Raw genomic sequence first — 53,690 nt, 5'->3', positions numbered from 1 at the left:
TTTGCTTGATGCAAAAAAAGAGCAATCTACTCCTCCACCCGTTACTTCTCAAAATTATGCTGTTGCTTCAGGGGCAGCCGATTATAGCGCATCTTATAATGACAGCATGCCATTCTAATTGAACAATATAGCAAAAAGAAAAAAATGTGGATGCTTACAGATTGAGAGATCTATGAGAGAGAAAAAATATTGTGCTTCACGGGTCATACCGTTTCCGGAACCTATTAATCAATTAGCAATTGAAATGCGTGCAAAGCGCTACTGCTTAACTTTACAAGAGGCAAAAAATCCACTTGCTGGGTCTTATATCGGGCGGCTGTGTTTGCAGGGTTTACTTACTCAAGAGCAGTATGATGCTGCGCAAAAATATCTTGAAGTGAGAAATGACTATTCGTGTGCAAAAGGTTTGCCAAGCGCTGTTTATGACGAAATGCCGTCATCTTCTGATGAGGCAGCAAGGGAAAAATGGGTTGAATTGGCAACAGAACAGTTTTCAAATATGCAAGAGGCGATAAGAGAGGAACAATGCCTCTATAGACAGTATAATCTTCATGCGGCTTTACAATATCTTGTCGTAGAAGATAAAGAGCTACCATATCTTGTAAGTTCGTTGCGTATTGCTCTGAATGCTCTCCAGGAATATTTTGACCAAAAAAATAAATGGTAAATGTTTTTACGTAGTTTTTTGCAGCGTGGCGTGAAACGTTTTTCTGTACAATACGTTGTATTTGTATTACAGTGAATACAAATATGAGGATTGCGTTATGACAATATCTATTCGTTTGCCAAGTGATCTTGAAACACGTTTAAATAATTTAGCTGCTAAGACAGGACGTACAAAGTCTTTTTATTTGCGTGAAATTATTGAACGTGGAATAGAGGAAGCAGAGGATTATTATTTAGCTTCACAGGTCAGAGAGCGTGTTAAAAGAGGAGAGGCACCTTTTTATAGCTCTGAAGAGGTAAAGAAAGAGCCTGGCTTGGACGATTAGATATGAGAAGCTAAGGAAATTATCTATTATAATGTTTCAAAAGATGTTGACTGTTGTTCTAATAATTCTGCTATAAATACTGCGTGAAAAAAGCTACATAATACATATATGAATATTTCAAAGCACGCTATATAAAATACAGTTCCCATAGATATAATTTCGCAAAACTGAATCCAAAGAATTAATATTTGTAGTAAGAATAAATTCGGTAGCAATTGGATTCTATCTTGGATTGGTGCTATACAGACTGTAAGAGGAAGAGTAAGCATTAAAATAATTGCTCCTACCAAATAAGGCGCAAAGGAGTGGGGAAAACATGTGGCAATTATATACGATGTAGAAAACATAATTATTAAAGTTGCTGCTGCTGCGAAATAGGATAATCCCGCTAAACGCAAGAGTAAAAATAAACTGTGTTTGGCAAAGCGAAAATAATAATCTCTTGTTTTTTCTCCGCTTTTTTTCTTAATTGCTCTATGTTTTTTAAATTCTTCTCGTTTTTCAATGATTTCGTTCCATTTGCTTTTATCCTTTGCAAAGGCATAGTCAATAGTTTCTACTGTTGGTGATATTATTGTTAATAGTACGTTTCCTACTATACTTAGTAAGGTGATTAAAGTTTCAAATATGCCCTTTAGTAATAATCCAATACCGTAAATTAGTAATATAATAATACTAATTAATATCGGGAGTATTAAAATAAAGATTGCAACTTTTATGAAAAACCACATTTTCCCCCCTTTTTTATTAATCATCAGTCGTATAATTGATTCGTTTAGATGAGGCAATTACGAGATTTTAGCTATTAAAGATACCATATTTAGATAAAAAATAAAAAAATATACAATATCGTGATTTTTTTGTTGACATGGTGTGAATAATGGTGTTTTATAGCGCTGCTGTACTGGTCGAATTGCGTCTAAAATTACAGTAGAGAGTTTCTCATTAAACCCCCTTTATGATGATATGATTGTTTAGAGCCCTGCGTTTTGCGGGGTTTTTTGTTATCTGGAGATAAGTATTGGATGACAGCAGAAAATACAAAGATGACTTCGCAACTAAAAAGAATGCCCCCAAAAGCAGGGCAAGGGCGTGTTAAAGGTGTACCCAATAAGACGACACGCATTTTAAAAGAGGCAGTGATTAAAGCAGCGGAACGGGCAGGAAGTAAGTATGGCAATGAGGGGTTGATCTCTTATCTGGAAAAGCAAGCAGTCAAATGCCCCGCGGCTTATTTAGCGTTGCTTGGTAAGATCTTGCCTTTGCAAGTGACGGGGGAAGATGGGGGCGCAATTAAGATGATAGGGCGTGTAGAAATAGCGCCTTTGGTTCATGACAACAAGACAGATTAAGATTGTACCAAAGCTTATTCCACTTTTTGTAGGGGATGCTTTGGTCAGAGCAGCTTGGGGTGGACGAGGATCTGGAAAGACAAGATCATTTGCCTTGATGACGGCTTTAAAAGGCTATCAATTTGGTATGGGAGGGATATCGGGGACTATCCTTTGTGCACGTCAGTTTCAAAATTCGTTGGCAGAAAGTTCATTAGAGGAAATTAAGCGCGCGATTGAAGCCCATGACTTTTTACAGGACTATTACAAGGTTGGTGAAGCTTCGATTAAGTCGAATGATGGTCGTATAGCTTTTCAGTTTTCTGGACTAGACCGCAATATTGCGAGCATCAAATCGATGGGGCGTATTTTGCTCTGTTGGGTTGACGAGGCAGAACCCGTGACAGAGACAGCTTGGCAGACGCTTATACCGACGTTGCGTGAAGAAGGAGAGGGCTGGAGAGCAGAGTTATGGGTGACATGGAACCCATTACGGGATAACGCCCCGGTTGAAAGACGTTTTCGCTTTTCAGACAATGAAGCGATTAAACGTGTTGAGATTAACTGGTCGGATAATCCGAAGTTTCCCAAGATCTTGAATGAAGCGCGGCTTGATGACCTAAAAAACCGCCCCGAGACCTATAAACATATCTGGGAAGGGGCTTATCTTACAGCGGTACAAGGGGCTTACTTTCAAAAGGAGATGTTGGCAGCCGAGCAAGAGGGGCGGATAGGGCGTGTTGCACGTGACCCATTAATGCAGATACGCGCCTTTTGGGATATCGGGGGGACGGGAGCCAAAGCAGATGCCACAGCGATATGGATAGCACAATTTGTTGGCAGAGAGATCAGAGTGCTGGATTATTACGAGGCACAAGGGCAGCCCTTATCAGAGCATATCGGTTGGTTACGTCACAATGGTTACGAGAAAGCACTGATGGTGTTACCCCATGATGGTGCGACCAGAGATCGTGTGCACAATGTGAGTTTTGAGAGCGCTCTCAATGATGCGGGTTTTGAAACGCAAGTGATCCCTAATCAAGGAGCCGGTGCTGTCAAAATGCGGATAGAGGCAGTGCGACGTATATTACCTTCTGTTTGGTTCAACGAGGAAATGACTGTAGCGGGTCGTAAGGCATTGAACTGGTATCACGAGAAATGGGATGAGAAGCGGAATATAGGGTTGGGGGCAGAGCATGATTGGTCGAGTCATGGTGCAGATGCTTTTGGATTGATGTGTCTTACCTATGAAGCACCACGGATTAAATCACAACAAGAACGTTATCGCGCTACAGAAAGAGAAGCGGCATCATGGATGGCATTCTAAGTCATAATTTAAAGAAAACAACAGATTTTGATGAATATGCGCTCTATAGGCGCTTAAAGTCTTGGTATAAGGAAGATGTTGATCATGTCAATGAATGGCGTGAAGAGGCGCGTGAGGATTTTGATTTTTATAATGGTCGTCAATGGGCAGAGGAAGATCTTGCTGTTTTAAAAACACAACGCCGCCCCGTTATGACTTTTAATCGTATTGCACCCCTTGTGAATGCAATTGTTGGGGCAGAACGCAATAACAAGCGTGAAGTGCAATTTCAACCACGGCAAGTAGGAGCAGCAATATCCAATGAATTGTTAACGGGAGCAGCAGAATGGTTTCGTGATGAGGCAGAGGCGGAATATGCCGATTCCGATGCTTTTCAAGATATGGTCATTTGTGGCATGGGCTGGACCGATACACGGCTTGATTATGAAACCAATCCCGAAGGAATGCCAACTATAAGGCGTTTAGATCCTCTGAAAATGGTATGGGATGCGAATGCTGTAAGACCTAATCTCGTTGATGCACAGCGTATGTGGTATGTTGATCGCAAGCCCATTGAGGATGCTAAAAGCCTTTTTCCTGATATCGCCGTTGAAGACCTTCATGCGGATTGGGCGGTTGATAGTACGACAGATTTTGAGGATTATCATGTATCGGATGCCTATCATGAGAATTCCAACGGGGCATCTGTATCAGAGCCGTTTTTGGGAAAACAGTATGTCACGCTTGTTGAATGTCGTTGGTTTGAATATGAGATGACATACAAAGCGCCTGATCTTCAAACAGGGCAGATGCGCGATTATAGCAAACAAGAGTTTGAACAACTTCAAAGGTTGGCACCACAGCTACAAGGGGTGCGTTTTAATAAAAAAATAGTCAAGCGCGCTTTTTTAGGACGGCGTCTTTTGGCAAAACCTGATAAACCATTAGCGCCTGATGGACAGCTTGGCTGGGAATGCATCACAGGGACGTTGGATAAATTAAAGAACCAGTTTTACGGTATTGTTCGTCCCGCGAAAGATCCACAAAAATGGTCAAATAAATATTTTAGTCAAGTCATGTATATTTTGAATAGTCAAGCCAAAGGTGGTTTGATGGCAGAACGAGGGGCGTTTGATGATGAGCGGCAAGCACTAGAAAATTGGGCACGAACTGATGCAATTACTTGGGTTAAAAACGGGGCGCTTACAGGAGGAAAAATCCAACCAAAACCAAGTGCACAATTCCCTAGTGGCTTTTTTCAGTTGTTTAATGAATCGCGTGAAGCAATAACGCATGTAACAGGATTATCGGCAGAGTTTATCGGAACACGGGAGGTTAACCAAGCCAATGTGTTGGAAAATACACGCCGGCAATCAACACTTAATTTGCTTGCAGGGTTGTTTGATAATCTTAAGCTTTATCGATGTCGACAGGGAAAGATTATCCTTTATCTGATTCAAAACTATCTTTCCGATGGGCGTTTGGTCCGTATTTCTGGACCAGAAAATGCGCAGTATGTACCCTTAACCCGTGAAGCTGTAACGACGCTTGAATATGACATTATTGTTGATGATTCACCGATAAGCCCCAATGAAAAAGAGAGAACTTTTGCGGCAATTACGCAGATGTTGCCGTTGCTTGGTGGTTTCATAACACCGAATATGATTCCAGATCTTCTCAAACTTTCACCATTGCCGGCAACATTGGTGGCAAGTTTAACAGCTAAGGCAGAGCAGGCACAACAAGAACAGCAGCAACAGCAGATGATGCAACAAAGTCAAGGAGCACAAATATCTCCAGAGCAACAGACAAAGATTGCAGCTTTGCAACAGGAAGCACAAGCAAAGGGAACGCTTTATCAACTTGATGCACAGCAGAAGCAAGTAGCATTACAGCAGAAAAATATTGAGCTTTTCTTAAAACAAGAACAGGCGCGCATGCAGCTTGAATTACAAAGAGCAAAGAATGAGATAGCGCAACGCGACCTAGAGCGAAAGGCGTATCGAACCCAGTTGGAACAGTATCGAGCAACAACCGAAAGAGCGCGAATCTATTAAAGGAGCAAAAGAGAATATGGAAGAAGAGTTTACACCTGAAGAGCAAGCAATTTATGATGAACAATTTGCAAGTGAGCCGCATGTTGAGCTTGTCGAGCCTGAACAAGTAAGCCAAGATTTTGAAGAAGAAGAGAACTCTGAACAGCCATTAGCAGAGCAGTCTCAACAGCAACCAAGTGATGACACATTAGAGCAAGAACGCCAAGCGCGCCAAAAAGCAGAGCAAAGCGCCATGGAAGCGCGTGAACTAGCAATAGAACTGGCGCAAAAATATGCAGCAATACAAGAAGAAGCAGCGCGACGTTCTGATGAACAGATTCCAACACTTGAAAATGATCCAAGAGCACATATTGCATGGCTTAGTCATAAGGTACAGGAACAACAGAAATTGCTTGATGAGTTTTCTCTCATGAGAGAGAGCCAAGAGCGTGCAAGGCAAGAAGAATATGAACGACAGCAATTAGGGGATTATTTTGAGGAAGCCAAAGCGCAGGTGCAAGATAAATATCCAGATTTAGACAGTATCACCGATTATCTTTATGAAATAGCAGACAATACTCTACAGGCGCAAGCAAGTCTTTTTCCGCAATGGAACGACCCCGTGGCACGGCAACAACAAATTGGTGTTGAATTGCGTCAAATATGCCAGCAATGTCAAAAAGTTGGTATCAATCCCATAGAGGTGCTTGTGCAAAAAGCAAAGGCTTTTGGTTACAGTGGAGCACCAATGAAGGACGAAGGAGGGGGAAGGGACGAAGTGGAAGCCCTTCAAGAGCGTTCTCAAGCAGCGCGGACACTTACTGCGCGCGGAGGGCAAGTTCCAACGGGGGGTATGGATGTGAGAACACTCTTTTCCATGCCAGAAGCCGAATTTGCTGTATGGGTTGAGAAAAATCCCGAAAAATTTGAACAAATTATGAGCAGAGCGTGAAGAGTGGCGCGAAGGCACGACAGAGATAGCCAAGTGATTGTTGTCATTTGGTTATGCCGCAAGGCGAGTTTTAAAAACCAAGAAAGGCATTGTTTGAGATGGCAGTAACACAAGTAAATCTTAATGACCCATTAGCCGTTGGCGTGTGGGCTAAGATGCTAAACACAGAGACTTCAAAAGCGTTACCAATTGCACCGCTGATGGGGAAAGGAAAAAACAGCGTTATCCAAGTATTGGATATGCTAGGGAAAAGTGCTGGTGACTCCGTTACAAGTGGATTACGTGTTCAACTGATGGGGGATGGCGTTAGTGAAGGACAAACGCTGGAAGGCAATGAAGAAGCACTACAATTTATGAATGAAACGGTACGCATTAATGAGCTTTCTCATGCGGTGCGTGTCAAATATGAAGGCACCATTGATCAACAACGTGTTTTATTTAATATGCGGACAGAAGCAAAAGATGGGCTTGTTGATTGGTATGCAGACCGTTTAAGCTTGATGTTCTTCATTCAGGCAACAGGTTATACAGCACCATGGATTCATTTTGAAGGGCGTACCATAACGCTTAAACCGGTTCATTATGGCTTTAATGCACCACTAGAACCAAGCAAATTGCGGGTTATTCGTCCAGCCAAGAAAAAAACGGATGAAGAGCTTACAAAAGAAGATACTTTTACATTAGATCTTATAGATAAAGCTGTTGAACGCGCTAAATTAGCAAATCCACGCTTGCGTCCGGTTCGTGTTGAAGGAAAATCCGCCTATGTGATGTATCTTCACCCAACACAAGTAACCCAATTGCGTACCAATACACAAAGTGGTCAATGGTTGGATATTACCAAAGCAGCTTATGAGGGTTCACGGTCTAAAAATCCTATCTTTGATGGCTCTTTGGGTATGTATAACGGTGTCATTTTACGTGAAGCTGAACATGTACCAAATGGTGTGAATTCAAAGACAGGGGAGCCACTGGCGTCTGTTCGTCGTGCTGTTCTGCTTGGGGCACAAAGCGTTATTATGGCTTATGGACGCGCTGGTAATGGAGCAACAGGAGGCAATGGAAAAGGGGCAACACGTTATAAGTTGGTCGAAGAATTATTTGATTATCAACGTGAATTTGGTGTGGCAGCAAAAACCATTATTGGCATGAAAAAGTCACGCTATGTTTTGCCGCATTCTGATCAAGGGGGACAAGACTTTGGCACGATTGTTATCCCTTCTTTTGCTGAAATCAGCTAACAATTTTAACTTCTTTAAAGGATGACAATGATGGCAGAAAAACCTATGGCAGAAAAGTCACCAAGTATACAGGAAAATGATGAAACAGTTGCTATGATCGATGAGGGGTTGCCTCCTATTTTACAAGGACGCAACAATTGTACACAGCAGGTTAGTTTTTGTCGAGCGCGTGTTCAATGTACAGACCAAGGGTTGATAACGAAAATTGGTGTTCTACCCCGCGGGGCTTTTATCAAAAGCATTACCGCTTACGTCATAGAGGATTTTGAAGACGTAACAGCTAATTTTGGAAAAGAGCCTTATGGTAATGATTATGGAGAGACAAATCTTTCGCAATCTAACGATGGTAATCTGTACATTCCTGCGGAGACACGAGATGTTCCATTAGAATTTGAAAATGCGATTTATATGACACGAGATAAGAAAAGCACCAAAGGGGAGGCAGAGGTGATTGTTGAATTTTACACCAATCGCTAAAGGCAGAGGAACATGAAAGACAAGGGGGGCGTTTGTTCCTTTCGTCCCCCAAATGTTTGGAAGAGGGTGATATGACAATAATCATACAGACAAGTGGTCCGATTGGAGAAAAAGGGATTATTTTTCCTCATGAGAAAAATTTCGCTCAGATGGTGAATGATATTCAAGATGAGATAGATGATCAAACGGATGAATATGTAGATCAAATTCAAAAGGCGATATTTTCTGCTTTACGCTTTTGTGAACGATTACCCTTTTATTTTAATGAAAGCCGAGAAGTTGTTTTGACCACTTTAAAGGGGAAAAGCCGTTATGGAGCAGCGGAAAATCCAGTTATTCCAAAAGCTGTACGTATTGTTGATGCTTATATTTATGAGGATAATCACAACAAATCAAAGCTTTTGCATGTAGATCCTCTTGTGATGGAGGGGGTAAATGATTGTAACAATGGCATGCCTACGCAATACAGTTATTTTGAACAAAAGCTTATCTTATATCCAACCCCAGACCGCGTCTATTCTATCAGGCTTATTCTTGATCCTATGAGGATAAAAGATATTGAGAGCACACAAGAAGCTTCAATATGGTTTTTAGAAGCTTATGAACTGATCAAAACCCGCGCAAAATATGAAATTTATACGAATATTATTAAAGAACCACAGATGGCAACAGCAGCTTTTGCTATGTTTCAAGAGCAACTTGATGCGCTTAAAATTGAGACTTCACGGCGCAAGAATTTGTTAAAAATTCAACACACGGATTTCTAATGACTTTTATTCCTATTGCTGAGTTTAGACCAGATGTGGCATTTATTAATAGTGGTTATTCCAATGAGATAGTGAACGTTTTACCAGCCCCTAATTCCTATATTCCATTTCCCAATGTTGCACCGGTTTCAGAGCCTTTTCCCGATGTTATTTTAGGGGTCTATGCTGTACGGTCATTGAGTGGTGTACGCATTATTGTAGGTTCACCGACAAAGCTTTATGCCTTTGATAACAGCACACGGGGCTGGAAAGACATTAGCAAGTCTGGCATTGAATATCATGCCAATGAAACGGCACCTTGGTCTTTTGCTGCTTTTGGTGATTATATCATTGCTGTTAATAACAATGATGCACCGCAAGTACTGTCATTAAAGACGTCGGAAAGATTTGAGGATTTAGAAGGAAACCCTCCACGTGCTGGGCTTGTGCGTATTTGGGGAGATTTTGTCTGTTTGATGAAATTAACAGACAAGCCCAATCGTGTTCATTGGTCTGGTCTTAATGATGCAACACACTGGAAGGTTGGTGAGAAAAATTGCGATTATCAGGATTTTCCAGATGGCGAATATGTGCAGGGTGCAACACAAGCAACCAATCCGCTTATTTTTATGCGCTCTGCCATTTATCATGGAACCTTTGTTCCAGGGTCTAAAATAATATTTAGCTTTGTAAAGATAAAAGATAAAATAGGAGCCAAAAGCAGTACGGCAATTGCAAGTCGTGGCGATTATACTTTCTTTGTTTCCGATGATGGTTTTTATCAAATCAATAGTACCGGTGAAATGTTGCCTATCGGTTTTGGTAAGGTCGATAAGACTATCTTTACGCTTTACAGTAACTTTGCCATTGATGAGATAAACGCTTGTATTGATCCGGTCTATTCACGTGTTTATTTTTCTATAAACGACGATATTATGGGGATGAATATCTATGTTTATGATTGGTTGCTACAGATATGGAGCGTTATTAGAGGACAAAAACTTCTCTTATTTCCTCTTTTTGCAGCCGGATACACCTTAGAAGGGTTAGACGAAGTAAAAGAGCGTTTGAGAGATTTACCGGCTTCTCTTGATAGTAAAATGTGGCAAAATGGCGCGCCAATATTGGGAGCATTTATTCCCAATAATACCTTTGGTTTTTTTGCAGGTCCGCCTATGGAAGCTGTCATTACTTCACAAATTGTGGGGGATACAGGAAGACAGATAAATCTGATGAGTGAAGCTTTTGTTCAAGCAGATACGACAAATGGCTTTTTAAGTGTTGGGGCTGCTTTTATCATTGATAATAGAAATAAATTAAATTGGGCGAAAGAACGTTATGCGGGCTATAGCAGTGGGATGTACAATATCCGCTCTAGGGCGCGTTATCATGCTTTGCGACTTAGAATACCTGAAGGCACGCCATGGACTCATATAACAGGCTTTGATGTGACATTGAAACCCGCAGGCATAAGATGAATTTCAAAATTTATAACACGGAAAAATGGAGTGCTGAAAAAATGGCACCCTATTTAGATAATGTTATCAAATCAATATCTTATTTTCAAAAAAAGTTTCCTGATGACTATACCACGCAGAGCATTTTAAACGATATTTTGAAAGGGGAAAAGCTTCTTTGGATTATCGTAGATGAGAATGAAAACTTTATGGCGCATGTTACAACAGAACTACAAGAACTCGTTACTGGAGTTTTGCGGGCGGTTATTGTCACACTTGGGGGAAAAGGAGGGAAGACATTAGCAAAGCTTATTTCCCAAATTGAAGCCTATTATAAAGAAAAAGGAGCGAAAGAGCTTATCATTATCGGTCGGCGTGGGTGGGAAAAGTCGCTTAAATCGCATGGATATTTCGTTAATCTTTTAGAATATAGAAAGCAGCTTTAATATGGGAAAAAGTTCAAAACCAATTCAGACGACGCAAAATACCACACAAACAAATGCACCACCTGAATGGGCAAAAGGTATCTTTCAACGTGCAGCTCAAGATGCCATGAATTTTTATAATCAAGGCAGCGGAAAGGCTGTTTATGAGGGGCAGCGTGTTGCAGGTTTAAGTGATCAAACAAAAAACGCGATTAATGGGCTGAATAACAATGCCTATAATTATCAAAACAGCACTTTAAATGGATTGGCAACAGGACAAAATGTCACAAGCAAAAATTTGAATGACATGGCTTCTGGGCAGCAGATAGGCAATAATCCTTATTTTAATGAAGCCCTTCAAAACGCTTTAAACAAGGCAACAAACTCTATTAATAGTTCTCTAGCAGGAGCAGGGCGTTATGGTTCTGGGGCGCATACGGGTGTTTTGGCAGATGAGTTGGGGGGTATAGCAACAGGGGCATTGTCACAGCAATATAACCAAGACGTCAACAATATGATGAATGCCAATAGTCTTATTGATCAAGCCAATCAAAATCAGTTGGCTGGTGCTAATAACTTTTTTCAAGGTCAAAGTCAGGCAAATATCAATGCTTTGGCTGGTGGTAGTTTGATGGATGCTAATAAGCAACGTCAATTAGATGAAGAGCGCCAAAAATGGGAGCAGAAGAACAATCTTGATTGGGATCATTTAAGCAAGTTGCTTGCAGCGGGGGGAGCTGTTGCTGGAAACTATGGAACACAAACGGGGCAGACAACACAATTTACGCCGCAACCAAAACCCAATCCATGGGAAATTGTTGGAAATGTTGGAACCATTCTTGGTACTTTTGCTGGGCTTAGCGATAGAAGAGCGAAAGAAAACATCACAGAAGCTGGACAGAGAAATGGCTATCAACTCTATGAATATAACTACAAGGGCTTTCCAGAGCGTTATCGTGGTGTGATGGCACAAGACCTTTTGAGGACAAAACCTGAAGCGGTTATCTATAATGATACCACAGGCTTTTTGCACGTTGATTATGGAAAACTTGGATTTGAAATGGAAAGGGTGCAATGATGTTTTTGCGAGAAGAATTAAATGCACTAGAGCGTGAAAAAGCCTATAGAAAGCGCAAAGCATTGGAACACGCTGCTTTTAGTAGAAACCCTTTTGAGAAAACTGAAGGGGAAAATAATCCACAAAAACTGAATCTTATAGAGCTTATTCGTGGGACTGAAGGGGGAACACAAGAGGTAGGGAAAAAAACGCCAGCAGAGTTAATTATGTCTACGGATGATTTAAAACGCCAAATGCCCCCTTTACCGGATGTTTCAAAGGATACTGTTAAAATACAAGAAGCACCAGAGCAAGATACACGTGGTTTTGCAGAGCAGAGCGGCATTCAATCAATGATTCTTCAATCTCCATTTGTTGCCAATATTGATAAACCGAATGAAGATGAAGCAGGGCGACAACAAAAAGAGGCGATGAATTATATTGCTCAACTTAATGAAAAATCTATGGCAGAAAAACCTTTGGAAAATGATTCAGAAAATGATCAAGAAAGTTTTCTTAAGGCGCCGATACCAGAAGAAAAATCTTTGAATGCACATTTGCCAGAAGAGGAACATTTAAGTGCAAGTGATGGTCTTAAACAGAAAACAGATTATATAAATTCACTTGATAATTTTGTACAGACAGGTGCAAATCCAAAGAGCTTATGGGACCGTTTTAGACATTCAGAATTTTCCGAGCATTTAATGGATTTTTTTGCGGGGCTTGCGTTAGGAAGAACACCACGGGAAAGTTTTTCAAATGCATCTATCCTTATGCGGCAGGGCAACAAGGAACGTGCACAACATCAACAAACTTTGCAATTTTTACAGTCTAAAGGATATAGTGATGAAGATGCGCAAGCGATTATGCAATATCCAGATCTTGCCATGAAAATGATTGGCAGTACGTTAAGTCCTCAAGCAAACGATAGTCAGAAAACTTTAGAGTTTTTGCGTTCAAAAGGGTATAGTGATGAAGATGCACAAGCGATTGCACAGTATCCAGATCTTGCTCAAAAAGTCATAGGGAGCACGTTAAGTCCTCAAGAAGGTTATAGAACACTCACAGCAGAAGAAAAGGCAGAACAGGGATTGCCAGAGGATATGGCTTTCCAAGTTTCAACAAGCACAGGGAAAATTATACCCGTACAAGGGGGACAGCGTTCTACAGCTTCTGGATTAGGAGGGGATATGAGTAGCATGCTGTCAAAGCCTGAAGCTGGCTATATGTATGTTAAGGATGAAAATGCAGCCGGTGGTGTACGTGCGATGCTAATTACGGGCAGTGGTGCAGAGCATAAATTAATCCAAGAGCAGAAGAAGCAGGAGCGTGAAGAACAGCAATTGCAAATGCAAATTCTGGAAACAGCGGATAGGTCAAATCGTATACTCTCGGCATCTAAAGAATTGCTAGAAATTGTTGAGAAACACCCACATGTTGTTGGTTTCACGGGTTCTTTGGGGTCGTTTGTTCCTAATTCTAAGGCAAAAGATTTTGGTCATATGCTTGATTCATTAAAGGCAAGTATCGGGCTTGATGCCTTGAGAAAAGCAAAAGCATTTTCACCAAATGGCGCATCTGGCTTTGGGAATTTGTCGAATATGGAATTGCAAGCTTTACAAAACTCTGTAGCGGCACTCTATCAAGATCTTACCGCAGAACAGATGAAGAAATCTTTAAAAACCGTTATCGATACTTTCAATAAATCGAATGCAGCAACGCGGGCAATTCTTTTTGGTGGTGCAGAGGCAACATACGAACTTGTTCGCGCTGCTTATGGGGAAGATGCTTATAAGAACAATAATACGCAGCAAGAGCGAAATATGCCGGAATTCGTAACACGAGCAGAGCAAGTAAAAGCGATGAAAGAAGGTCAAATTTTTATTGATCATAATGGCTACATTAGAAGGAAATGAACAAATGGCTGAATTGAGACGCCCTATTCCTGATAAAAATGGTGAAATTGGTGAAATTATTGGACATATTTCAGATTTCAAAAATGGTAAGAATCCCCTTATTAACTCTGTTGATAAGGAGTTAATTGATACCAATTATTACAATTCTCCTATTATTGGTCATATTACCGATAAAGATATATGGGGAAAAATTGCAGCAGCCCAAAAGAATGATCCATTAAAACAGCGTCAAAGTGTTTTGCCAAATGAAACAATGACAGAAGAAGAGGGGCCACACCCAAGTGCTACTGGTGCTCTTGGTTGGGGAGCACTTCACGGGTTAACCTTAGGCTATGATGATGAACTGGCGGGAATATTAGCGGCAGGACCTATTAATTATTGGAGGGGAGATAAAGATGCGGTCAAAAAATATAATGAAGTGACAAAGCGATGGCGGGATTATCAAAGAGCGGCGAACCGAGATCATTTTTATGCGTCTCTTGGCGGGAATATAACCGGTGCTGTAGCGGGCATGTTTGGTCCAGGACTTATTGCGCGCGTACCCGCAGGAATAAATGCTGTTGCTCGTTCTGCGCTTGCTCTTTCGAAAGGTCGATCAGCAGCAATGGGGGCAAAAATAACCGGTAAAGCTTTTTTAGACGGGACAAAACAAATTGCAAGATATGCAGTAGAAAAAACAGCAGGGAATCAAACAGCAGCTGCAGGAGCACAAATAACCAGTAAAGCTTTAGCAGCAGGAGAAAGGGCGTTGCAATCTGCTCTAGTAGAGGGAGCAGAACGAACAGCGGCAAAGGCGGCGGGTGAAGCGGCGATGAAGGCTGTAGCAAGTAAAGAGGCGGCAAAGTTTAGCTTAGGGCGTGCTGTAAAAACCGGCGCCATTTATGGAGGGATAGCAGGCAGTGGTGAGGGTGAGGGGCTTGGAGATACTTTAGTGTCTGCTGGGTTTGGTGCAGGGTTAGGTGCTGCAACGCCATTTGTTGCCAGTGGTGTATCAAAAGTAACACCTTTTATGACAAAATCACTTAAAGCAGCATTGAGAGGTCCTATAAGTCCAGCTGAAATGGCGGCAAAAGCAGCGCAAATGCCAGAAAAAGAGGCATTTCAAATAAGCAATAGAGCACTTAGAGATGTAAGCCGCACCTTAGGGGATGAAGGTGTTGATAAGCTTGAGAGTGCATTAAGACAGCGTGGTCTTGATTCAATGATTATTGATCTTCATGATGGTCTTTCTGCGAGAGCTTTTAGGGCGGCAAAAAAAGATTCTGATACCTATTCACTCATAAGTAATCGTTTGAATGAAAGACAAGATGCGAGTGCTACACGGGTAAAGGATGCATTGACAGAGGCTATGGGGGCTAAAGTAGATACACTTGATTTAAAGAAAGAAATTATCAAGCAGGCACAGAAAAAAGCTGAACCATTTTATGAAAGAGCAAAAGCTTCACCCATTTCCAATGCTGTTCGTGAAGATTTATCGCGCTTGCAAGAAACCCCCGCTTTCCAAAAAGCATACAAAAAAGCAATTGCACAAATGCCCAATGAAGTGGATGCAAACGTTATAGGGAGCAATGGATATCCAAAGCTGAATATGCGGATTTTACATAAAATGAAAGAGGTTTTGGATGACCAAATTAACGCTGCTCGTATCAAAGGAAAGTGGGGATATGCTCGAGATTTGACTGATTTCAAACAACGCATTTTGGATGTTTTGGATACGTCATCTCCAGATTATACGAAGGCACGGAAAATTTATTATGACGAGCGTACTATCGGGGATGCCTTAGAACAAGGAAAACAAGCTCTAAAGAAGAATGTTGATCTTGATACAATCAACAGTCAACTTTCAGATTTGGGGTTAATGGAAAAAGATGCCTTTCAAAAAGGTGTACGATCGCAAATAGAGCATGCCGCTGGTAATGCAAGGAATTTTGAACATAATCTTTTGAGTTTGTTTGACACAAAAAATGGTCAAGAAAAATTACAGCAGGCTTTTGGTGAGGATAAAGCAAAACAGCTTATGAAAATTTTACGACCAGAAGTGGAAAGAACAAGGCTTTTTGCACGAATGCCAAACCATATGGGGGAAGCCGAAGAAAAGGCAGTAGAACAAGCCGTAAGTGGAGGAAAGCTTCACCTTATCAAGGCAGCCATAACAACTTTCGCAAGAGAATGTTGGCGCAAACTCTTAGGCGTTCATAGAGAGACTGAAAGAGATATTGCGGCTCTCATAACAGCGCAGGAAAAAGGGGAGTTTGGGTTGGCAAGAGAAAAAGCCGTTGAATTAATTAAGAAGTTTCACGAAGCGGAAAAGAAACGCTTAATCACTAAAGAAGATCACACAAAATTCATTAATTTCCTTGGCATTATTTTGAATAGCAGTGCTGATAGAACGGTTATAAACTAATGATCAATTTTCATCCCAATGTGCAGCGTGCCATTTCACAGGCAGCAGAAAAATATGGTTTGCCAGAAAGCTTTCTTGAACGGGTAGCCATAATAGAAAGTAACGGTAATCCCAATGCAAAAAATAACAAAAGCAGTGCAGGGGGACTGTATCAATTTCTCGATTCAACAGCAAAACAATATCAACTCAATGATAAGTTTGATCCCTTTCAAGCAACCGATGCTATGGCACGGTTAACGAAGGACAATACACGTTATTTAGCCACAGCATTAGGCAGACAGCCTTCAGAAGCAGAGCTTTATCTTGCACATCAACAAGGACCAGCAGGGGCTGTAAAACTTATCAAAAATCCAAAGATGCCAGCAAGCCAACTTTTAGGGCGTCAAGCAGTTGTCCTTAACGGGGGAAATGGGGAAGCAACGGCAGGGGATTTTATGAATCATATTTATGGGCTTTACAATAAAACAGCAGAGGCTTCGAATGGTATGACACAACAAAGCCAAGGCAATTGGCAGAGTGCACCAAATGAAGTCTCTCCTTTGCGTGGGATTGAAAGGCTGAAACAGGCGGTGCAGGGTGATCAATCAATGGCATATGATATGGAATTACCAAACAGAATAATGGCACCAGAAAGTGGAGGTGATCTAACAGGACAGGCTATGAAAACCCTGCCATTGCAATCAAATGCTGTTGATACCGGTGCTTTAAAAAAGGGGATGATGAATCTGGTTGATTTGATCAGACACAATGCAGATGCACAAAATCAAAAAGAACAGATGATACACCAGCAAATGATGCAACAACCAATGATAGCAGGGTTTTCTTCATCTGGAGCGCACCCTACCGATTTAACGCCCTTAATTGATCCGTCAAGGCAAAAGCCTACGCATGCATATGGGCGGCAAAAAGAAGAACAATTACGGGAAGAGTTATTAAGAAGGATGGGGGTTTATAATGTCTGATATTTACGACTGGTCATTGATAGCTGATAAAAATGCTCATTCAGATAGAACGATTAATTGGGCTGAAGGTCAACCTCCTAGTTCTGTTAATGATAGTGCACGGGTGATGATGCAGCGTGTGCGTGAATATCTTGCAGATAATGGCGGCTCTCTTAATGCAAAGTTTATTGTGAATACAAAAGACAAAACAACATCAATCACACTTACGACGGCTTCATCTATAGAAAAATATAAAAACGATATTATTGTACGCTTTAAGGCACGGGGTGTAAATGTAGGACCTACAACAATAAATATAAATAATATAGGTGCAAAGCCGCTTTATAAAATAACGGCTACCGGTGTTATTCCGTTAGAAGGGGGAGAATTACAAACCAGTGGTATTTATGAAATTGTCTATAATGATGATGCCCCAACAAAAGAATGCGATGGTTGGTATCTTTTAAATCCTACACCTTTGCCACCACCAAAGATAGAAACATTCCCTTCAGGTTTTATTGCGACATTTGCGATGCAACGCGTACCAGATAATTGGCTTTTATGTGATGGTGCAATCTATGAACGCAAAGATTATCCGCAATTGTTTAAAGCAATAGGGGATAAATGGGGGAAAGAGAGCGATACAACCTTTAAAGTTCCAGACTTTAGAGGCATGTTTTTGCGCGGCTTTGATGATGGACGCGGTTTTGATACCGGTAGACAATTTGCTGATATACAGAAGGATTGCATAAAATCACATACACATGTTGCTACCATTGAAGAAGCAGGGCAGCATACACACAAGTTTCAGTATAAAGGAGTGGGCTGGAGTGCCAATGATATTGGTAGAAGAAACCCCTCTTATCACTATGAAGTTATTACGGGAACAACAGATCCTGCTGGTGCGCATACGCACAAAGTATCTCTTTCTTCAACAGGTGAAACAGAAACACGCCCCGTTAACGCGACAGTGGTTTATGCCATAAAAACATGAGGTTTTCCGATGATCAATCATTTATCCGCTATTGATGATATTGCGGACGCGGAACAAATTCGCGTCCTTTTTTATGCGAGCAATCAAATGGTTCATGCCCCTTTAAATAAGGTTCTTGATCTTATTAAAAACGATAGACAGCATGATCTTTTAAGCGCTTTGGAAGACTATCAAAAAGCGACAGACAAACGCATAGAGACCATGCAAAAAACCATTGATGAATTGCGATTGCAATATCGCATGCTTCACACTCAGTCTTAAAAAACAAACTTACTTAAGGAATGAAATGCGATGCCTCTTTCCTATCATACACATACATTTAAGCTTGAACCAGCAACAAAAGAAGAAGTCAAAGAAGGGATTTTAGACGATATCGTTCTTGCTCCTATTTCTGTTGGAAGTGCTGCGGCTTATCAGGTGGAATATTTTGCGACTGCTGCTCAGGGAAAAAAAGCTGATGATGCGGTAGCTAAAAGAGATATTGGAACACTTGCTTACAAAGATAAGATTACTGTTAATGATATTGAAGTCAGTGGTGAAGCCCGTGAAAATACGATTTTATCTGGCGATGGTTGGATAAAGATATCGCCTTTGGGGATTGGTGATATGAAGACGAGCACATATGATCCAAATCATGTAAAGGCAGATGCATTTTCTATGGAAAATATGAGTGAGGGTCTTACAAAAAAGATCTTAACTCAAGAGGAAAGAGCAAAGTTACAGTGGCTAAGCCCTACACAGCCAACAACAGAAAAGTGGTATAAGGCAAGTGAAAGTGTTTATTATCCTATATCCCCCTTAGATCTCAAAAATACGATCACTTACTTTGCCTTATCGAAAACACTTGGTATGTCAAAATCAGTTTATGATCCGGATAAAATAGCAAAAGATGCTTTTGATATGGATCATATGAAAGAAGGGAAAAAGCATCTTATACTCACATCTCAAGAACGTGCACAGATTACAAAAATTGATAAAGTTGAAAATGATGTACAACATGCAGAGGAAATTGCACAACAAGGGATACATGCAGCCAATGAAGCAAAAGATGTGGCAAATGGTGCATTAAATACAGCAACCGATGCAAAAGCTTATGCTTTAGATTCACAAAAGACCGCTAAGATTGCACAAGAAACAGCGGATAAGGCAAAAGCTGATGTTATCATTGCACAAAAGACAGCCGATAAAGCGCAAGATACAGCGTATAAGGTGCAGAAGAAAGTTGATCTCATTCAACCTCTTGAAAAACAAGATTGGATTGATGGTACAAAAACAGTTGATGCATTGATATCTCCTATCGATTTGCTTGCTTCAATTAAAGCCAATAGCTTAAACAATAGTGGTGGAAGCAACGGTAACGACAGCAATAATAGTGGATATAGAAAACCTATTGAAATCCTTATGACAGAAAGTGGCGATATCCCTTGGCCAGAAGGAACGACTGATGAGACAGAACTTGAAATATGGGCTTGGGGTGGTGGCGATGCTGGGGAAGATAGTCTTTATGGCGGCTATGGCGGTCAAGGTGGTTGTGGTGGTTGTTGTACGTATGTAAGAACAAAGAAAAAATTTCTTGGAAAGAGTGCAGTGCGTATTGGAAAAGGCGGAAAAGCTTCGTAGTCGTCCTGCAGGCGATAGCACAGTAGTTGGTCAATTTATTAGAGCTTTTGGTGGAAAAAGCACAAGTAAAACCTTATCAAAAAGGCGTGTTTAACGGTGAAGATGCTAAAGATGAAGATGGCGGTCGTGGTGGAGATGGCTTTCTTGGCGGTCATGGTGGAGGGGGTGGTTATGGTGGTGGCATTGGCGGTCGTGGTGGCGATAATTTTTTATCTGATGGTGGTTGGGGCGGTCGTGGCGGCGGCGGTAAAGGCGGTCATGGTGGTGATGGTGGGAGTAGTGTTTATGGTTTAGGCGGTCATGGTGGCGGTGGTGGGAGTAGTGTTTATGGTAAAGGCGGTCATGGTGGTAATGGTGGGAGTAGTGTTTATGGCGGCGGCGGCGGCGGCGGCATTGGCGGTCATGGTGGTGGAACTGTCAGTAAAGACGGTAAAGGTGGTGATGGTGGGAGTAGTGTTTATGGCGGCGGCGGCGGTGGTGGCGGTAGTTATTATAATGGTCAAGTTGGTAATGGTGGGCATAGCATGTGGGGCGGTCATGGTGGTAAAGGCGCTTTAGCTCCTAAAGAGAGTAATGGACTTTATGGTGGTGGTGGTGGTGGTTATTTTCCCGGAAAAGATGCTACGTCCTCCTCTTGTGGTGATGGTGGTGATGGTGCTGTATTAATCAAGGTATATTTATAGAATGGAATTGGAACGATGGTACGGAAAATAAATAAAGATTGTCTCGATTGCTTAAAAAGATGGGAAGGTTTGCGATTACATGCTTATCAAGATGTCTCTGGTGTTTGGACAATTGGTTATGGACATACGGGGAAAGCTGGTAAGCCAGCGGTTGTTGAAGGCATGGTCATTACAGAAAAAAAAGCTGAAACCATGCTTTTAGCGGATTTGCGGCAATATGAACAAGCTGTAGAAAAAGCAGTTGGTGTGATTTTGAGTGACGAGCAGTTTGGTGCTCTTGTTTCCTTTTGTTATAATGTAGGCATTACAGCTTTCCAAAATTCGACACTGCTTAAGAGACTTAATAAAGGCGATTATGAAGCAGTGCCAACCGAATTGCAGAAATGGACGAAAGCGGGAGGCAAACGTCTCCAAGGTCTCGTACACCGGCGTGCAGCAGAAGCAGGGTTATGGGCGAAAGGGGCTTATATTTCCTCTAATTATCAAACAGTGCAAACCAAAGAACCAACAAGCTGTTTCAAAGCAGAAGCTCTTGCACCCATTATTGGTTCTTTTTCAGGTTTTGGTGGTTTTTTAGCGGGCAATGGTCCAGTGCAATGGGCTTTCGCGACCATTATGGTTTTAGCCGCATGTGTAGGCATTATCTTAGTGGCAAAACGTTTTCAGGAGCAGCGTTTGTGATCTTATGGATGAAAAAAAATCTCATGCTAACAGGTGCGGCTTTAGCCGTTTTTTTTATGGCTTTAGCCAAAGCTTTTCACCTTGGTAAAAAAACAGAACAACGTAAGCAAACAGAGAATAACTTAAAGGCAGCGAGCACACGGTTTGAGGTAGAAAATGAAGTTAATCGGAAAAGTGATGTTGATGTGCGCTCTGAACTCTCTCGTTGGATGCGCGATAAATAAGCATGTCTCTTGTGTTGGTTGGTTACCCATTTATTTGGAAAAACAAGACGTTATTGTTGTCACTCCAAACTTAGCAAGAGAGATTTTAAAACATAATAAGCAAGGTGAACGCTTGTGTGGGTGGAAACATGGTTAGAAAAAAAACGACAAAACACACAAAGCTTACAGAAGCAGAAAAAAGAATGCTTCAAGAAATGATGCATACCTATCAAAATATGAAAGTAATGTCACGTTTTATGAAATGGATAGCATTTTTCATCTTTTTATTGATTCTTGATTTTGCACGTCTCATGGATGCGGTAGATAATGTTATTGCGCATTTAAAGCAGTGGTTTTCAAAGAATTAGAACACATAAAACTTTTTTCCTTTAAAAAATATGACAAAACAAGATTTTACACAGACACTGTTTGCGTGGATGGGTGGAAAACACTATCTACGTAAGAAAATTATACCGATTTTAAATAGTATTGATCATGAAACCTATGTTGAACCGTTTTTAGGTTCAGGGGGTATTTTCCTAAACAAACGACCAGCAAAATATTCAGTTATTAATGATTTGAATGGAGAGATCACGAATCTGTTTCAGTGTGTTCAAAATGACTTTGATGATTTAGCCAAACGATTGGAGTGGTTTGTTTGTTCAAGACAGTTGTTTTTTGAACTTGCGGCTATTGATCCCAATAGCCTTACCAAAGTTGAAAGAGCGGCGCGCTTTTTATTTCTTCAACGTTGTGTCATGTATGGGAAAAAAGATTACGTATCATTTGGCTTTGCAAGAAAAAAAACGATAAGCTTTAATCCCGACAAGCTTTTAGCAAGAATGCGACGTGTTAGACAGAAGCTTCTTGATACGGTTATTTTAAATTTATCATGGGAACGGGTTGTTGAACTTTTTGATGCACCCGATAGTTTATTTTATTTAGACCCGCCTTATCTTGTAAAGAAGAAATGTTATAGCTCTGGGAATTTTGTTAAAGATGATTTTGTGAGTATGGCAAAAGTTCTCAAAGGCATTCAAGGTAAATTTGTCTTGAGTCTGAATGATTGTGATGCGGTTCGAGAGATCTTTAAAGATTTTGACTTTTTAGAAGTTGATACCGTTTGGACGGCGGGTATGGCAAAAAAAACACCTCGAAAAGAAGTCATTATTCGCAATAATTGAAGCAAGATTCGAAAAGATTTGTTAGAATCAGAGGAAATATTTCTTCTCTAACAGGACTTTTTATATGCTTACATCTTTTGGTAAAATTTTACGCAAACTTCGTATTGATCACTCAGAACGACTCTTAGATATGGCTGAGAAATTAGATATATCTGTAGCATTTTTATCTTCAGTTGAGATTGGCAAAAAATCTGTACCCGTTGGCATGGAAGAAAAGATCATCAAGCTCTATGCTTTAAATAAAGATATAGCTTTTCTCTTAAGAAAAGAGGCTGATTCTTGCCGTAAGAGTTTTACAATAAAGCCTTCTGATTCATTTGGGCGTGAAGTCGTTGGCATGTTTGTTAGAACTTTAGAAAATTTTTCACAACAAGATTTGAAAGAATTCAAAAAATTATTGGAAAAAGTTGGCAAAAAGGAAAGTGCCTTTTAGGTATAGGTTTGAAACTTCTATTCCCGAACCTTTATTTACTTATCCCGCACCTTAAAAAAACATCTATAAAATCAATAAGTTATAGAATATAATTTTATGATTCGAATTCAGGTACCCCAGCCATACTTTAACGAAATTAGTCAAGATCGAGGTTTCTAAAAACTTTGAGATTTTGTCTATTAACGATCTGTTGCCAATAAGATCTGGTAATAAGCTGAAAGACACCTATCTAATGCTTTCTTGATTGTTATCCATCATCTTGAGAGAGAGGAAGTGAAGCGATTTCTGTATCAAGGGCGTCCATAAAATTGATAATAAAAGCAGCATTGGTTCCTAAATCTCTTGGCAAATAACGAGAGGCAGAGCGCATATCAACGAAAGTTGTATCACCTTCATCCGTTAAACGGATCACAATGTCCGAAATAAAGCCAAGGTAAAAAGTTTTAGCTTGTGTTTCAATATAAATCTCATTTTCTTCACCTTGGAATTCTTGTTGCGCTACAATAGGCCAATCATAGGCCTCTAAAACATTGAGAACGGATTCGCGAATGCGTTCAGGTGAGCCATCATAACGGCGCCCCGACAGTTCTGGCCATTGTGACCTCTGTAATGTTGATTGTTCAAACAAAACACTTTTGAGTGGTAAAGCATCACTGGGGCGCATTGTGCGAAAAAAAGCCGGTAGTCTTTGGGTATCGGTAGAAACATCGTAAAGAGCCGGTAAGGTAAACCAGAGTCTAAAAAATAATATTAATGGTGTCGCTGTTATGAGTGAATAAATAATTCCTTTTAAAGCTCTCATTCCTCCTAGAGCTCCGTAGATCCACAAACTATAAAGTGCTTTAACAGCAAGAAAAACAGAAATAATCACACAACCCGTAGAGATACTTATCAAAATTATAAAATCAGTTACGTTAATGACAGAAAAACGCTGGAAGATGACCGAAAATAATAAAATAAAAAACGCTAATCCACCAAATCGAGGAGACCATACCGCTGCTCTTGAAGTTAATCGAACATATCTCTTCTTCATGAAGTTTTTTCCCCTCAACTGTAGACGATAAGCGAAGTTTTTTCAGAGTGCATATCCCACAAAAAGTTTCCGCTCATAAGACAAAAGTAAAGCACTTGTTTTTAAGATCAAGGATGTGTGATATCTCATTAATTTCCAGTGATTATTTTAGCACTATCATTGAAGATAATAGGTATTCCTTCGGAAAATTACGGTGTCATTGATCAATTTTATGAGAATGTTGTCAATAAATAGAAATAAGCTCAAATAACAAGTTTTCCAGTTGTTATCAGCCTATTTATTTAGAGCTTTAATCTTTCTCTTTTCGTTGCGGGGCGTTTTTTCTGTCAGGTAAGGCCTATCGAATAACGGAATATTATTGGGTTGCCAATTCACGGCGTTTGTTTTAAAAGAGCATCTTGCTCATCATACTCATTGTGCGACGGTGCCTATGAAGGGGTTAAGGATAAAGCAATTGAGCATCCCATTTCTACGTTTATGAAGAAGAAAAACAGCACCATTATTCTATTTGTTAGCCCTCAATGTCGCAACAGCCCTTGAGCAGAGACAGTTCATTATAGGCATTTTTATTGTACAGTTTTTATTTACACAGCAATCTCACTCGTACTATACAAAAGATACAGGTTTGATTGATTCAACAGGAACAAGTTTGTCAATGAGGAACCTTAAGATATTCGGAGCGCTCATTCAACATCTCAAGAAATAAATTATCATTATAAATAAAATTATTGTCTAAATATTAAGATGAGTATGTGCAACAGAGATTTTATTCTCTCTCATATAGATAATCAATGGACTGATTTTTTCTCTATACATGTGGTTTGTATTTCCATCAAAGATTAATGTGAGGGGATTAAAAATACTTTATTTATCTCAATAAAAAATGAGGGATCTAAAGTCAGACAAACCTAAATTATAATATATCGATTAATAGAAGGAAAAATTGATCGAGGAAAAAGATAATCTTTTTGATAGGTTTTATTTTTTTGTTAAAAGTAGGTCATTGTACAAGTGAGGCTATTTTTATTCATAAAATATGCGACAAGTAGCCGATGAAAGAAAAGCTTTACTTTCTTTTTTTGCCAGGGAAGAAGGGGCAAAAATACGTAAAATGACAAAGCCTTCATTCAATTTTTTCGCAACCAAAACTGAATTGGTATTTTTTTTAGGGTTTGACTTTTTGAGTTCTATTATTTGTATTGGCTTCCCAATGATAAGATCGAGTGTAGCATCAGGGGCGGTTCGGTCATTAAGGCTGTAGAAAATAATTCCGTTGTGTGTGTAGACTGCCAGTGACCAAAATAGTCGTGTTTTTAAAGCTTTTAAATGAACAGGACCATTTTCAAGATTAAATCTGCAGACTTTAAGAAGCAAGAGTGGATCAGAAAACTCTTGAATAGGATTATCGGGCGTAAAATCAACAAATTGATAAGGGACTCCGGATTTTTTAAGGCTTGTCCATATATTATTTTGCGCCCAAGAGGGGATCAGAAATAAAACACAAATATGAACGATAACAGCACCAATGAATGCAAGAAGTATGGTATGAATAAATCTAGTCACAATTTGTTTGTCCTGATGGGATTTGTTCTATTGATGGCATGGTGAGATTGTGTAAAGCTGTTGCAGAGATGATGGAGGTATCATATAAGGTGAGAATAAGCCCGAATTCTTTTTGACTAACGGTTGCAAGCCAATTGCCGGTTTGCGGTGTGGGTGAAATATTGATGCGCAATGAGCCATCATGTTCATAAGTAATATTGTCAGTGTGAAGTTCAAAAGGTATTTCTTTCGATGAAGTATAGGGTTTAAGGGATTTATCAGCCGTATAAAGGGTAAAAAGACGGGTTTCAGGGATAGTGCCTTTGAGCAAATAATGACAGTGAGAGTGGAGGAGACGCCCTTGGTTATCCTGCCAAATCTGAAATTGAATACCTTCAGTGCGTCCGAGAGAAACAACACCTTGCTTGGCAGTGCGGGCGCGGGTGTAAGGATCCATATTGGCGGTTCCTACTTGTGGATAAGCACTCCATTTTCCAATTGTAAAGCGTCCAAAATGAGGAAAGGAATTGAGCATATAATCGACACTCAGTGTTCCCCATAAAATAGAAAAAGCGAAGATAAATACAAAAATGGTGATATTAAAAAGCATCAGTGAATATCTTGAATTCAAAATGTTTAATCTCCCGTTGTTTTCATTTTCAAAGAGAGTGCAGAGTGTGTTTTCAGATCTTTGTTAATCAAGCGTACGATATTTAATGTTTCAGAAGAAAGCATAGAGGGTATTGGGGGAAAAAGTTCAGAATCTGTATGAGAGGGAGGTTGTGAGGGCTGATAAGGGAGGAGAGAATCTTTAACACCGTAGAGATGTTTAAGCATGATATTTTGATGTGCAGTAAGCATAATGCGATGCCATATCATGGCAGGAACGCCACCCCCAAAAGCACGATTCATTGGTGAAAAGTTATCATTTCCCATCCATACCGCGCCAGTATAATTTCCCGTAAAGCCAACAAACCAAGCATCGCGATAGGATTGTGATGTTCCAGTTTTTCCAGCAACAAGAGTCATGGGCAGAGCAGCACGCTTACCGGATCCTCGTGTTGTAACACCCACCATCATTTGGTTCATATAAGCCGCTGATTGTCTGCTAAGAACACGGTGTAGTGTTTTTCCGTTATGCTCGAAATCCCATACCACATGTCCATCAAGTGTTTTGATTTGTATGAATCCATGACGATTACCGGCTATCCCACCATTCGCAAAGACATTAAAGCCTGTTGCTTGGTCCATGGGGGTCATATTAGAAGTACCAAGAACCATTGTTTTGTGTGATAAAATATGCGCATTAATTCCCATATTCTTGATGAGATTTATGATGGGTTTAGTATCGCGGTGAAGATATTGATAGGTGAGATAAACAGGGACTGTATTAATGGAAAAGGCTAAAGCCGTTGCCAAATCAATTTTTCCCAGATAACGACCAGAATTATTTTTGGGTGTCCATCCTCCCCAATTAATGGGGGCATCTGAAACAATTGTTGAAGGTGAAAGACCGTGCTCTAGTGCGGCTGCGTAAACATAAGGTTTGAATGAAGAGCCAGTTTGCCGTCCACCTTGTGTTGCTCTGTTAAATTGACTCTTTTTATAGTCTAGTCCTCCAACAATTGCGCATACGGCACCATTATTATCGAGTATAACGGTTGCCGCTTGTGTTACACGATATTGTTGACCATATTGATGCAAATGATATGCAATAGATTCTTCTGCTACTTTTTGAAGGATCGGATCAAGGGTTGTCTGAATAATTAAACGATGGCTTGGAAGTTCATTACGCATTTTTTTGACTTCCTCGAATGCCCAATCAAGAAAATAATCAGGCTGATGATTGTCTATTTGGGGAAGAGCCTTAGCAGGGTGGCGATGCGCGTTGATAATCTGGCTTTTTGTCATAAAGCCGCTGTTCACAAGATTAGAAAGGACGACATTGGCACGTGTTTGCGCAGCAAAGAGATGACGATGAGGCGCGTATTTTGTTGGTGCTTTAAAGAGGCCTGCTAACATAGCCGATTCACTTAAAGATACATGACGGATGTTTTTTCCAAAGTAAAATTTTGCCGCTGCTGCAATACCAAAATTGTTTCCTCCCATATAGGCACGGTCAAGATAAAGTTGCAAAATCTGTTTTTTGCTAAAATTTGCTTCGAGCCAAAGAGCAAGATAAGCTTCTTTGATTTTACGTGTTATGGTTCGCTCGTTGGTTAAGAATAAATTTTTAGCTAATTGTTGTGTAAGGGTCGATCCCCCTTGTACCACACCTTTAGCTTGCATATTTTGTGAAATTGCTCGTGTGAGCCCTTGAAAATCAATGCCAAAGTGATCAAAAAAACGACGGTCTTCTGTAGCCAAAACCGCTTTAATAACGGTGTCAGGCATTTCTTCAACAGGGACAGAGATCGCCGGCAGTGCACCACGGTGACCAATGGGATTTCCATAGCGATCTAGAAAAAGAATAGAAAAGTTTTTTGGAGAAGACCAATCTGTTTTGGTCAGTTCAAAAACAGAAATGCCCAAAATGGTGAAAAGCGTAAAGCCTATCAATCCTAATGTTAGTATTTCATCGAGAATTTCAACGATAAAGCGTTTCCATCCTTGAAGATGAAAATTTTGTGAGATGATTTTTGCCGTTTTCCAGAAAAAACTGTTAGCAGAACGAAGGCGATAAAGCGCTGTATCTAATCGTGCATCTAATTCGATAAGAGTAGGGCTATGAAATGGCTTATGGTGTTGTCCTTTCTTTTTTTTAAAAAAATTAAACATCTAAAAAGAGCCTGTGGAAAAGTAATACAACCAAAAAAATGTATAAAATTATATGGAGTAGAAGTATTTTTTTTCTATAGTGCTCAAAGAAAGGGCCGTTTATTTGAGAATTATTCATGTCTTGTAAAAAAATGTATTAAGATTTTATTATTATATTCAAGAAGCTTTCTTCTCATTATTAAAAATATTTTATTTTGAATTTTTAAAAATTTGGAGTAATATTAATGTGTTATTCCGTGGGATAGAGGATAAGTTATTTTCCATTTGTGATTTTTAATTGACTTGTGTTTTTTTAATTTACCCCAAAAAAAACATTATTTCTTTTATCCTTTAGAAGATTTAAGAAGATAGATTATTGAGATGTCTATGATGAAAAAAGTTTTCTTGTTCCTGATAATAACAGCTTTTTTAGGAGCCGATTCTGTTCTGGCTGCGGAGTGTGCTGAGGTTGGTAAGAAGGTTGCGGCCCAAGAGAAAGGGGTTCTTGTCCGTTCAAAAGCGGTTGTTCAGGATGGAAGGGGGATGTGTGCAATTGTGGTTGTTGTTCCAGCCCGTAATGGTGAAAAGCTGCGCCGTGTTGAGTTTTTTCTACCTGCTGATTAGTTTTTGGCAGATGGTGTTGTGATGCGTATCTTAATCGTTGAGGATGATCGGAATCTTCATTATCAATTAGCAGAAGCAGTAAAACAAGCAGGATATGTTTCCGATAGTGCTTTCGATGGGGAAGAGGCTTATTTTTTAGGCAGCACAGAAGCTTATGACGCGGTGATACTGGATATAGGTTTACCGCATATTGATGGTGTTCGTATTGTTGAAAAATGGCGTCAAGAAGGGCGCACTATGCCGGTTTTAATGCTAACGGCACGAGATCGTTGGTCTGATAAGGTGCTCGGTATTGATGCAGGGGCTGACGATTATGTTGTAAAACCATTCCATTTAGAGGAAGTGATGGCGCGCTTGCGAGCGCTCATTCGCCGCTCTACAGGACATGCAACAAGTGCTTTATGTTGCGGAAATGTTTTGTTGGATACAAAGACATCTCGTGTTTTTGTGGATGGTCAATTGATTAAACTAACATCTTATGAATTCAGACTGCTTTCGTATCTTATGCATCATTGTGGCAGGGTTATTTCAAGGACGGAGCTTACTGAGCATCTTTATGATCAGGGGTTTGATAAGGATTCAAATACGGTGGAAGTTTTTGTAGGTCGGTTACGCAAGAAGCTTGGTGTGGGCTTGATTGAGACCATTCGAGGGATGGGATATCGCGTGAGAACACTAGGTGATGAATGAATTTTTTCAAAGAAGATAATTGGTTTCAGAGGTTCTTTTTTGTCATTACGCGATCTCTCAGTTTACGTGTTATGACCTTATCAACATTATGGATTGTTATTTCTCTTTTATCGATTTCAGCAGTGAGTATTTTATTTTATAAGCGTTCAACTGAAGAGAGCCTAGAGCGTATCCTTTCTGCTCAACTCTACAGTTTGATTGCAACAGTGACGGTGTCACCGGAAGGCACTTTGAGAGGAGGGGCTGGAATTGATGATATTCGTTATGCTGATCCAACAACAGGATGGTATTGGGAAGTTGTTGCGATATCTCATAATTTGAAAGGAAGATTGACTTCTCCCTCATTGGGAACGGGAGAGATTTTTACACCCAGTGATGTTGATATACCTTTTGATAATAAATTCTTTCGCTCTTATCGGATAAAGGGAAAAAATGGTCAAAAGCTCCAAGTGATTGAGAGTGATGTTGTTCTTGATAATAAAAATCATATTGCACGTTTTCGGCTTGTTGGAAATATTAATGAAGCGCATGCCCAAGTAAAGGAATTTAAAAAAACTTTGCAAATTTTTCTTTGGAGTTTTGGTCTTGGGAGTGTTCTCATTAATATTGCACTTATTTTCTTTAGTTTTCAACCGTTGAAGCTTATTCGACGGACATTGAATGATATTCGAGAAGGAAGGATTCACTATGTGGATACCGATCTCGTTAGCGAAGTCATGCCGCTTGTCCAAGAGATGAATGCTCTCATTAAGAATAATCAGCGTATTATTGAGCGATTTCGTACACAGGTTGGTAATCTTGCGCATTCATTGAAAACACCTTTGTCTGTGATTATGAATGAGACAGATAAAATGCGCGGAGGAAAAGTTTGTTTGTTAAGAGAGCAAACGCAAATAATGCAAGCTCAAATCAATCATTATCTTCAGCGGGCGCGAATTGCAGCACAATGCGATAGCATTGTCTATCATACATCTGTTCGCAATGTGATTGATCGTTTGGTGCGGGTTATGAAAAAGCTTAATCTCGAAAAAAAAATTGAATTTATGATGGATGTTGATGATATTGTTTTTTCTGGAGAGAAGGAAGATCTAGAAGAAATTGTAGGCAATTTGCTTGAAAATGCTACTCAGTGGTCTTGCGAACATGTGTTGATCTCTTGTTGTGTAGAAGAAAACATTAAAGAAGAAAAATATTTTAGTATTCTTGTTGAAGATGATGGCCCTGGTTTAACAGAAGATAAAATTGATGAAGCGTTAAAAAGAGGGTGGCGGTTTGATGAAAGTAAGCCGGGGACAGGTTTAGGGTTAGCAATTGTTTCAGATATGGTCAATGAATATGGTGGTCATCTCTTTTTATCGCGTTCTGTCTTGGGGGGCTTGTGTACAAAAGTCTTATTACCCAAAATGGGAGAATAACGTATTGTCTTATTAATCCATAGATGTCTATAAACTTTGTAAAGAAATATTTAGACAATACAAATAAAGTAGGGAGGTTTTTTCAGAAGATCGGTATTTATAATCAAAATATGAAAATAAAGCTTTATTTTTATTTCATTGATATAAGTGATCTATATGAGAGAAATGAACAATAGATTTTACGATGTTCTTCATAAAGAGATGAATTTTTATTATTTCACATCACTCTTTTCATGAAGAGGATAAAAGGTAAGCGAGTTATCTTCTGTTTGTATTGGAAAAAAATGATATGCTCTTCCTCATTTTGGCAGCATTTTTTCTCACTTTTCTGGCAATTATTCTTTTTCTTTCACTGCGTTTTGATGATGGAGTAAAGAAAAAGTGGCAAGTTCAAACCATGGATGGTTGTAAAAGTTATCTGCATACGGTGGAGGCTCATAAGCTTTATAGGCATTATAAAAAAAGAAATATTCTTAAAGCTTTAAGTATTTTGTTTGTACTTCTTATGACGTGGAGTATTTATGGTCTGACAGGTAATCCAGAAGTGAAAAGTTATTTTTTTAGCGAATTAATGGATAAGAATCCTAAAACTCTTAGCAAGCAAGAAAAGCTTGTTCGTCTACAAGTGCTTTTTTTCCGCTCTCCTCATGATGGCAAGTTAGCCGATGCGTTAGCGGTAGGGTATCTCGAAGAAAACCATTTTCAAGAAGCCGTGAATACTTATTTAGAGGCACTTCGTTTGAATGGAGAAACAGCACCAAGGCTTGTAGGATACGGTTTAGCATTGGTTGGTTATGAAGGGGGAGTGATAACGCGAGAGGCTCAAAGTGCTTTTCAAAAAGCAGCAGATTTAGCGCCAACAGATTTTTATCCGCGCCTGTTGTTGGCCGATGCATTTCATCAAGCTGGAAAAACAGCAAAAGCAGTCCTGTTTTTACAAAGTTTTCTTGAGACAATGCCTGAAAGCTTTGCAGGACGCTCACGGGTTGAAAAAATGATAATTCAGTTGCGTAGCTCATCAAGTGAACAGATAAAGACAAAAGGGTCGTCGCTAATTAAGATGATGAAATATAAAGAGAAAAGCGAGTTAGAACGACAAGAGCCGTGATCATCTTAGAAGTGAAAGACATATGGGAGGGGAAGTTGAAGAACAAAAATGCAGAATGTCGAAAGTACGGCATAAGTTATTATAGATTAAATAAAAATTGGTGTAAAAACTAAAAAAGGAATAAGGGTATCGATAAGCGTGTTGGCAAAGGTGAGGTGTACTGGATAAAAAGTTGCACCTATGGAGAAGATATGCAAAGCTCTTAAAAAAGTAAAATATGGATGCTTATAAAACGTGCTTCAAATTTTTCTCAAAGAGTGTCTATGAACAATCAATCTTTAAAAAATTCTGTTTCATTGAAGCTTGTTTTAAAGCAGCGAAAAAAAAAGCGCTTGCTGATCATCTTGTTGTGTTGTTTGGTTATGGCAATTGCAGCAAGTCTCATTGTATATGCAATGCGTCATGCGGTCAGTTTTTTTAGAATGCCCTCTGAAATTACGAGAGAAGATATTTTAACGGGGCGTCCTTTGCGTTTGGGGGGCTTTGTTGAAAAAGGGACTGTTCAATATGTGGGGAAGAGTGGCGTTATTTTTTTTGTAACGGATAACAAAAAACATGAAAAAGTAATTTTCAGTGGTGCCTTACCGGATCTTTTTCGTGAAGATCAGGGGGTGATTGTAGAGGGGCATTTCGATCAACAGGGTTTTTTTATAGGGACACGTATTTTAGCAAAACATGATGCAACTTATAGGCCTAAAGAAACCGCTGATCGCTTGAAAAAACATTACAGTATGGAGAAATAATTCGATTGTGCTTGTCGAACTGGGTCATATTTTTTTAGCTGCAGCATTTGCCATAAGCCTATTAGGAGTTTTCTTACCTGCTTTCGGTTTTTGGAGGAAAGAGTGTTTGTTAATGCAAACCGCTACCCCTCTCACCTATATCACTTTCATATTATTACTCTTATCTTTTTTAGTGATGATTTACGCGCATGCAGTATCTGATTTTTCTGTTTTGAATGTTGTTGAGAATTCTCATTCAGAAAAACCGATGCTCTATAAAATTACGGGGGTTTGGGGCAATCACGAAGGCTCCATGTTGTTATGGGTTTTAAGTCTTGCTTTTTTTAGTGCATTGATGGCTTTTTTTAGTCAACATTTGCCAGCCGATTTTAAGACGCTGGTTTTAATTTGCCAAAGTTGGGTGATAAGCGCTTTTCTTTTATTTATTCTTTTTATATCCAATCCATTTTTACGTGTGAATCCACCAGCATTGCAGGGCAATGATCTCAATCCTCTTTTACAGGATATTGCTTTAGCAATTCATCCCCCACTTCTTTATTTAGGCTATGTTGGTTTTTCACTTTGTTTTTCTTTTGCTGTTGCGGCATTAATGAGAGGCTATGTTGATAAAGTTTGGGCGCGTTGGATTCGTCCTTGGCTTTTACTTTCTTGGTGTTTTTTGACATTGGGAATTATGGTTGGCTCTTATTGGGCTTATTATGAATTAGGATGGGGAGGCTATTGGTTCTGGGATCCCGTTGAAAATGTTTCGTTTATGCCTTGGCTTTCAGGAACAGCTCTTTTACATTCTACTCTTGTTCTTGAAAAACGAGAGATATTGAAAAGTTGGACTTTATTTTTAGCATTGCTCACTTTTTCTCTTTCTTTAATGGGAACTTTTCTTGTGCGTTCGGGATTGTTAGTTTCTGTTCATAGTTTTGCTATTGATCCAGCACGTGGACAAGCCATTCTTGCACTTTTATTTTTCTTTACGGGAGCAGCTTTTCTTCTTTTTGCTTTGCGCATTCCTCTTTTAAAAACAGAAAGATTCTTTCAACCAATTTCGCGCGAAGGGTTTATTGTTTTAAATAACTTGTTACTGATAACAATAACAGCAACAGTATTGATTGGTACGCTCTATCCTTATTTTATTGAAATGTTAACAGGGCAAAAAATTTCTGTAGGGGCTGCTTTTTTTAACCTTACCTGTGGGCCACTCATGCTTTTACTGTTGTTGTTTGTTCCGTTTGGGTCAATGATGGCATGGAAACGCGGTGATTTTCTCGCAGTTTTTGAACGGTTGTGGTTTGTTTTTGTCTTGGTTGCTATCGTCTGTTTTATACTCTTTTATGCGGCATCGGTGCGTGATATTTTTGCAGTTTTAGGCATTGGCCTTTCAGCATTTGTTTTTTTAGGCAGTTTAGCGGATCTGTGGGGAAAGAGTGGATATGGCAAGAGAGCTTTTTTCGTGCGCGTTAAGAGATTTCTTGGATTGCCATGGTCTATTTTTGGTGCAGCAATGGCACATATGGGACTAGGTGTTACATTATTTGGCATTATTTGTGTGGCAAGTTTCGGGCAAGAGCGTATTTTAACCATGAACATAGGAGAGTGGGTGACGATAGCGGATAAAACACTTCATTTTGATGCTGTGCATGACAGTTTTGGTTCAAATTATTCGGCAATGGCGTTTGATTTTAAAATATATGAAAATAAAAAAAATTTAGGATATATCACAGCTTCAAAGCGATTTTATTCAAGCCAAAATACATCAACAACGGAAGTTGGTCTTCAAAATTATGGCTTATCGCAGCTCTATATTGTGCCAGGACACCTCGATAATCGGGGTCTTGTTGTGCATATATGGTGGAAGCCTTATATCATCTGTATTTGGTTAGGGGCATTCATGATGGCTATGGGAGGATGTCTTTCTCTTCTGGGGCATTGGTTTCGCGCTGGAATGCACAAGAGAGTGTTGCTTTCTTTAAATTTTGGGAGGAGACATTGAGATGAAAAAAAATCTTTGGTTGTTATTTTTTTTAATCATAACGTTTTCTTTTCGATTAGCGATAGCAGTGGAACCAGATGAGATTTTAAAGGATACAGTCCTTGAAAAGCGCGCGCGTGATATTTCATCGCGTTTACGTTGTCCGGTTTGTCAAAATCAATCAATTGATGATTCAGATACTTCTCTAGCGCGTGATTTAAGGCTTTTAATTCGGGAAAAACTAATAATGGGCTATAGCAATCAGCAAGTAATTGACTTTCTTGTTGCACGATATGGTGAATTCATTCTCTTAAAACCACCCTTTAATAAAACAACTTGGTTATTATGGTTTTCGCCTTTAATTATTATCATCATTGGTGCAAGTGTCATATTTTTTCAGTTAAAACAGTATAAACGTGGGAAAATGGTGATTGTAAATGCAACGGAGAAAAAACAGTCAAAAACGCTATTGCATTAAAAAAGATATGCCATAAAGGAAAAATTTTAGCGTGATCGCTGAACATTCAATCTTATTATAATGATATTGGAGGATACTGAAACCTTACAAAACTTTAATAATTTAGACAGAAAACGGTAAGGTCTGGTATTTTATAAGTGACCAGATTGGGGTAGAAAGTGTGATTGAATAGGAGCATAGAGTAAATGTTAAAAAAAACTTTCTTTAAAACATTTGTCGCAGTAAGTTTTTCCGCAGTATTGGAGAGTACACTGTTTTTTAGTGGATGCACATCAAGCTTATGGACGACGAAGGCTCATGCAAGTTCTGTATTTTCTTCGTTAGTGCAACAACAGGGATTTGCAGATATCGTTGCGCAAGTGAAACCAGCGGTTGTTGCAGTGCAAGTAAAGAGCAATAAAAAGAAAGAAGATTGGTTCATTAGCAACTTTTTTAGTGGTCCGGGGATTGATCAATTACCAGATCAACATCCTTTGAAAAGGCTTTTTAAAGAGTTTTATGATTTTGATAAGCCTAAAAATAAATTTCCCCATCATTCACAAAGACTTCGTCCTGTTGCTTTTGGATCGGGCTTTTTTATTTCATCTGATGGTTACATTGTGACCAATGATCATGTGATTTCTAGCGGGACAAATTATACTGTTGTTCTGGATGATGGTACAGAATTGAATGCAAAACTCATTGGAAAAGATCTTAAAACCGATCTTGCGGTCCTAAAAGTAAATGATAAAAGAAAATTTTCCTATGTTGATTTTGGTGATGATTCAAAGCTTCGTGTTGGAGATTGGGTTGTTGCTATTGGCAATCCATTTGGTCTTGGTGGCACTGTGACAGCAGGGATTGTTTCGGCACGTGGACGTGATATTGGTACGGGTGTTTACGATGATTTTATTCAGATTGATGCTGCTGTTAATAGAGGCAACTCTGGTGGTCCAACATTTGATCTTAATGGAAAGGTTGTAGGGGTTAATACAGCAATTGTTTCTCCTTCTGGAGGAAATGTGGGGATCGCTTTTGCTATTCCAGCAGCGACTGTAAAGCAGGTTGTACAACAGCTTATCGAAAAAGGTTCAGTTCAGCGTGGTTGGCTAGGCGTTCAGATTCAGCCGGTAACAAAAGAAATTTCCGATTCAATAGGTTTGAAAGAAGCTAAAGGTGCTTTGGTTACTGATCCGTTAAAAGGACCAGCAGAAAAGGCTGGTATTAAGGTGGGTGATGTCATTATTTCGGTGAATAATGAAAAGATTGCTGATGCACGTGAGCTCGCTAGACGTATTGCAAATACTAAGCCAGGAGAAACAGTCGCTATAGGGATTTGGAGATCAGGTAAAGAAGAGAGTGTAAAGGTCAAACTTGCTTCAATGTCTGAAGATGAAAGTAAAAAAGAGGGGGCAAAATCTTTAAATGGACATGGTGATTTAGATGAAACATTGGAAGATTATGGTTTGATTGTTGTTCCTGCTGATGATGGGGTAGGGGTCGTCGTAACGGATGTCGATGCCGATTCTGATGCTGCTGATAAAGGGATACGTCCTGGTGATGTTATTGTGACAGCGAATAATAAACCGGTTAAAAAAGTCTCTGATATTACTGATGTCATCAAGAATGCCCAAAAGCTAGAGCGAAAAGCGATACTTTTACAAGTGCGAACAAATGATCAAAATCGTTTTGTTGCTCTTCCAATTTTTAAAAAATAGTATTGTATTCATGAGTGGGACAGAGATTTTGTAGATTTCTGTCCTACAATACAATTTTATAAAAATAATGGAGATGCGTTTTATGAAAATACTCGTTATCGAAGATGATTGTGAGACAGGACGTTATCTCGAAAAAGCTTTTTTGGAGGTAGGACATTCCGTTGATGTTGCTTATGATGGTGATACTGGATATGCTTTAGCTGAAACAGAAAATTATGATGTTATGGTTATTGACCGAATGCTTTTACATCGTGATGGGCTTTCTATTATTGCTGAATTGCGTGCTAAAGGCAATGAAACACCCGTTCTCATTCTTTCAGCTTTAGGGCAAGTTAATGATCGTGTAACGGGGTTGCGCGCAGGAGCAGATGACTATTTGACAAAGCCGTATGCTTTTTCCGAACTTCTTGCGCGTGTTGAAGTATTACAACGGCGGAAGAATCCTAAAGAAGCGGAAACTGTTTATTGTGTAAGCAATCTTGAGCTTGATCGGTTGGCTCATACAGTAAAACGGGGGAATAAAAACATTCTATTGCAACCACGAGAGTTTCGTTTACTTGAATATTTAATGCGTTATGCGGGGCAGGTTGTTACACGTACGATGCTTTTGGAAAATGTTTGGGATTATCATTTTGATCCACAAACAAACGTCATTGATGTCCATATTTCTCGTTTGAGAGCCAAAATTGAAAAAGATTTTGATGTTCCCCTTCTCCATACGGTGCGTGGCGCTGGATATATGCTGAAAGCACCAGATAATAAAGCATGAATCGTTTGATTAATATAATGCGCACGACAGCGCTAAGGCTTTCAGCACTTTACATTTTATTGTTTGGATTGGTGGCAACAGGCCTTTCTATTTATATGACGGCATTTTCTGCTTCGTTGTTAACAAAGCAAACTGAACAGGCTTTACATGAAGAATTAAAATATATTGAAAATGCTTATAATTATGGGGGGCTTTCTTTATTAATGCGCACGATTGACTATCGTTCAAGACAACCAGGGGCATTTCTTTATCTTGTTACGGATCCTATGGGACGTATTTTAGCAGGTAATGTAGCACGTATTGAATTAGGTCTTTTAAATCAGAATGGTTTTATTTCTACCTCTTTTTTGTATTCCCGTTTTGGAGAACATGGCAAAACAAGTGAACATCGCGCTTTGGCAGTTATTGTTGATTTGCCTAATGCTATGAAGATTCTTATAGGACGCGATTTGGATGAACCAGAACGTTTTGCAGCGGTTATTCGTAAGGCTGTGATCATTGCACTTGCGGCAATGGTTGGAGGTGCTTTACTTATATGGTTTTTTGTTGGCAGGAGAGCTTTGCAAAGGATTGATCAGGTCACAGCAGCATCACGGCGCTTGATGGATGGTGATTTCAGTGGGCGTTTACCGGTTTCTGGGGTAGGCGATGAGTTTGATCGATTGTCAACAAATCTGAATGTTATGTTAGATCGCATTGAAGAGTTAAATATTGGTTTGCGTCAAGTATCAGATAATATTGCGCATGATTTAAAAACACCGTTAACGCGCCTTAGAAATCGTGCTGAAGAGGCGCTTTCAGGAAACAAGACAAAGCTTGAATATCGTCAGATCCTTGAGAGTGTTATTGCTGAATCAGATCAACTTATTCGTACGTTTAATGCGATTTTAATGATTTCACGCATCGAAGCGAGCAGTGCAGTTGAACATCTTGAGATAATGAATATGAAATTGATTCTTGAAGATGCTGTTGAGCTTTATGAACCTTTTGCTGAAGAGTCAGGTGTTTTACTTCAGTTGGGAGATATCTTTGATAAAGAGCTTAAATTGAATCGTGAGCTTGTTGCGCAAACAATTTTTAATCTTATCGATAATGCGATTAAATATGCTTCTAAAGGTGGGAGAAAAGCGAAGGTTTGCTTATCAATGGAATATCGTGATGAACATTTATTAGTGGTTGTAAGCGATAATGGACCTGGAATAGCAGAAGATAAACGTGAAAAAGTAACAGAACGATTTTTCCGTCTTGAAGAAAGCCGTACACAACCTGGTTTTGGGATTGGTTTAAGTATAGCAAAAGCAGTTATGAAGCTACACGGGGGTGAATTATTACTTGAAAATGCAAATCCAGGGCTTAGAGCTGTTTTGTTATTTCCTTAAAGATAGTTATATTTACTTTTTCTTTTCATACGGAACAATGATTTTAAAAGTATAATGCAATAGAAAGGAAGGCAAAATGCTTTTCAAGGGAGATCAGACAAAACAAGCTTTTTTAAAAACACAGCTTCTCCCTTTATGTCCTCTCAATGAAAGTGGTTCGCAATGGTTAAAAGACATGGAAGAACAAGCGAGAAAAGAAGGTTTAGAATCGCTTGTTTCCACCATTTCAGAGAATGGAACGCAGATTGATTTTATCCGTGCAGTGATGACCTTATCTCCTTTTTTGCGTGAGGTTTTAATTAGTAATCCATCATATCTTAGTCCTTTATTGCATGTTGATATAGAAACAAGACTGAGTAAAATTATCGATGATATTACGGTTATTGATAAGAATGAATTGATCAATGAAACTTCATTGATGGCTGCTTTAAGGCAAAAAAAACGAGAAGCGCATGTTCTCATTGCGTTAGCTGATTTGAGTGGTATTTTTACTTACGAAGTTTCATGTGCTTGGTTGACACGCTTGGGCGAAGCAGCATTAGGTGTAGCATTGCGTTTTCTCTTAAGAGAAGCACATAACCATGGTAAGATCAATTTGCTGAGCCTTGAGAATCCAGAAAAAGATTGTGGTTTAATTATTTTAGGGATGGGAAAATTAGGAGCAGGGGAACTTAATTATTCTTCTGATATTGATCTTATTGTTCTCATTGATGAAACGTCCCCTCATATTGGTAATCTTTCTGAAAGTGTCGACCTATTTTCTAAAATGGTCCGTCGATTAATCCGTATCATTCAAGAGCGCACTGCAGAAGGATATGTTTTTCGTCTTGATTTTCGTCTTCGCCCAGATCCAGGGTCGACACCTTTGGCCTTACCTGTAAGGACTGCCTTGCGTTATTACGAAGGGCGTGGACAAAATTGGGAACGAGCTGCTATGATTAAAGCACGTCCCGTTGCTGGCGATAAGAGGGCAGGTTTTAACTTTCTTAAAGAACTTTTTCCCTACGTGTGGCGGAAATATTTAGATTATGCTGCGATTGCTGATATTCATTCGATTAAACGTCAAATTCATGCCCATAAAAGTTACGGGCAAATTGCAGCTTATGGCCATAATATAAAGTTAGGTCGTGGTGGTATTCGTGAAATTGAGTTTTTTGTTCAGACACAACAGCTCATTGTGGGTGGACGTTTTCCTCAATTACGTGGACGCCAAACAGTTTCAATGTTAACAGAACTTCATACGCTGGGTTGGATCAGTGAGAAAACGAAAGACAGTCTGATAAAAAGTTATGCTTTTCTAAGAAATGTGGAACATCGTATTCAGATGCTTACGGATGAACAAACACATCTTCTTCCAAATGATATTTCTCAATTCACCAGTGTTGCCTATTTAATGGGCTATCCAGACAAGTGCAGTTTTATCCGTGATTTATTAAAAACACTTCAGACTGTTGAAAAACACTATGCAGCACTGTTTGAGAATGAACAAGAACTTGGTTTAGAAATTGGTAATTTAGTTTTTACAGGTGAAGAAGATGATCCGGAGACATTAATAACATTAAGCTGTTTAGGTTTTGAAAGAGCGAGTGATATTTGTCGTATTATGCGCACGCTCCATTGTGGTCGTTATAAAGCAACGCAATCGGCTGAAGCACGTGAGCGGTTAACAGAATTAACACCAGCTCTTTTGAAAGCTTTTGGGGCAACAAAACGAGCTGATGAGGCGATGTTACGTTTTGATAGTTTTTTACAAGGATTGCCTTCAGGAATTCAGCTTTTTAGTCTTTTGCAATCTAATCCCTCTCTTTTAGATATGCTTGTCTTAATTATGGGAGCTGCGCCACGTCTTGCGGAAATTATTACACGCAAGTCTCATGTCTTTGATGGAATGTTAGATCCTAATATTCTGTCAGAATTACCAACAAAAACGTACTTAGAAAAACGGCTTGAATATTTTCTTGAAGATGTTCTTTCTTATGAAGAAATTCTCGACCATTTAAGGATTTTTGCAGATGAACAACGTTTTTTGATTGGTATTCGAATTTTAAATGGTACAATTACAGGAGAAAGAGCAGGATTTGCTTTTACTGCACTTGCTGACCTTATGATCACAAAAACGTTTTCTGCCGTTCAAGAAGAATTTTCTCGTCTTCATGGTCGTATTAAAGGGGGACGCGTTGGCATTTTGGGAATGGGGAAGCTTGGAAGTCATGAATTAACAGCAGGTTCGGATATTGATATCATTTTGCTTTATGAACACGATGATGATGCAGAAATATCTGATGGAGAAAAGCCTCTTTACATCTCTCAATATTATACGCGTTTAGCACAGCGTCTCGTTTCTGCTTTATCTACACTGACAAGCCAAGGTGTTCTTTATGCTGTTGATTTAAGATTACGGCCCTTAGGCAATAAAGGCCCCGTTGCTGTTTCCTTTCCATTTTTCAAAAAATATTATCGCCAACAAGCTTGGATATGGGAATATCTTGCTTTAACAAGGGCGCGAGGTATAACAGGAGATCCTGATTTTTTACAAAAGCTGGAAAATGAAGTGTGTGCAATTATTGCACTTTCTCGTAATAAAAACGAAGTTGTAAAAGAAATATGTAACATGCGCTCTTTGATTGCAAAAGAAAAGCCGCCCAAAAATCAATGGGATTTTAAAACAATGCCTGGTGGCATTATGGATTTGGAGTTTATTGCTCAATTTGCTCTTATTACGCATGTTATTGAGTTTCGAATTGGAGCAACGACAGCGGATATTTTAGATCGCTTACCGAACAATTTTCTGCATCAGTCATGTATTGCTGATTTACATTATGCCTATGATCTCTATACAAATTTAAGTCAAATTATACGGCTTTGCTTAAATGATTCTCTTGATCCCAATGATATGCCACCTGGCTTAAGTGATCTTTTATTAAACAGCGTTGGAGAGCCTGATTTGCTTCGTGTTGAAAAACTAATTGCGGAAACTAGGCAGTCAATATGTTCAGTTTTTACAAAAATTATGAAACATTAAATATATTTTATAATAATTCTATGAAAGCATTGAGTGTGATTTTTAGATAAAATATAAACATATATTATAGAATGATAAAAACTGCTTATTCCATTTTTATATATTAATTTTGATGTTTTATTATACATTGGAGAGCTTTAGAGAGTGAAAACTTTTCTCTATTGGCTTTTCAAGTATGATGAAAGAATTTGTCTGTTAAATGAGCTTATTCTAGGCATTATTCTTTATACAAAAAACGAAATAGCAATGCAGTGGCGCCTTTTTAATGAATGGTACTCTTTCATGAGCCTTAGCTCATAGGTATGATAGAAGCATAGCTCATTTATGAAGTAGCCAGTATACCAGATACATTTATGAATTGAGAGGCCTTCAACACAAGAATATGGGCAAGAGTGTTTCTATCGCATAGATTTAGATAAACCTTCATAAAGCTTATGGCTATATCTTATTTCTTATTACACTAGTTTTACCAAGATATTTAAATAAATAAGATAAAAAGTTTTACAGATTATATCTCTCATTGTGTTAAAAATTGATATTATAATTATTTATACAATGCTGAATAATAAGGATAAATATGAATATATAAAGTTTAATAGAGAGTAATATTTTTAATAATATAAATAATATTTATTTTTTACAATATTATTTAAAAAAATAATTTAATATTTAAATAGAAACTTTATTTTTTTATAATTGTTTCGTTTTTGCTATAGATTTTTTGTAAAAAGTGTGAAACGATTTATTATTATTTATGATCACATTAGCTTTTAGAGGAGCAATTATGATTACTAAGTATTTAATCTCAACATCTATCTTTTCTTTAATTTCAATTTCTGTATTACAGGCAGCAGATATCGTTGTTGCTGAACAGCCTGTTCCTGTTATTGCAGCTCCTACCTTTTCTTGGACAGGATTTTATGTTGGAGGGCAGATTGGTAACTTTTGGAGTAAAATAGCTGTAAATTATTTAGCAGATGAGACTGCTGGAAAATGGGAGGCAGTTCCAAAAGAAAATTTACCTAAACTTTCTGGTTTTATGGGGGGAGTTTATGCAGGTTCTAATATTGATATTGATAATGGTTTTATTATCGGTTTTGATACGGATATTATGTGGTCTAATAAGAAGTACACAAAAGATATCAGTATACCGAAAAACAAACAAGTCGGAGAAACAGCAGAAACTTCCAAAAAAAGTTTAAGGAACCATTCTGATGAAGATGAGTCTACAGCGTCGCAAATTGAGTCTATACATCATACTCTAAAACAAAAATGGTCTGGTGCTACGCGGGTGAAAGTTGGTTTTGCGATGGAGCGTATGATGCCTTATCTTTCTGGGGGGATTGCTTATACGCAGCTTCAGAATGTTTTTGAAGTAGCGGCTAATAATACTGAGAGCAGAGAAGCAATTGATCTTGCTAGTTTGGCGAGTGATGAAAAAAAGACCATGGTTGGTTATACCCTTGGAGGGGGCGTTGATTTTGCCATGACTGATAATATTATTGTCCGTGCAGAATATCGTTATTCAGATTTTGGTAAGAAGAAGTTTGTGCAGGATAAATTTGAAATGGACTATAAGACAAACGATTTCCGCGTAGGTGTTGCTTATAAATTTTAATTTTCTGCAGAATTAAACAGTTTAAAAGCCTCATTTTCGAATGAGGCTTTTACTTTTCAAATAGGTGTAGTGAAATATTTTTCACACAGAAGAGATGCTGTTTTGCTTATGGAATGCGCATTCTAAATATCATAGAATTCTTTTATTTCAAACTTATTTCACGGTGTGTCAATCAAAATCATTTATTTGTACTTTATAGATGGGGAGGAGGCGTGAGTATAAAAAATATTAAAGAAAGAATAAAAACGTTGCTTGCAAACCATTCCAAGTGCCAAAGGCGATTATCCGCATTAAGGGTTGGCAAAGTGTGTGATGGGAGTGATTTTCTTCTTTATAAACGTAAAAATGCAGTGCTCAGTGTATTTTATCATTAAACCACTTATAAGCACCGTCGTGAAATGGGGTCAGGTAGCAAAGATGCTTCTTTAAAACAAACGCATGAATTGGCAATCCAATGGTATTCTTTTTTACTTGAAATATCTTTCATATAATCAGATTTTTTACGTTACATTATTATAAAATATTTTATATAGTAGCAAAAAAATCGCAAAAATTTTTCAGGTACATAGAATGATATTCGCAATATAATTCAAGAATTATCATAATATCATTTAATGTGATTTATAGAAAAAATAGATAGAAATTTAGGATCTTATTGAGAGATAAAAATATTATTACCTATATCTATTATTGAAATAGACTCTATTATTTTCCTCTATTTACGACAAATCAATCAAAATCATTTGTTTATTTATTATTGAAATTTTTATCATTATTGATATTTAGGCATAGAAGCTAAATAAGTTTCTTTATATATACTATAAAATAGCATTACTATAAGGGTATAAGAATTTTACGTATGAGATGCTTTGAGGGGGAGTTTGTGATGAAGTGCAAAGCAAGGTTTATAAAACTTTGTTAAGTCAATCACATATGCAATTAGTATGTAGGAACTGTGTAACAAGAGTTCAGATATTATTTATAGATCAGATAGGGTATAAATCTTCGTCCTTGAGAATGAGAAGGAAGTAGACTAATAGGTTGTAAAGTCAGTTACATAAGTGGGTTAACTAATGGAGCTCTTTGAGAAAAATTGATTGATCAATAGAGAAGGTAAAACTTTATCTTATTAAGAAGCAGGAGAAAAATAAATTATGATTTATGAAAGGGATATGAAGTAAAAATATTGTCTTTTTTTGAGGTTTTGGATGTGTTTTAGTGTTTAAAGATTAATTGTTTCAGTACAGGCGATTTCGTTTTGAGGGTTGATAATGCTATAACGTTGTAATTGGCAGTGCCATTGATTTTGTAAGCGGTCAATGGAAAATAAGTTAAAGCCCGCGGGTGGTTTTTTACCACTAAAAGCTTGTGATGCGGAAGAAACACCAACAACAGGAATTTTTTTCATTGGTCCTTCAATCCACTTCAATGTGGGTAAATGAGTATGCCCATGAAGAATAAGTTCACAACCGTGATGTTTGATAACGTCTAGAAAACGTTTTGTATCCCGTAATTTTTTATGCCAAGAAGTTGCCTTGGGAAAGGGAGGATGGTGGATCATGACGACACGAAAAAGGTTGCGCTGTGCTGCTTCATTTAAAAGATGCGGTAATGTTTGCGCTTGCAGTTTACCAAAATAACCAGAAGCTTGAAAAGGGGGGGTGGCGATGGCTGAAGAAGCTGCTATGATGGCGACATCTTTGCGAATGCGCATATAAGGAAAAGGAAAGACATTGGCTTGAGGCACATCCCCTGTGATCCAAGGTTTAAAGAGAGTACATGCTTTTTGCAAGGCACCGCGGACATAGGCATCATGATTTCCAAATGTCAAAGAAATATCTTGAGGTTGTCCTAAGGTAAGGAGCCAACGGCGTGCTTGTTCAAATTCCTTATCAAGAGCAAGGTTTACAAGATCACCAGAGATCACTAGATGATCAGGCTTTGTTTTGTTCAAGGCATCTATTAAAGTTTCGAGGACATTTGTTGCCATTTGACTCTTACGTTTTTTTTGCCAATTTAAGTAACCAGTAAGGCGCTTTCCAGAAAGTTCTAAAAGGGAAGGTTTCGGGAGAGGAGAAAGATGGATATCCGATATATGGGCAAGATAAAACATAAAAGCTCGCAGAATATTAAAAACATTTTAAAGAATGAACATAAGATAAGTTTCTGCTTAAAGGCAAGAAAGATTGTAAAATGAAAAATAGCTTGTTAAAAGTATGAGAAGATTATTTGGAGAATTGATGCTAAATTGTATTCTTTACGAAAAAGGATAGCGTAATACAGCAGATCATTTTGGGGAGCCGATATGTTTTTTATGATGGAATAAAAGTGATGGTCGTAAAGTTTTAAGACTTTTAGGCAGCTTTTATACGCCCACACATTATCATAAAAAATTTAAATTACTCAGTGTTAAAATGCAAAAGGATCTATTGTATTTATCAGAGTTTTTTACGGTTTTGCGCTGTTATATATTGCTTTTCATGGGTAAATATTTTTCACGCACAATAGAACGCCCTAAGCAGAATATTCCAAATAAAATATCATTATGTTGTACATTCACATATTTGTTTTAAAGAAATATTTCCCAGTGTGCTTGATTTCTTTTCATGAAAGCTCTTCAATGCTATGAAAAACTGTTTATAAGGCTTATTCATGCACTACCATTTTGTACCATAGACAAAATATTGATTTATAATGATAATTTATCGTTATTCATATTGAATTGAGAGTCCCGAATATCGCAAGATTCTCTCATTTCAAATCTCTCTATCTTGAATCAATCAAAATCACTTGCTTGTACGTTACAAGCAGGGTTGGTGTGTGGATAAAATTTGTATAATAAAAATGGCTCACCGTCTTAAGTGCCAAGATCTATCACAATACTCAAAGGCTGGCACAAGTGTGTGATGGCGCCAGCTTGTTACACCATATATAAGGTGTTCACCAAAATCCTGACATTGTTTCATCTTAAATTTATCAAAATTTTTGCTTTAAGAGGACGAATAAGAGAATATTTCATTCTATTTTTCAATGGTTTTTGTCCATATAGCACTCCTTCTAATGATGTAAAAAAGAATGATTTTTATTAATTTAATGTGGATTATAAATTAAGAAAAATTCTATAGGGAATAATATCTCAATATGAGATAAGGATAATGATCATTAAAAAGCAATAACTTACTTAATAAAAAACAAGTAAATATACAGAAAAAATAAGCTTAATTTTTAAATTATTCTACGAAATTTCAAGACTTTTTAACGACCTTCACGATACCACATGCTGCTCAACAGTAATAGGCAGGCAAGCAGTGCAAAAAAACCAGAAAATATCGAAAAATAAAAGGTATTGATTAAGCGAGTTTCTGTTGCTTCTTTCAGAATAATTGAATGCGCAGGAGAAGATAAAGGGGTTGTTTGTGATTGAATGAGCTTGAGTGGAGGAAGATAAATGTTTTCTTTCCCCTCAAGGTGTAAACGTCCAATGTAACCACCGGTGTGCTTAACAATGGGAGTTAGTTTTTCTTGTGTTGAAATTAAGTCAAACAATTCAAGATTATCTTGCATCCCTACAGAAGAAAGTATTGTTAGATGACCATTTTTAATGGTAAAAATTCCTGTTTCATCAGTGGCTACAGTTACACTGAAGAGACCTTCTTGCTCTTTAGTAAGGACGACCTTTTGTTTTTTTCCAGAAGGAAAAGTTATTTCAGCAGGTTTGGGTTGATCTTTGAGGGTTTGACGGCGGATTGTTAAATGATGATGGCTACTGATCGCGCTTAATTTTTCTTCTTCAAGTTCTGGTTCTTTCATGAGCCAATGGGCAATTCGGCGATAAAGAGCTGCATAAGGACCTCCGCCTTCAAAACCTCGTGCCCAAAGCCAACTTTCATCAGAAAGCAACATGCCTACACGCCCTTTATCAACATGGGAGAGAAGTAAAAGCGGTTGTTCATCAGCTCCTTTCATGAGAGCAATTCCGTTGTTTATGTTTTGAATAGCAATTTGCCGCAGCCAACGCCCCCACTGAGAAGCTGGAAGGTTAAGTGTTGCAAGATCCCTTGTGACGGGATGGCGTTCACCTTCTTTGGTTAATGCGGGGCGAAAAGGTTTTTCAATAATAGCTCCATTAGGCAATGCCGGTAGAATGCTTATTAGAGGTGTTTTTGCAAGTGAGTTTTTTTGAGTAAACTCAGGTCCTGTTACCATCAACAACGCACCACCCTTTTGTACATATTGGGCAATATAATCATAATAGATTAAGGGCAGCACAGCAGAGTGTTGGTAGCCATCAAGAATAATGAGATCAAAGTTATTAATCTCTTCAACAAAGAGCTTTCTTGTGGGAAAGACCACTAGGGATAATTGGCTTAAGGGCGTATTATCTGCTTTGGTGGGGGGGCGCAAAATAGTAAAGTGAACAAGATCAATATTGGAGTCACCTTTCAAAAGGTCACGCCATGTTCGTTCTCCATTATAAGGGGCGCCTGAAATAAGAAGAACGCGTAAATTTTCTCTGACTCCTTCAATCGTTGTTATGGCGCGGTTATTTTCAAAACTTAATTCACCTTTGTAAGGTTCAGTGGTTGCTTGGATAATATTTTTTTCAGCATGAGGAAGAGTAATTTCAGTTTGAAAAATGATGCCAGGAGTCGCAGAATAATGGCCAACTTCTTGTCCATTGACGCTGAGTATAATATTGGCTTTCTGTGGTATTGTTTTTTGAGCCGCTCCTTTATCTTCTACCAAAATGGAGAGTCTTTGTGGTTTGTTGACAAGGGCAAAGCGTGGAGGAGAAATAAACTTAATTTGACGATCAAATTCATCTGAGCATCCTGTGATTAGGGCATTGAAAGGTGCTTCATGATGAAGATCTGATAGGTTAGGAATGTCATGCACTTGTCCATCAGTGACAAGAATGGTTCCTGCATAATGAGAGGGGGGGACATCAGAGAGTGCTTGTGTTAAAGCATCAAACAAATTCGTTGAGGGGGCATATTGATGATCAGCAAGTTTTCCAGCTTCAATAAAACGTGGTTCAAATTGTGGATAACGCGCTAGTATTTCGATTAATCGCACGCGCGCTTCATCCGTATCGTTTGTGCGTGTTCCCAATGTTTGACTTTTGCTGCGGTCAATGACAATCCCTACCGTGCTTTTCAGCGGTTCGCGCTGTTCTTTGATAATCATTGGATTGAGCAAAGCAAGAATGAGGCAACTCAATGCCATTAGACGCAACAAAGACCCTTGACGCTTTGTAACAAGACCAACAACGACAAAAAGAATGGATATTCCGCTTAAGAGTAGAATCCAAAAGAGAGGTAAAAAAGGCTGAAAAGTTAAAAATGGTATCATTGCCTTCTTTCTCTTTTAAAGCGTTCCAGAAGCGCTGGAACATGAACTTGGTCCGCTTTATAATTTCCAGTAAGGACATAAAGGACAATATTTAAGCCTGCACGAAATGCCCATAGACGTTGCATCGGATCATTGGGAACAAGGGGATATTTCCATGTTCCTTTTTCATCAAGTGCCCAAGCACCGGCAAAGTTATTTGCGGTAATGAGAAGGGAACTTACATTGTCGCCAGAGCTAAGAGAATTTTTATCTTTTTTGTTTGCTGATGAGGATTCAACCCATAAAGGAGAACCACGGTAGAGACCAGGAAAATCTGGCATAATATAAAAAGAACGTGCAACAACATGATCTTTTGAGGCAGGTTCAATGGAGGGAATATTTAACCCTTTTAAAATAGTTCGTAACCTTTGTGTTTCTGGAGTGGTATCTCCTTCAAGATTAAGATTGCTATTCATTTGATCGCGTGTATCAAATAAAATTGTTCCTCCATGTTTCATAAAGTTATTTATTTTTTCAAGCGCTTTAGGAGTTGGTATAGGACTCTTAGCATCAATTGGCCAGTAAATAAGGGGATAAAAGGAAAGTTCATCTTTATCGAGATCAAGTGCTATAACAGAGCCGGGAATAAGCATTGTGCGCTCTGCGATAAATTGGCTTAAGGTTTCTAGACCACGTTTACTCGTTGTATCAATTTCATGATTGTTGGTTATAACGTAGGCAAGATGTGTTGTACCAGCGGCTTGCACACTATCATGATGATTTTCTGTCATTTGTGCATGCAGAGTCGGATCATATGAAAACAAGATAATAAAAATGATGAGAGGAAGGAGAAACAGATTACGTTGTTTGCTGAAAGAAAAAATACCTCCCATCCATAAAATGAGAAAATTATCAAAGGCGAATAATAAGAGAGCTAATCCTAAAAGGGGACCGGTAAGATTTTTTTCTTTTGTATCGTAAGATAAAGGGCTCTTGTTAAGAGAAGTTGGCAATGATGATTGTGTCACAAAGCGCGATGAATGATTTAAGAGATTGAGCGCATAAAAATTATTTTTGACACCATAAAGTCCTGGGGGAGTCTGATAGGAAGGATGGGGTGGACTTTGAGCATCAAGGACTAATGGAATAACATCAGAGGGCGGTACTTGTAGTTGTCCGTCAGCGGCTATGGTTCGCCAAGGGTTTTGTACCGTTGTACTTTTTTCTCGATATGCTGAAGTTGTGTTTTCAAAAGACCCTAATGTGATTAGTTTTTGCAACATTTGTGCAAAAAAGCCAGAAAGAGGAAGATTAGACCATGTAGGATCAGGAGCAATATGAATGAGAATGATGGTTCCTTTACCACGCTTTGCTGCGGTAATAAGAGGAGTTCCATCCGAAAGGCTAAGCCACGTTTTTTCAAAAAGATTTGGGGTTGGTTCTGCGAGGATTTGACGCGAGACAGTAACATCTTCTGGAAAAGGAAGATCAGAGAAAAAACTATTTTTTGCAAAAGGGGCAAGTTTTTGCGGTTTTGTCCAAGACATAATACTTCCAAGGGAACGTTGACCTTGACGCAGCGGCACCGGAAGAAGACTATCGTAATGTTCTGCGCTACTGAGTTTTTCTCCTGCAAAGCGGATGAGTGTTCCTCCTTTATTCACAAAATCAGAAAGCTTTTTTTCTGCTTTTTCAGGGATATTAACCATGTCACCCATAATGAAAACAGATGGATTTTGTTTAAGCAAATGATCAATATCCGTTGAAAGCTCTCTTCCACCGGCTGTGATAAGCTGTGTATGACCTTGTAAGGCTTTGATGATGTAATAAAATGGAGCCAGTAAAGGTTGTGCCATTTCATTGGTATCGGGGGAGAGAAGAGCAACACGGCTTATTCTGCTATGGCTGTCTACTAAAAAGGTTGCAGCAGCATGGTTTTGGTTATTGATTTTTATCCAAGCAATATCATTGCGTAGTTCAAGGGGGACATCAAAAGGAACAAGTGCTGTTGTTTCACCTTCAGAGAAATTTTTCGTAAATTGACCGAGCAGTTGATTATTTGAATCGTAAAGGCTGAGTGTAGCGGGTGTTGTGCCATGTGTTGTTGAGCGGATAATACGCGCGACCATATTTCCATTGTTATTTTCTATGGATGTTATGCCAACTAAATCGGAAATGTCAGCCAAATACCATAAGAACTTTCCAAGTTTTAACTTTTCAAGCAGAGCAAAAGTTTGTTCATCTTCATTTGTTTGTAATCCATCACTTAAATAAACAATATCAAGAGGTTTTCCTTGGGTTATTTCCTTGAGTTTTTTGAAGGCATGCACACGGTTGACAGGCCAAGGGCGTGGTTGCAAATGCATTAAATGCTGTTTTATCATCTTCGCTGGTTGGGGCTCTATATTGGAGATATCATGTTCAGCTGTTGCAACAAGATAAATATTTTTTTGCTGTTTTTCTGCTTGTGCAAGGAGCGTTTCAGCGATAGAGATGCGTTTTTTCCATTCTTTTACAGATGCCCAACCATTATCAATAATGAGTGCAAGGGATTGAGATTCAGAAAAGTTTATTGGTTTTTGATTCCAAGTAGGGCGGGACAAAGCTATGATAACAAGTGCCACTATGATTAAACGCAACAAGAGTAACCACCAAGGCGTATGTTTTGCTGTTTCTTGCTGATGCGTAGGTTTAGGTAGGAAACGTAGAGGAGGAAAAAGCTCTTTACGCGCAGATGGAGGGGTTATCCGCAACAGCCACCAAATGACCGGTAGAAACAAGAGCCCTAATAACAGAAAAGGAGCGGCAAAACTCAAAGTGCCCTCCTTTTTTGCAAGGGAAAGTTACCCATTGTATTTGCAAGATGCAAAATGGTTTCTGTTAAAGGTTGATCTGTTGTACTAACGTGATAAGACCACCCTTGGCGCGCGCAAAAATTTGCTAATTCTTGTCGCCGTGCTTGATATAGCTTACAATAGTTTTTACGAATATTTTCTGCTTTTCCAAAAGTGAGTTTTTCTTTCGTTTCAGGATCAAAAAATTCTGTACGACCTGCATAGGGAAAGTTTTCTTCTGCAGGATCAGCAATTTCAATTAAATGAGCTGTCACTTGTTTTGTAGATAAAGGAATTAAATGTTGGATGATTTTTTCAGGATGGTCGAGAAAATCACTCATTATAATGGTATGTGAAAAGCGTGTAATTGTTGAAAAATTTGGAAATGAATTTTCATCTGAATGATTTTCTAAAGCAAATGCTATTCGTTCTACGACATTAGATGTCATTGTGGGAGGCATCAAATTGGGAATAGCAATATATTCGCCACTGCGTGCAAGAAGTGATGCCAAGGCAAGGGTAAGAATAATGGCATGATTACCTTTAGAGATTTTAGAAAAACGCGAACAGTAATGCATTGATGGGCTCTGATCGGGCCAAAGCCAAACGGTTTGTGTCATTTGCCATTCGTGTTCACGCAGATACGTATTTTCATCACGGGCAGAGCGACGCCAATCAATGCGGGTAATGGATTCTCCTTCCATATAAGGACGAAATTGCCAAAAATTTTCCCCATTACCACGTTTACGTTGTCCATGCCATCCGGTTATCAGTGTATTAGCGATATGACGCGCTTGTAACAAGAAATATGGCATTTTGCCAATATCCTTATGCAGTTCTTTTGCCAGCGACAATGGAGGTTTTTGTAAAACTTTTTTGCCAATAGCCATTTAAAGAGCATCTTTCACAAGCTTATTGATAATATCTCTGATGGTTATATCTTCAGCACGGGCAGAAAAATTAAGAGCCATACGGTGTTGTAAGACAGGATAGGCCAATGCTTCAACATCATCAAGTGAGGGAGCTAAACGCCCATAATAAAGAGCACGGGCACGAACACAAAGTGAAAGAGCTTGTGATGCGCGTGGACCAGGTCCCCAAGAAACATAAGTATTGGCGAGGTTATTGTCTTTATGGGGGCGGGCTGAGCGGACAATTTTTAAAATAGCCTCGACCACATTTTCTGAAAGAGGTATTTTGCGAACAATATTTTGAATTTTTTGCAATTTTTGGGCGGATAAAATTGCTTTTGCATTTGATTTTTTTTCTTTTGTTGTTTCTAAAATGATCCGCCGCTCTGTTGTAAGATCAGGATAGTCAATATCAATTTGCATCAAAAAGCGATCCAGTTGTGCTTCAGGAAGTGGGTAGGTTCCTTCCTGTTCAAGAGGATTTTGCGTTGCAAGAACATGAAACGGTTGCGGCAAGTCATAACGCGTACCTGCAACGGTTACATGATATTCTTGCATAGCTTGTAGAAGGGCTGATTGTGTGCGTGGAGAGGCACGATTGATTTCATCAGCCATGAGAAGTTGTGTAAAAATAGGACCTTGAACGTAGCGAAAAGAACGTTTTCCTTCTTTATCGGCATCCATAATTTCAGAA

The 53,690-nt window shown here is 38.8% G+C and carries 47 protein-coding genes and 1 pseudogene (1 of these 48 only partly in view); 38 read left to right on the top strand and 10 right to left on the bottom strand.

Annotated features, from left to right (window positions below; translation table 11 throughout):
• The 3 genes and pseudogenes from FNZ60_RS10090 to relB form a co-directional block, all read left to right on the top strand.
• Window positions 1–118, top strand: a pseudogene (locus FNZ60_RS10090) (single-stranded DNA-binding protein); the annotation flags it as partial.
• 54 nt (window positions 119–172) lie between these two features.
• Window positions 173–667 (top strand): hypothetical protein, encoded by a 495-nt coding sequence (locus FNZ60_RS04165; protein ID WP_142416436.1) that lies wholly within the window; start codon window positions 173–175, stop codon window positions 665–667.
• Between the two features lie 97 nt (window positions 668–764).
• Window positions 765–992 carry a type II toxin-antitoxin system RelB family antitoxin gene (gene relB / locus FNZ60_RS04160; RefSeq protein ID WP_142416435.1) on the top strand — a complete coding sequence of 76 codons (228 nt, stop codon included), beginning with the start codon at window positions 765–767 and terminating at the stop codon, window positions 990–992.
• A 26-nt stretch (window positions 993–1,018) separates the two neighbouring features.
• Here the strand turns inward: relB and FNZ60_RS04155 are convergent, their stop codons facing one another.
• On the bottom strand, window positions 1,019–1,723 hold the full coding sequence (locus FNZ60_RS04155; RefSeq protein ID WP_142416434.1) for a hypothetical protein: 705 nt from the start codon (window positions 1,721–1,723) through the stop codon (window positions 1,019–1,021).
• Between the two features lie 294 nt (window positions 1,724–2,017).
• Between FNZ60_RS04155 and FNZ60_RS04145 the strand changes: the two genes are divergently transcribed.
• The 23 genes from FNZ60_RS04145 to FNZ60_RS04040 all read left to right on the top strand — a co-directional run bounded on the left by FNZ60_RS04145 (window position 2,018) and on the right by FNZ60_RS04040 (window position 23,079).
• Window positions 2,018–2,344: a hypothetical protein gene (locus FNZ60_RS04145; RefSeq protein ID WP_142416433.1), complete on the top strand. Its 327-nt coding sequence runs from the start codon at window positions 2,018–2,020 to the stop codon at window positions 2,342–2,344.
• Complete coding sequence (locus FNZ60_RS04140) at window positions 2,325–3,650, top strand: PBSX family phage terminase large subunit (protein WP_142416432.1); 1,326 nt, start codon at window positions 2,325–2,327, stop codon at window positions 3,648–3,650. Before FNZ60_RS04145 ends, FNZ60_RS04140 begins: the two co-directional genes overlap by 20 nt.
• On the top strand, window positions 3,635–5,686 hold the full coding sequence (locus FNZ60_RS04135) for a portal protein (RefSeq protein WP_142416431.1): 2,052 nt from the start codon (window positions 3,635–3,637) through the stop codon (window positions 5,684–5,686). The genes FNZ60_RS04140 and FNZ60_RS04135 overlap by 16 nt, the downstream gene beginning before the upstream one ends.
• A 16-nt stretch (window positions 5,687–5,702) precedes the next feature.
• Window positions 5,703–6,617, top strand: coding sequence for a hypothetical protein (locus FNZ60_RS04130; protein ID WP_142416430.1), 915 nt, complete (start codon window positions 5,703–5,705; stop codon window positions 6,615–6,617).
• Between the two features lie 98 nt (window positions 6,618–6,715).
• On the top strand, window positions 6,716–7,858 hold the full coding sequence (locus tag FNZ60_RS04125; protein ID WP_142416429.1) for a N4-gp56 family major capsid protein: 1,143 nt from the start codon (window positions 6,716–6,718) through the stop codon (window positions 7,856–7,858).
• A gap of 45 nt (window positions 7,859–7,903) precedes the next feature.
• Entirely contained in the window at window positions 7,904–8,335 is a 432-nt protein-coding gene (locus FNZ60_RS04120) for a hypothetical protein (RefSeq protein WP_185913474.1), read from the top strand.
• A gap of 71 nt (window positions 8,336–8,406) precedes the next feature.
• On the top strand, window positions 8,407–9,102 hold the full coding sequence (locus FNZ60_RS04115; protein WP_142416427.1) for a phage adaptor protein: 696 nt from the start codon (window positions 8,407–8,409) through the stop codon (window positions 9,100–9,102).
• On the top strand, window positions 9,102–10,559 hold the full coding sequence (locus tag FNZ60_RS04110) for a hypothetical protein (RefSeq protein WP_142416426.1): 1,458 nt from the start codon (window positions 9,102–9,104) through the stop codon (window positions 10,557–10,559). The genes FNZ60_RS04115 and FNZ60_RS04110 overlap by 1 nt, the downstream gene beginning before the upstream one ends.
• Window positions 10,560–10,600: 41 nt before the next feature.
• Window positions 10,601–10,984: a hypothetical protein gene (locus FNZ60_RS04105; RefSeq protein WP_142416425.1), complete on the top strand. Its 384-nt coding sequence runs from the start codon at window positions 10,601–10,603 to the stop codon at window positions 10,982–10,984.
• Window position 10,985: 1 nt separating this feature from the next.
• On the top strand, window positions 10,986–12,041 hold the full coding sequence (locus tag FNZ60_RS04100; RefSeq protein ID WP_142416424.1) for a tail fiber domain-containing protein: 1,056 nt from the start codon (window positions 10,986–10,988) through the stop codon (window positions 12,039–12,041).
• Window positions 12,038–13,936 (top strand): hypothetical protein, encoded by a 1,899-nt coding sequence (locus tag FNZ60_RS10085; protein ID WP_246054709.1) that lies wholly within the window; start codon window positions 12,038–12,040, stop codon window positions 13,934–13,936. Before FNZ60_RS04100 ends, FNZ60_RS10085 begins: the two co-directional genes overlap by 4 nt.
• 253 nt (window positions 13,937–14,189) lie before the next feature.
• A complete protein-coding gene (locus FNZ60_RS04090) occupies window positions 14,190–16,340 on the top strand; it encodes a hypothetical protein (RefSeq protein WP_425456832.1) in 2,151 nt (716 codons plus the stop codon).
• A complete protein-coding gene (locus FNZ60_RS04085; protein ID WP_142416423.1) occupies window positions 16,340–17,302 on the top strand; it encodes a transglycosylase SLT domain-containing protein in 963 nt (320 codons plus the stop codon). Before FNZ60_RS04090 ends, FNZ60_RS04085 begins: the two co-directional genes overlap by 1 nt.
• Window positions 17,295–18,275, top strand: a complete 981-nt coding sequence (locus FNZ60_RS04080) for a phage tail protein (RefSeq protein WP_142416422.1) — start codon at window positions 17,295–17,297, stop codon at window positions 18,273–18,275. Before FNZ60_RS04085 ends, FNZ60_RS04080 begins: the two co-directional genes overlap by 8 nt.
• Window positions 18,276–18,284: 9 nt before the next feature.
• Window positions 18,285–18,536 (top strand): hypothetical protein, encoded by a 252-nt coding sequence (locus tag FNZ60_RS04075; RefSeq protein ID WP_142416421.1) that lies wholly within the window; start codon window positions 18,285–18,287, stop codon window positions 18,534–18,536.
• Window positions 18,537–18,566: 30 nt separating this feature from the next.
• A complete protein-coding gene (locus FNZ60_RS04070; protein WP_185913472.1) occupies window positions 18,567–19,895 on the top strand; it encodes a hypothetical protein in 1,329 nt (442 codons plus the stop codon).
• Between the two features lie 50 nt (window positions 19,896–19,945).
• The gene (locus FNZ60_RS09890; RefSeq protein WP_210243980.1) at window positions 19,946–20,578 is read left to right on the top strand and encodes a hypothetical protein; all 633 of its coding nucleotides are present in this window, start codon (window positions 19,946–19,948) and stop codon (window positions 20,576–20,578) included.
• Window positions 20,579–20,593: 15 nt separating this feature from the next.
• Complete coding sequence (locus tag FNZ60_RS04065; protein ID WP_142416420.1) at window positions 20,594–21,259, top strand: lysozyme; 666 nt, start codon at window positions 20,594–20,596, stop codon at window positions 21,257–21,259.
• Window positions 21,256–21,483, top strand: coding sequence for a hypothetical protein (locus FNZ60_RS04060; RefSeq protein ID WP_142416441.1), 228 nt, complete (start codon window positions 21,256–21,258; stop codon window positions 21,481–21,483). Before FNZ60_RS04065 ends, FNZ60_RS04060 begins: the two co-directional genes overlap by 4 nt.
• Entirely contained in the window at window positions 21,416–21,619 is a 204-nt protein-coding gene (locus FNZ60_RS10080) for a hypothetical protein (RefSeq protein WP_142416419.1), read from the top strand. The genes FNZ60_RS04060 and FNZ60_RS10080 overlap by 68 nt, the downstream gene beginning before the upstream one ends.
• Window positions 21,612–21,830, top strand: a complete 219-nt coding sequence (locus FNZ60_RS04050) for a hypothetical protein (RefSeq protein WP_185913470.1) — start codon at window positions 21,612–21,614, stop codon at window positions 21,828–21,830. Before FNZ60_RS10080 ends, FNZ60_RS04050 begins: the two co-directional genes overlap by 8 nt.
• A gap of 30 nt (window positions 21,831–21,860) precedes the next feature.
• Complete coding sequence (locus FNZ60_RS04045; protein WP_142416417.1) at window positions 21,861–22,646, top strand: DNA adenine methylase; 786 nt, start codon at window positions 21,861–21,863, stop codon at window positions 22,644–22,646.
• Window positions 22,647–22,710: 64 nt separating this feature from the next.
• Complete coding sequence (locus FNZ60_RS04040; protein ID WP_142416416.1) at window positions 22,711–23,079, top strand: helix-turn-helix domain-containing protein; 369 nt, start codon at window positions 22,711–22,713, stop codon at window positions 23,077–23,079.
• Window positions 23,080–23,326: 247 nt separating this feature from the next.
• On the opposite strand, the gene FNZ60_RS04035 is transcribed toward FNZ60_RS04040, so the two are convergent.
• The 4 genes from FNZ60_RS04035 to FNZ60_RS04020 form a co-directional block, all read right to left on the bottom strand.
• Window positions 23,327–24,112, bottom strand: coding sequence for a DUF1499 domain-containing protein (locus tag FNZ60_RS04035; protein WP_142416415.1), 786 nt, complete (start codon window positions 24,110–24,112; stop codon window positions 23,327–23,329).
• Window positions 24,113–25,135: 1,023 nt separating this feature from the next.
• On the bottom strand, window positions 25,136–25,675 hold the full coding sequence (locus FNZ60_RS04030) for a DUF1254 domain-containing protein (RefSeq protein ID WP_142416414.1): 540 nt from the start codon (window positions 25,673–25,675) through the stop codon (window positions 25,136–25,138).
• Window positions 25,668–26,264 (bottom strand): DUF1214 domain-containing protein, encoded by a 597-nt coding sequence (locus FNZ60_RS04025; RefSeq protein WP_142416413.1) that lies wholly within the window; start codon window positions 26,262–26,264, stop codon window positions 25,668–25,670. The genes FNZ60_RS04030 and FNZ60_RS04025 overlap by 8 nt, the downstream gene beginning before the upstream one ends.
• Before the next feature lie 26 nt (window positions 26,265–26,290).
• Window positions 26,291–28,432 carry a transglycosylase domain-containing protein gene (locus tag FNZ60_RS04020; RefSeq protein WP_142416412.1) on the bottom strand — a complete coding sequence of 714 codons (2,142 nt, stop codon included), beginning with the start codon at window positions 28,430–28,432 and terminating at the stop codon, window positions 26,291–26,293.
• A gap of 366 nt (window positions 28,433–28,798) precedes the next feature.
• Here FNZ60_RS04020 and FNZ60_RS04015 point away from each other — a divergent pair, with 366 nt between their 5' ends.
• The 12 genes from FNZ60_RS04015 (at window position 28,799) to FNZ60_RS03960 (ending at window position 43,920) form a co-directional block, all read left to right on the top strand.
• Window positions 28,799–29,035, top strand: coding sequence for a hypothetical protein (locus FNZ60_RS04015; protein ID WP_142416411.1), 237 nt, complete (start codon window positions 28,799–28,801; stop codon window positions 29,033–29,035).
• 21 nt (window positions 29,036–29,056) lie between these two features.
• Window positions 29,057–29,725, top strand: a complete 669-nt coding sequence (locus tag FNZ60_RS04010) for a response regulator transcription factor (protein ID WP_142416440.1) — start codon at window positions 29,057–29,059, stop codon at window positions 29,723–29,725.
• Window positions 29,722–31,140, top strand: coding sequence for an ATP-binding protein (locus FNZ60_RS04005; RefSeq protein ID WP_142416410.1), 1,419 nt, complete (start codon window positions 29,722–29,724; stop codon window positions 31,138–31,140). Before FNZ60_RS04010 ends, FNZ60_RS04005 begins: the two co-directional genes overlap by 4 nt.
• Window positions 31,141–31,429: 289 nt before the next feature.
• Window positions 31,430–32,248, top strand: coding sequence for a tetratricopeptide repeat protein (locus FNZ60_RS04000; RefSeq protein WP_246054707.1), 819 nt, complete (start codon window positions 31,430–31,432; stop codon window positions 32,246–32,248).
• Between the two features lie 263 nt (window positions 32,249–32,511).
• Window positions 32,512–32,991, top strand: a complete 480-nt coding sequence (gene ccmE / locus FNZ60_RS03995; protein WP_142416409.1) for a cytochrome c maturation protein CcmE — start codon at window positions 32,512–32,514, stop codon at window positions 32,989–32,991.
• A gap of 7 nt (window positions 32,992–32,998) precedes the next feature.
• Window positions 32,999–34,978: a heme lyase CcmF/NrfE family subunit gene (locus FNZ60_RS03990; protein WP_142416408.1), complete on the top strand. Its 1,980-nt coding sequence runs from the start codon at window positions 32,999–33,001 to the stop codon at window positions 34,976–34,978.
• A gap of 1 nt (window position 34,979) precedes the next feature.
• Window positions 34,980–35,435: a cytochrome c-type biogenesis protein gene (locus FNZ60_RS03985; RefSeq protein WP_142416407.1), complete on the top strand. Its 456-nt coding sequence runs from the start codon at window positions 34,980–34,982 to the stop codon at window positions 35,433–35,435.
• Between the two features lie 185 nt (window positions 35,436–35,620).
• Window positions 35,621–37,132, top strand: a complete 1,512-nt coding sequence (locus FNZ60_RS03980) for a Do family serine endopeptidase (RefSeq protein WP_142416406.1) — start codon at window positions 35,621–35,623, stop codon at window positions 37,130–37,132.
• A gap of 82 nt (window positions 37,133–37,214) precedes the next feature.
• Window positions 37,215–37,901 carry a response regulator transcription factor gene (locus FNZ60_RS03975; RefSeq protein WP_142416405.1) on the top strand — a complete coding sequence of 229 codons (687 nt, stop codon included), beginning with the start codon at window positions 37,215–37,217 and terminating at the stop codon, window positions 37,899–37,901.
• The gene (locus FNZ60_RS03970) at window positions 37,898–39,280 is read left to right on the top strand and encodes a sensor histidine kinase (protein WP_142416404.1); all 1,383 of its coding nucleotides are present in this window, start codon (window positions 37,898–37,900) and stop codon (window positions 39,278–39,280) included. The genes FNZ60_RS03975 and FNZ60_RS03970 overlap by 4 nt, the downstream gene beginning before the upstream one ends.
• A 76-nt stretch (window positions 39,281–39,356) precedes the next feature.
• Entirely contained in the window at window positions 39,357–42,302 is a 2,946-nt protein-coding gene (locus FNZ60_RS03965; protein ID WP_142416403.1) for a bifunctional [glutamine synthetase] adenylyltransferase/[glutamine synthetase]-adenylyl-L-tyrosine phosphorylase, read from the top strand.
• A gap of 784 nt (window positions 42,303–43,086) precedes the next feature.
• The gene (locus FNZ60_RS03960; RefSeq protein ID WP_142416402.1) at window positions 43,087–43,920 is read left to right on the top strand and encodes an outer membrane protein; all 834 of its coding nucleotides are present in this window, start codon (window positions 43,087–43,089) and stop codon (window positions 43,918–43,920) included.
• A 1,222-nt stretch (window positions 43,921–45,142) separates the two neighbouring features.
• Here the strand turns inward: FNZ60_RS03960 and FNZ60_RS03955 are convergent.
• The 5 genes from FNZ60_RS03955 to FNZ60_RS03935 form a co-directional block, all read right to left on the bottom strand.
• Window positions 45,143–46,033, bottom strand: a complete 891-nt coding sequence (locus FNZ60_RS03955) for a metallophosphoesterase family protein (RefSeq protein WP_142416401.1) — start codon at window positions 46,031–46,033, stop codon at window positions 45,143–45,145.
• A gap of 1,142 nt (window positions 46,034–47,175) precedes the next feature.
• Window positions 47,176–49,272, bottom strand: coding sequence for a glutamine amidotransferase (locus FNZ60_RS03950; RefSeq protein ID WP_142416400.1), 2,097 nt, complete (start codon window positions 49,270–49,272; stop codon window positions 47,176–47,178).
• Complete coding sequence (locus tag FNZ60_RS03945; protein ID WP_142416399.1) at window positions 49,269–52,067, bottom strand: DUF4159 domain-containing protein; 2,799 nt, start codon at window positions 52,065–52,067, stop codon at window positions 49,269–49,271. Before FNZ60_RS03945 ends, FNZ60_RS03950 begins: the two co-directional genes overlap by 4 nt.
• The gene (locus FNZ60_RS03940) at window positions 52,064–52,975 is read right to left on the bottom strand and encodes a DUF58 domain-containing protein (RefSeq protein WP_142416398.1); all 912 of its coding nucleotides are present in this window, start codon (window positions 52,973–52,975) and stop codon (window positions 52,064–52,066) included. Before FNZ60_RS03940 ends, FNZ60_RS03945 begins: the two co-directional genes overlap by 4 nt.
• Window positions 52,976–53,690: the 3' portion of an AAA family ATPase gene (locus FNZ60_RS03935; RefSeq protein ID WP_142416397.1), read on the bottom strand. The gene runs 317 nt beyond the window's last position; 715 of the gene's 1,032 nt are visible here — the last part of the coding sequence; the start codon falls outside the window, past its right edge; it ends in the stop codon at window positions 52,976–52,978. It abuts the gene before it with no gap.

The sequence above is a fragment of the Bartonella massiliensis genome, assembly GCF_902150025.1.
In the GTDB taxonomy this organism is placed as follows: Bacteria; Pseudomonadota; Alphaproteobacteria; order Rhizobiales; family Rhizobiaceae; genus Bartonella; species Bartonella massiliensis.
Note: the sequence above shows the minus strand (reverse complement) of the source record. Positions and strands in the feature narration are given on the sequence as shown.

Coding starts and splice junctions, on each gene's coding strand:
- FNZ60_RS04165 (WP_142416436.1), top strand. CDS start 173: ATGAGAGAGAAAAAATATTGTGCTTCACGGGTCATACCGTTTCCGGAA.
- relB (WP_142416435.1), top strand. CDS start 765: ATGACAATATCTATTCGTTTGCCAAGTGATCTTGAAACACGTTTAAAT.
- FNZ60_RS04155 (WP_142416434.1), bottom strand. CDS start 1,723: ATGTGGTTTTTCATAAAAGTTGCAATCTTTATTTTAATACTCCCGATA.
- FNZ60_RS04145 (WP_142416433.1), top strand. CDS start 2,018: ATGACAGCAGAAAATACAAAGATGACTTCGCAACTAAAAAGAATGCCC.
- FNZ60_RS04140 (WP_142416432.1), top strand. CDS start 2,325: ATGACAACAAGACAGATTAAGATTGTACCAAAGCTTATTCCACTTTTT.
- FNZ60_RS04135 (WP_142416431.1), top strand. CDS start 3,635: ATGGATGGCATTCTAAGTCATAATTTAAAGAAAACAACAGATTTTGAT.
- FNZ60_RS04130 (WP_142416430.1), top strand. CDS start 5,703: ATGGAAGAAGAGTTTACACCTGAAGAGCAAGCAATTTATGATGAACAA.
- FNZ60_RS04125 (WP_142416429.1), top strand. CDS start 6,716: ATGGCAGTAACACAAGTAAATCTTAATGACCCATTAGCCGTTGGCGTG.
- FNZ60_RS04120 (WP_185913474.1), top strand. CDS start 7,904: ATGGCAGAAAAGTCACCAAGTATACAGGAAAATGATGAAACAGTTGCT.
- FNZ60_RS04115 (WP_142416427.1), top strand. CDS start 8,407: ATGACAATAATCATACAGACAAGTGGTCCGATTGGAGAAAAAGGGATT.
- FNZ60_RS04110 (WP_142416426.1), top strand. CDS start 9,102: ATGACTTTTATTCCTATTGCTGAGTTTAGACCAGATGTGGCATTTATT.
- FNZ60_RS04105 (WP_142416425.1), top strand. CDS start 10,601: ATGGCACCCTATTTAGATAATGTTATCAAATCAATATCTTATTTTCAA.
- FNZ60_RS04100 (WP_142416424.1), top strand. CDS start 10,986: ATGGGAAAAAGTTCAAAACCAATTCAGACGACGCAAAATACCACACAA.
- FNZ60_RS10085 (WP_246054709.1), top strand. CDS start 12,038: ATGATGTTTTTGCGAGAAGAATTAAATGCACTAGAGCGTGAAAAAGCC.
- FNZ60_RS04090 (WP_425456832.1), top strand. CDS start 14,190: ATGACAGAAGAAGAGGGGCCACACCCAAGTGCTACTGGTGCTCTTGGT.
- FNZ60_RS04085 (WP_142416423.1), top strand. CDS start 16,340: ATGATCAATTTTCATCCCAATGTGCAGCGTGCCATTTCACAGGCAGCA.
- FNZ60_RS04080 (WP_142416422.1), top strand. CDS start 17,295: ATGTCTGATATTTACGACTGGTCATTGATAGCTGATAAAAATGCTCAT.
- FNZ60_RS04075 (WP_142416421.1), top strand. CDS start 18,285: ATGATCAATCATTTATCCGCTATTGATGATATTGCGGACGCGGAACAA.
- FNZ60_RS04070 (WP_185913472.1), top strand. CDS start 18,567: ATGCCTCTTTCCTATCATACACATACATTTAAGCTTGAACCAGCAACA.
- FNZ60_RS04065 (WP_142416420.1), top strand. CDS start 20,594: ATGGTACGGAAAATAAATAAAGATTGTCTCGATTGCTTAAAAAGATGG.
- FNZ60_RS10080 (WP_142416419.1), top strand. CDS start 21,416: ATGAAGTTAATCGGAAAAGTGATGTTGATGTGCGCTCTGAACTCTCTC.
- FNZ60_RS04050 (WP_185913470.1), top strand. CDS start 21,612: ATGGTTAGAAAAAAAACGACAAAACACACAAAGCTTACAGAAGCAGAA.
- FNZ60_RS04045 (WP_142416417.1), top strand. CDS start 21,861: ATGACAAAACAAGATTTTACACAGACACTGTTTGCGTGGATGGGTGGA.
- FNZ60_RS04040 (WP_142416416.1), top strand. CDS start 22,711: ATGCTTACATCTTTTGGTAAAATTTTACGCAAACTTCGTATTGATCAC.
- FNZ60_RS04035 (WP_142416415.1), bottom strand. CDS start 24,112: ATGAAGAAGAGATATGTTCGATTAACTTCAAGAGCAGCGGTATGGTCT.
- FNZ60_RS04025 (WP_142416413.1), bottom strand. CDS start 26,264: ATGCTTTTTAATATCACCATTTTTGTATTTATCTTCGCTTTTTCTATT.
- FNZ60_RS04020 (WP_142416412.1), bottom strand. CDS start 28,432: ATGTTTAATTTTTTTAAAAAAAAGAAAGGACAACACCATAAGCCATTT.
- FNZ60_RS04015 (WP_142416411.1), top strand. CDS start 28,799: ATGATGAAAAAAGTTTTCTTGTTCCTGATAATAACAGCTTTTTTAGGA.
- FNZ60_RS04010 (WP_142416440.1), top strand. CDS start 29,057: ATGCGTATCTTAATCGTTGAGGATGATCGGAATCTTCATTATCAATTA.
- FNZ60_RS04005 (WP_142416410.1), top strand. CDS start 29,722: ATGAATTTTTTCAAAGAAGATAATTGGTTTCAGAGGTTCTTTTTTGTC.
- FNZ60_RS04000 (WP_246054707.1), top strand. CDS start 31,430: ATGCTCTTCCTCATTTTGGCAGCATTTTTTCTCACTTTTCTGGCAATT.
- ccmE (WP_142416409.1), top strand. CDS start 32,512: ATGAACAATCAATCTTTAAAAAATTCTGTTTCATTGAAGCTTGTTTTA.
- FNZ60_RS03985 (WP_142416407.1), top strand. CDS start 34,980: ATGAAAAAAAATCTTTGGTTGTTATTTTTTTTAATCATAACGTTTTCT.
- FNZ60_RS03980 (WP_142416406.1), top strand. CDS start 35,621: ATGTTAAAAAAAACTTTCTTTAAAACATTTGTCGCAGTAAGTTTTTCC.
- FNZ60_RS03975 (WP_142416405.1), top strand. CDS start 37,215: ATGAAAATACTCGTTATCGAAGATGATTGTGAGACAGGACGTTATCTC.
- FNZ60_RS03970 (WP_142416404.1), top strand. CDS start 37,898: ATGAATCGTTTGATTAATATAATGCGCACGACAGCGCTAAGGCTTTCA.
- FNZ60_RS03965 (WP_142416403.1), top strand. CDS start 39,357: ATGCTTTTCAAGGGAGATCAGACAAAACAAGCTTTTTTAAAAACACAG.
- FNZ60_RS03960 (WP_142416402.1), top strand. CDS start 43,087: ATGATTACTAAGTATTTAATCTCAACATCTATCTTTTCTTTAATTTCA.
- FNZ60_RS03955 (WP_142416401.1), bottom strand. CDS start 46,033: ATGTTTTATCTTGCCCATATATCGGATATCCATCTTTCTCCTCTCCCG.
- FNZ60_RS03950 (WP_142416400.1), bottom strand. CDS start 49,272: ATGATACCATTTTTAACTTTTCAGCCTTTTTTACCTCTCTTTTGGATT.
- FNZ60_RS03940 (WP_142416398.1), bottom strand. CDS start 52,975: ATGGCTATTGGCAAAAAAGTTTTACAAAAACCTCCATTGTCGCTGGCA.